The following is a 55678-nucleotide window of genomic DNA, read 5'->3' as shown; positions in this document are numbered from 1 at the left end:
GGACCTGGCGCAGGAGCTGGACCGCTGGGTGTTCGTGGGCGATTCGGGCAACGACCAGGCGATGTTCGAACACTTCACCCACAGCGTGGGCGTGGCCAACATCGCGCGCTTTGTGCCGCAGCTGCGGCACCTGCCACGCTATGTGACAAAGGGCGAACGCGGCGCGGGGTTTGCCGAGGTGGCGCGGGCCATCCTGTCGGGCCACGGGCGCGGCCAGGCGCCGAGCGCCCAGCGAGCCACCCCTGGGCTTGAATGAAAACGCCGCCTGGCGCTTGATAGGCAAGCGCCAATAGCTATATATTTTATAGCAAATTAACCACCCGACCCCACGCGGGTGCGCGGGCAGGCGGCGCGCCAGGACATGTACCGAAGGCCGCGCCGCAAGGCGCCCGGGCGCCGTGCCGCGTCGGCATGCGCTGCTGCACGGCCCGGCGGCTCCGTGGCAACTTTGGCAGGCTTGGCAAGCGTCGCAGGCCTATTCGGCGGGCTGGGGCGGCTTGCCCGCCCCGCGCGGTTTGCGCGCGCGGGTTGCCGCTGCCCTGGCGGGCGCGGCCGCAGGGGCCGCCGCCTTGGACGATGGCGCGGCCGGGGCCCCGGCCTCGGCCTGCGCTGCGGCGCCCGCTGCGCCGGCCTTGCGCCCGCCGCTGCTCTTGCGCGGAGTGGATGCGGGGCGGCGGCTGCGGGGCGCGGGTGCCGGCGCAGGGGCATCGGGTAGCGCATCGCTCGCGGTCCCTTCCGCCGCCGGCGCCGCCACGGGCGCCTGCACGGGCACGTGCACGGGCTCCTCGTCCGCGAGGTCCTCGCCCTGCGCCGTCTCATGGCCGGATTGCGCCTGGGCCGTCACGGGCGCCGGCAGCTGCGGGCGAAAGTAGCTGCCCGCCGGGCGCTCCGGCAGCGCATCGTCGCGCGCGCCGGAAGCCGGCGGCTCGGCACGGGTTTCTGCCGGCATGTCCTGGCGCGCATCCGGCGGCACCGCCCCGGCGCGCGCAGCGGCATCGCCCCGGCGCCCGCGCGAACGACCGCCACGCCCACCGCCCTCGCTGCCGCCAGCGGATGCCTCCGGCACCGACGCGACCGCATGGAAATCATGGCGGAAGTACCCCGCCCCGCCCTGCCGCTCGGCGGGCGCGTCGGCTCGGCCCGCGGGCTCGGCCCCCGTGGCCGCGGGACCGTGGCCCCGGAACACATACGCGCCCGATTTCTCGTCGCGCCCGAACTCCAGCAGCCCCCGCGCCTGCGCTTCTTCGAGCAGGTTGCCAAAGGTGCGAAAGCCGTAGTAGCCCTCGCTGAAATCGGGCTTGCGGCGCTTGATGGCTTCCTTGAGCACCGAGGCCCAGATCTTGCCGCTGTCGCCACGCTCGGAGGTCAGGGCCTCGAAGGTCTCCACCGCCAGCTCGACGCCCTGGGCGCGGCGCACCTCCTGGCTTTCTTTGCGATGGCGCTCTTCCTCGGGGGACCGGCGCGGTGCGGGTGCCGCGCCGGGGGGCTGGCGCCGGGCCAGCGCGCGCTGCTTCTCGCGCACGAGGTCGTCGTAGAAGATGAATTCGTCGCAGTTGGCGATCAGCAGGTCGGACGTGGACTGCTTCACGCCCACGCCGATGACCTGCTTGTTGTTCTCGCGCAGCTTGGACACCAGCGGCGAAAAGTCCGAGTCGCCGCTGATGATGACGAAGGTGTTGACGTGCGACTTGGTGTAGCACAGGTCCAGCGCGTCCACCACCAGGCGGATGTCGGCCGAGTTCTTGCCCGACTGGCGCACATGGGGGATCTCGATCAGCTCGAAATTCGCCTCGTGCATGGTCGCCTTGAAGCCCTTGTAGCGCTCCCAGTCGCAATAGGCCTTCTTGACCACGATGGAGCCCTTGAGGAGCAGGCGCTCCAGCACGGGCTTGATGTCGAACTTTTCGTACTGCGCATCGCGCACGCCCAGGGCGACGTTTTCAAAGTCGCAAAACAGGGCCATGCTGATGCTGTCGGAGGGGGATGCCATAAATGCTCGCGGTGTTCCGTTCAATGTTGGGACGGATCATCACACGGAACGCCCCGGGCCCTTCATGAGAACCCGCCGCGCCATGGTGCATGAGCGTGGTCAACGGGCATTGTCCGCTGCGAACGGCTCGCCAGCGAACGTCGCAACTGGCGCGCCCCAGGCTCGTGCCCCCGCGCAAGGGCCGCCAAGCCGCTTGCGGCGCTTCACTTCCGTGCGCTGGAGGCGTCCCCCTCCCGCCAGCGCAGCGCAGCGAGAGAGGGGGAAGCGGCGCAGCCGCTCAGGGGGAGCTCACTTCAACTCGGCTTTGCCAGGCCCAGCTTTTCGACCAGCGCCTTCTCGCGCGTGAAGGTGTCCTGCGCGAATTTCTTGTACGCCGCCGTGCTCATGTACATGGGCACCATGTCGTAGCGGGCCAGGGCCGTGCGGTAGCTTTCCTGCTCCATGGCCTGCTTGAACGCGTCGTGCAGGCGCTTGACCACCGCATCGGGCGTGCCCTTGGGCGCGCCGATGCCAAAGGGCGAGTTCTGCACCAGGTTCAGCCCCAGCTCCTTGAGCGTGGGCGCATCGGGGAACTTGGCCAGGCGCTCGGCGCCCCAGGTGTTGAGCACGCGCAGCTTGCCGGCCTCGACCTGCGGCGCAAAGCCGGTGGAGTCGGCCGCCGCCATGATCTGCCCGCCCAGGATGGACTGCATGAGGTCGGCGCTGCCCTTGTAGGGCACGTGCAGCAGCTCGATGCCCAGCTGCTGCGCGATGAGCTCCATGGTCAGGTGCGGGCTGGTCATGGTGCCGGTGGATCCGTAGCTGAGCTTGCCGGGGTTGGCCTTGGCCCAGGCGACGAAGTGCGTCCAGGTCTTGAGCGGCGAGTCGGCGGGCACCACCAGGCCGAACGCATAGCCCGTGACGTTCAGCACGTAGCTGATGTCCTTGACCGGGTCCCAGTTGATCTTGGTGGTGTAGGGCAGGCGGAACACCCCGAGCGGGATCTGCGCCACCGTGTAGCCATCGGCAGCGGCCGATTGCAGCGCCTGCGCGGGCAGCGTGCCGCCGGCGCCCGGCTTGTTCTCCACGATCACGGGCTGGCCCAGGATCTTGCTGGCGTTGTCGGCCAGGGAGCGCATGGTGATGTCGGTGGGGCCGCCCGCCGGGAAGGCGATCACGAGCTTGATGGGCTTGTTGGGAAAGCTCTGGGCCTGAGCCAGGAATGCGGGGGCGGCGAGGCTGGCGGCTCCCCATTGGATGATCTGGCGGCGTTGCATGGAGGGCTCCTGAAAAGGCAAAACGAAGACCCCTTCATTGGACTGCAGCCACGGCGGCCAGGGCATGCGGAAACCCCCTAGCCGCTGTCGCCAACGCGGCACCGCTCGCCCGCGCCGCGCCGGTGGGGCGAGCATGGGCCGGAAGGGGCTGTCCGCCAACCCCGGGGTTCAAGCCTTGTAGGTGGACAGCAGGATGCTGGTCTCGGTGTTGGCGATGCCGGGCGTGAGGCGGATGCGGCCCAGCGCCGCGTCGAACGCCTCCAGGCTCTCGGCGCGCACCTCGGCCACGATGTCCCAGCGGCCGTTGGTGGTGTGCAGCGTGCCCACCATGGGCTCGCCGCGCAGCGCGCGGATCACCTCGGGCGCGGCGTTGCCCTCCACCGCGATGCTCATCCACGCGCGGATGCGCTGCGGTTCGGAATCCGGCCGCAGGCGCACGGTGTAGCCCACGATCACGCCGCCCTCCTCCATCTTGTGCAGCCGGTTCTGCACCGTGCCGCGCGATACGCGCAGCTTCTGCGCGAGGGTGGCCACGGGGGTGCGCGCGTCGGCGCGCAGGATGCTGAGGATTTCCCGGTCGGTGTCGTCCAGCCTGTTCATAATGGGCCTCATTGCTATCAGAGTGGCAGATTTTGCAGCATTTTGACCAGTTCTAAGGCTATTGGTTGGCGTGGGCTGCCAGCAAAATTCTCCCACCCCCTCCCTTGCACCCATCCACCGCCATGCCCACACCTGCTTCCGTCCAGGCCCCCCGCGCCGTCGTGATGGTGCGCCCGCACCACTTTCACCCCAACCCGGAAACCGCGCACGACAACGCCTTCCAAACCCGGCCGTGGAACGCCACCGCGGCAGAGACGGCGCTCCAAGCCCATGCCGAAGTCACGCAGGCCGCCGCGCGGCTCGAAGCCGCGGGCGTGCGCGTGCACCTGTTCGAAGACCGGGGCGAGCGCCACGCGCCGGACGCCGTGTTTCCCAACAACTGGTTCTCCACCCACGCGGGCGGGCACGTGGCCATGTACCCGATGTACGCCGCGAGCCGCCGGCGCGAGCGCCGCAGCGACGTGCTGGACCTGCTCAAGGCCGAGTACCGCGTGCAGGACGTGATCGACTACTCGGGCCTCGAGGCCGACGGCATGTTCCTCGAAGGCACGGGCGCCATGGTGCTCGACCACATCTCCCGGGTCGCCTACACCGCGCAGTCGAACCGCGCCGACCCCGTGGCCCTGGAGCGCTTTTGCACCCACTTCAACTACGAGCCCATGGTGTTCGCCACCGCCGACGCGCGGGGCCAGCCCTGCTACCACACCAACGTGATGCTCTGCGTGGGCACCGATTTCGCGCTGGGCGGGTTCCACATGATCACCGACCCGGCGCGGCGCGAGGCCGTGCGCGAGCGCCTGCGCGAAACCGGGCGCGAGGTGATCGAACTGAGCGCGGCGCAGATCGCCGACTTCGCAGGCAACGCGCTGGAACTCACGGGCGCCCAGGGCCGCGTGCTGGCCCTGTCGTCGCGCGCGGCGGCCAGCCTGGCGCCCGCGCAAAAGGCCGTGATCGAGCGCAGCGCCCGCCTGCTGCCGCTGGCCGTGCCCACCATCGAACTGGCCGGGGGCTCGGTGCGCTGCATGCTGGCGGGCATCCATCTGGCGCGGCGCCATGCCCCCGCACCCACGGGAATTCACATCGAAATGGCCACCAGCGCCGGATGAACAAGCGCGGCGCGCTACATATTCAATAGCAAACTCAATCCCGGGAAGGCGGCGGCAACGCCTGCGTGTGCAGCCGCGCATCGCACCCCACGCCCGAGGCGATCCAGCGCCGCGCCAGCGCCGACAGCGCGCGCACGGCCCAGGGGTGGGCCAGGCCGGTCACGCCGCCGGGGTCGGCCACCATGCCGCACCAGTAGCGCTGGTCGGCATCGCTCCAGCGCAGGGCCGTGCACGGCCCCGTGCGGCGCCGCGACACCAGCATGCCCAGCGGGCAGGGCTCCGCCAGGCAGCACAGCCCGCAGCCATTGCAGGGCGCGCCTTCCGGGGGCTTGGGCGGTGCCTGGGTGTTCAGCCACACCACGGCGTGCGGACCAGGGGATTGTGCGGGCATGGAGAAAGCGGATCGAATGGACCGCGCGCAGCGGCCTCGGGCCGCAGCGCTCAGGCTTGCATTGTGGCGCCATGCACGCATGGGCGCGTGGCGCGCCCGCAGGCCGGCCGCAGGGGCATGCACGCAAAAAAGCCCCGCGCGGCCGGGGCCACTGGGGCTGAACCGGTCGAGAGGACCGGGAGAGGGAGACAAGCAAGGGGGAGCGAGCTGCCCCGGAATCAGCAAGGCCGCATCAGCATCCCAGCGGGCGGTTCGGGCGCATGGGGACGATGCCCGAGACACGCAGCGTGGCGCTGGAGCCGTCGGTGGCGGTGAGCGTCTTGCCGGTGAAGCGCACCTGGTTGCTCTCGCGCACCACGGCCGTGTCGGTGGGCTCGCCGCTCGCGTATTCCTTGCCGTCGAAGGTCAGGAACACCTGGTGCAGGCCGGTGGCGTCGGGGCGGTAGCGGATGTCGCCAAAGGCCGTGGCCGACGACCCCACCTTGTTGGCACCGTCGAAGCGGAAGGCGCACAGCTCGGGCACGGAACCGACAGGGTTTTCCTTGTCCACGTCCGTGAGGTTCAGCGTGCCGTTGCCATACACGCCGTTGAGGCCGTCCAGGGTGGCGCTGCTCACGGTGAGCACGCCGGGCTCATTGCTGGGCGTCGGATCGTCGTCATTGCCGCCGCCGCAGGCGACCAGCAGAACGGAGGTGGCTGCAAGGGCAGCGCAGGTCTTGAGCAGTGATTTCATGGTGATGGGTCCGTAGGAGTTGGTGGAGATGTGCGGGGCCGCTGCGCCTGGCGCCAACCCCTGCACTGAATCCTAGAAACCTCACCCCGCGCCGCGCGTGCGCCATGTTCCGCGCCGTGCGTAGGACATGGGCCGACAGTGGCGTGCGCCACCGCCGGGCCCTCCGGTCACCGCGCCAGCACCGCCGCCAGCGCCTTGCCGGTGTGCGTGCCCAGCCGCACCACCTCTTCCGGCACGGTGGCCGCCACGATGCGGCCGCCCTCCCTGCCCCCTTCCGGGCCGAGGTCGATGATCCAGTCGGCCTCGGCGATCACGTCGAGGTCGTGCTCGATCACCACCACGCTGTGGCCGCCGTCGACCAGGCGGTGCAGCACGCGGATGAGCTTGTCCACGTCGGCCATGTGCAGGCCCACCGTGGGCTCGTCCAGCACGTAGAGCGTGTGCGGCACCTTCTGGCCCCGGCGGCCCACCTCGTCGCGCACCTTCGTCAGCTCGGTCACGAGCTTGATGCGCTGCGCCTCGCCGCCCGAGAGCGTGGGCGAGGGCTGGCCCAGCGTGAGGTAGCCCAGGCCCACGTCTTTCAGGAGCTGCAGCGGGTGCGCGATGGAGGGCATGCTGGCGAAGAACTCGACCGCCTCGTCCACCTCCATCTGCAGCACGTCGCCGATGCTCTTGCCGCGCCAGGTCACGGCCAGCGTCTCGGGGTTGAAGCGCGCGCCGTGGCAGGTCTCGCAGGGCACCTTCACGTCGGGCAGGAAGCTCATCTCGATGGTGCGCACGCCCGCGCCCTCGCAGCTCGCGCAGCGGCCCTCGCCGGTGTTGAAGGAAAAGCGCCCGGCCGCGTAGCCGCGCGCCTTGGCCTCCAGCGTTTCGGCGAACAGCTTGCGGATGGTGTCCCAGAAGCCGATGTAGGTGGCCGGGCAGCTGCGCGGCGTCTTGCCGATGGGGGTCTGGTCCACTTCGAGCACGCGGTCGATGCTCTCGAAGCCCGACAGGCCCGTGCAGCCCACCAGCGGCGGAGCCTTGCCCGCGTCCATCGCGTCGCGCCCGGCCTTGGTGGCGCGCTGCTGCACCCAGGCCTGTACGTTGGCCAGCAGCACGTCGCGCGCCAGCGTGGACTTGCCCGAGCCGCTCACGCCCGTGACGGCCACCAGGCGGTGCAGCGGCACGGTGGCCGTCACGTCCTGCAGGTTGTGCAGGTGCGCACCGTGCACGGTAAGCCAGCGGATCGCGGCGCGCGCCTTGGCATCGGCCAGCGCATCGGCCGTGAGCGCCGCCGCCGCCGCGGCCCGCTTCTTGACCGCGGCGCTCTGCCGGCCCTTGGGCGCGTCGGCGGGTTCGCCCAGCGCGAGGGCCTCGGCGCTCAGTTCGCTCGGCAGCATGCTGCGGCGCAGCTGCAGCGGGTGTTTCATGGCGTGCAGCAGGTAGCGGCCGGTCTGGGATTCGGGCGCGCCGGTGATGTCGTCCACGCTGCCCTGCGCCACCAGCCGCCCGCCGCGCTTGCCCGCGCTCGGGCCGATGTCGATGATGTGGTCCGCGCGGCGGATGGTGTCCTCGTCGTGCTCCACCACCACCAGCGTGTTGCCCTTGTCGCCCAGCTTGTGCAGGGCGTTGAGCAGGATCTGGTTGTCGCGCGCATGCAGGCCGATGGTGGGCTCGTCGAGCACGTAGCACACGCCCTGCAGGTTGCTGCCCAGCTGCGCGGCCAGGCGGATGCGCTGCGCCTCGCCGCCGCTGAGCGTGGGCGCGCCCCGGTCGAGCGTGAGGTAGGACAGGCCCACTTCCTCCAGGAATTCGAGCCGGCTCTGGATCTCGGGCACGAGGTCGCGGGCGATGTCGGCCTCGCGCCGGCTCATGCCGCCTTCGATCTGCAGGGTCTCGATCCAGCGGCGCACGTCCGTCACCGACAGCGCGGCGATGTCGGTGATGCCGATGCCCGCGAACCGCACCGCGCGCGCCGTGGCGTTCAGGCGCGTGCCCTGGCAGCTGGGGCAGGCGGTGTCGGCCAGGTCTTCCACCTCGGGCTCGGCGAAGGTCTGCTCGCGGCCCTTTTCCTTGTCGTCCTGCACCGAGTCGTCGAACACCTTGCGCTGGTCGCGGGTGAGCTTGACGCCCGTGCCCACGCAATCGGGGCACCAGCCGTGCTTGCTGTTGTAGCTGAACAGGCGCGGGTCCAGCTCGGCATAGCTGGTGGCGCACACGGGGCAGGCGCGCTTGGTGGAAAAGGCCTGCAGCTGGCCGATGCCCGCCGTGGGCTGGCCGCTTTCCATGGCGGCGCGCAGGTCGCCGATGCTGCTGAGCACGTGCACCACGCCCTTGCCGTGCGTGAGGGCCTCGGCCAGCGAGGCGCGCAGCAGCGCCTCGTTCCCTGCGGACACCTCGACGCTGGCCACGGGCAGTTCGATGGTGTGCTCCTTGAAGCGGTCGATGCGCGGGAAATGGGTGGTGGGCAGGAAATTGCCGTCCACCCGCAAATGCGTGTAGCCGCGCGGCCGCGCCCAGTCCGCCAGTTCGGTGTACACACCCTTGCGGTTCATCACCAGCGGCGCGAGCAACCCGATGTGCTGCCCCCGGAACTGCGTGAGCAGCTGGGCGGCGATGCTCTCGGGCGTCTGCGGCTGCACGGCCGCGCCGTCCTTCACGCAGTGCTGGGTGCCGAGCTTGACGTACAACAGGCGCAGGAAGTGCCACACCTCGGTGGTGGTGCCCACGGTGGACTTGCGCCCGCCGCGCGACAGGCGCTGCTCGATGGCCACGGTGGGCGGTATGCCGTACACCGCATCCACCTCGGGCCGGCCGGCCGGCTGCACGATGGACCGCGCATAGGCGTTGAGCGATTCGAGGTAGCGCCGCTGCCCCTCGTTGAACAGGATGTCGAACGCGAGCGTGGACTTGCCCGAGCCGCTCACGCCCGTGACCACATTGAATTGGCCGCGCGGGATGTTCACGCTCAGGTTCTTGAGGTTGTGCTCCTTGGCGTTGACGATTTCAATGGCGTTTTTGGCCGCTGGCGCTTTATCCATGAGCGCAGAGCGCTCCTGTTTTCGTAGCGCCGCGGCTTTTTCGTGCACCGAGTGGCCGCCGATGCCCAGCGTGAGTTCGTAGTCGCGCAGCGCCAGGCCCGTGTGCGAGGTGGCGTGCTGGCGCACGTCCTCGGGCGTGCCCTCGGCCACGACGAGGCCGCCCGCGTCGCCGCCCTCGGGGCCCAGGTCGATGAGCCAGTCGCTCGCGCGGATCACGTCCAGGTTGTGCTCGATGACGATGAGCGAGTGCCCCGCGTCGATGAGCTTGCGCAGCGCGCGCATGAGCTTGGCGATGTCGTCGAAATGCAGGCCCGTGGTGGGCTCGTCGAACAGGAACAAGGTACCCTTGCGCGCTATCGTCTGGCGCGACTTGCTTTGCACGCGGGCCGCTTCCGCCAGAAAGCCCGCCAGCTTCAGGCGCTGCGCCTCGCCGCCGCTGAGCGTGGGCACGGGCTGGCCCAGCGCCACGTATTCGAGCCCCACGTCCACGATGGGCTGCAGCGCGCGGATCACGTCGCGGTCGGCGGCGAACAGCGCGGCGGCCTCGGCCACCGTGAGGGCCAGCACGTCGGCCACGTTCAGGGCCCTGCCGCCCCGCTCGATGGTGATCTCCAGGATCTCGGGCCGGTAGCGCTTGCCGTCGCAATCGGGGCAGCGCAGGTACACGTCCGACAAAAACTGCATCTCCACATGCTCGAAGCCCGAGCCGCCGCAGGTCGGGCAGCGCCCGTCGCCGCTGTTGAAGCTGAACTTGCTGGCGGTGTAGCTGCGCTGCCTGGACAGCGGCGCCACGGCGTACAGCTCGCGGATGCTGTCCCAGGCGCCCACGTAGCTCACGGGGTTGGAGCGGGCCGTCTTGCCGATGGGCGACTGGTCCACGAACACCACGTCCGAGAGGTGGTCCGCGCCCAGCATGCGGTCGTGCGCGCCCGGCGAGTCGGTGGCCTTGCCAAAGTGGCGCAGCAGCGCCGGGGCCAGCACGTCCTGGATCAGGCTCGACTTGCCCGAACCGCTCACGCCGGTGACGGTGACCAGGCGCTGCAGCGGGAACTCGACCGACACGTTCTGCAGGTTGTGCTCGCGCGCGCCTTCGAGGATGAGGCGCGGCGTGGACTCGGTCACCATGCGCTTGAAGCCGAAGCCCACGTGCTTGCGCCCGCCCAGGTAGGCGCCGGTGAGCGTGTCGGCATGGCGCAGGTCGGCCGTTGTGCCGTCGAACACGATCTGCCCGCCCAGGCGGCCGGGGCCGGGGCCCATGTCGATCATGCGGTCGGCCGCGAGCATCACGGCCGGGTCGTGCTCGACCACCACCAGGGTGTTGCCCGCGTCGCGCAGGCGCAGCATGGCCTCGGTGATGCGGTGCATGTCGCGCGGGTGCAGGCCGATGCTGGGCTCGTCCAGCACGAACAGCGTGTTGACCAGCGAGGTGCCCAGCGCCGTGGTCAGGTTGATGCGCTGCACCTCGCCGCCGCTGAGCGTGCGGCTTTGGCGGTCCAGCGTCAGGTAGCCGATGCCCACGTCGCACAGGTACTTCAGGCGCGTGGTGATTTCTTCATGCAGGAGTTTCAGCGCCTGCGCATCGCCACCGGCCGCGGCGTCGCCCACGGGCAGCTCCATGCGGTCGAAGAAGCGGCGCAGCCGGTCGATGGGCAGCAGCATCAGGTCGTGCAGGCACAGGCCGGGCAGGGCTTCGAGCTGCTCGCGCGACCACAACACGCCCTCGGGCATGAAGCGGCGGGCAGGATCGACCGCGGCGTCCGCGTCGTCCTTGCTGCCCACGCGCCAGAGCAGGCTCTCGGTCTTGAGGCGCGCGCCCGCGCAGGTGGGGCACGGCGTGTAGCTGCGGTACTTGGACAGCAGCACGCGGATGTGCATCTTGTAGGCCTTGCTCTCCAGGTACTCGAAGAAGCGCTTGATGCCGTACCACTGCTTGCTCCACTGCCCGTCCTTGTAGCCCGGCGTGCCGCCGATGACCCATTTCTTCTGGTCGTCGGTGAGCTTGTACCAGGGGGTGTCGCGCGGGATGCCGGCCGCCTCGGCATGGCGCATGAGGTCGTCCTGCGCTTCCTTCCAGGCGGGGGTCTGGATGGTCTTGATCGCCCCCGCGCGCAGCGTGAGCCTGTCGTTGGGGATCACGAGGCCGTAGTCCACGCCGATCACGCGGCCGAAGCCCCGGCAGCTCTCGCAGGCGCCCACGGCGGAGTTGAACGAGAACATCGAGGGAATGGGGTCGCTGTAGCGCAGGTCGCTGTCGGGGCAGTGCAGGCCGGTCGAGAAGCGCCACAGCTCGGGCTCGCCCTCGTCCACGAGGCGGTACACGTTCAGGCGCCCCGTGCCGCGCTTGAGCGCGACCTCGATGGCCTCGACCACGCGCGCCTTCTCGGCATGGCCCAGGCGGAACCGGTCGGCCACCACATCGAGCACCTTGCGCGGGCCCGTGGGCGTGGCCACCTCGCGCTCGGCCTGCACCTTGGTGAAGCCGCTGGCGGACAGCCACTGCTCGACCTGCTCGGCCGACGTGCCGCCCGGCAGCTCCACGGGGAATGTCAGCACGATGCGGGGGTCGCCGGCCTCGGCGCCGCGGCGCTGCAGCTCGGCGTAGATGGTCTCGGGCGAGTCGTGGCGCACCGGCTGGGCGGTCTGCTTGTCGAACAGCTGTCCGGCGCGCGCGAACAGGAGCTTCAGGTGGTCGTTGAGCTCCGTCATCGTGCCCACGGTGGAGCGGCTGGAGCGCACGGGGTTGGTCTGGTCGATGGCGATGGCGGGCGGCACGCCCTCGACCTTGTCCACCGCCGGCTTGTCCATGCGGTCAAGGAACTGGCGCGCGTAGGCGCTGAAGGTCTCCACGTAGCGGCGCTGGCCCTCGGCGTACAGCGTGTCGAACACCAGGCTGGACTTGCCCGAGCCGCTGGGGCCGGTGACCACGGTGAGCTCCCCCGTGCGGATGTCCAGATCCAGGTTCTTGAGGTTGTGCTGGCGTGCGCCGCGGATACGGATCAGTCCCTGGGTCATGGAGGCAGTCTTTTTCGAGGGTGAGGCGGGACATTCTAGGCACCGCCACGGACCCCGTCCGGCCATGCCGCAATAGCCCCTGATCGCACATCTGCTGACAAGTCCTGTCACACCTTCGGGTTATGCCGATTCGCAAACCGAGGACATTTGTCTAGAGTGGCCGGACAATTCAAAGGAGACGAACATGCACACATGGACACAATGGGGAGCCGCGACCGCCCTGGCCGCCGCGCTGTGCGGCACCGGCCATGCCCAGATCCTGATCGGCCAGACCGCGGGCTTCTCCGGGCAGGTGGCGGCGGGCGTGAAGGAGACCACCGATGGCGCCCTGCTGCACATCGAGGCCGTCAATGCCAAGGGCGGTGTCCACGGCCAGAAGATCGAGCTCACCTCGCTGGACGACAAGTTCGACCCCAAGCTGGCCGCCGCGAACGCGCGCAAGCTGATCGAGGAGAACAACGTGTCCGCGCTGTTCCTCACGCGCGGCACGCCCCACACCGAAGCCATCATCCCCCTGCTGGAGAAGCATGGCGTGGCGCTGGTGGGTCCGTCCACGGGCGCGATGGTGCTGCACCAGCCGGTGCGCAAGTACATCTTCAACGTGCGCGCCACCTACCAGCGCGAGGCGGAAAAGGCCATGACCCACCTGGCCTCCATGGGCATTTCGCGCATCGCCGTGGTGTACGCGGACGACAGCTTTGGCGCCGACGGCGTGGCCGGCGCCCAGAAGGGCCTGGCGGCCGCCAAGCTCACGCCCGTGGTGCTGGAAAAGTTCGACCGCGCCAAGCCCGATTTCGCGCCCATCGCGGCCAAGGTGGCCAAGGCCGATACCCAGGCCGTGCTGATGATCGCCTCGGGTTCAGCCGTGGTGGACGCGGGCAACGCGCTGCGCGGCGCGGGCTCGGCCGCGCAGATCGTGACGCTGTCCAACAACGCCTCGGGCGGCTTCATCAAGAGCCTGGGGAACAACGCGCGCGGCGTGATCGTGACGCAGGTGTATCCCAATGAGCGCGCGGTGACCTATGCCATGGTGAAGGAGGCCCAGGAACTCGCGCGGGCCAAGGGCCTCACCGAGATCACGCCCGCCATGCTGGAGGGTTTTGCCGCGGCCAAGGTGCTGGTGGAAGGGCTCAGGCGCGCCGGCCCCAAGCCCAGCCGCGAAAAGATCCATGCGGCGCTCGAGAGCATCCGGAAACTGGACCTGGGCGGCCTGGAGGTCTCCTATGGCCCGGACGACCACACGGGCCTGGACTTCGCGGACTTGTCCATCATCGGCACCGACGGCAAGTTCCGCCGCTGAGGTGTTGCGAAATACCCGCAAACCCGGGAAGAAATTGTTGACAAATCAGTGAAAACACCCCCTGGCCGCTACGCACTTCTACGGATGCCCTGCGGTGCCCAGTCCCTAAACTCGGGCACCTCAATGAAGAGAGGAGCACCATGACAGTCCCTGGCACCCTTGCGAAATGCACCGCCGCGCTGCTCACCCTGGCGTTCGGCGCGGCCCAGGTCCACGCGCAGATCCTCATCGGCCAGACGGTGGGCATCACCGGCTCCGCCGCCGCCACGGTGGCCGAATCCATGCGGGGTGCCGCCCTCTACCTCGACCACGTCAACAGCAAGGGCGGCGTGGGCGGCCAGAAGGTGGAGGTCGTGTCGATGGACGACAAGTTCGACCCCAAGCTGACGCTGGAGAACACCCGCGCCCTCATCGAGGAAAAAGGCGTGATCGGGCTGTTCATGACGCGCGGCACGCCCCACACCCAGGGGATCATTCCGCTGCTGGAACAGCATGCCGTGCCGCTGGTGGGGCCCTCCACGGGCGCCATCGCGCTGCACCAGCCGGTGAACAAGTACATCTTCAACGTGCGCGCCCCCTACCAGCGCGAAGTGGAAAAGGCCATCACCCACCTCAACACCCTGGGCATCAAGCGCATCGGCGTGGTGCATGTGGACGACACCTTTGGCGCCGACGGCCTGGCGGGCGCGCAGTCCGGGTTCAAGGCCAACCAGCTGGAAGCCCTCTTCGTCGAGAAGTTCGACCGCGCCAAGCCCGACTACAGCGCCATCGCCCCGCGCGTGGCACAGAAGGAGCCCCAGGCCATCATCTTCATCGGCACGGGCGCGGCCGTGGTGGACGGCATCAAGGCGCTGCGCGCCGCCGGCGCGACCGGGCAGATCGTGACGCTGTCCAACAATGCCTCGGGCGGCTTCGTCAAGGCGCTGGGCGAGCAGGCCCGGGGCGTGGTGGTCACGCAGGTGTTCCCGTCGGAGCGGTCCTTGAACTACGCGGTGATCAAGGAGGCCATGGACCTGGTGCGCGCCAGGAACCTGGGCGAGCTGACCCCCGCCATGGTGGAAGGCTTCGTGAGCGCCAAGGTGCTCGTGGAAGGCCTGAAGCGCGCGGGCGCCAAGCCGGACCGTGCCAGGCTGCAGGCCGGGCTGGAGAGCATCCGGAAATGGGACCTGGGCGGGCTGGAACTGAGCTACAGCGCCACGGACCACAGCGGGCTGGATTTCTCCGACCTGTCCATCATCGGAAGCGACGGCCGCTTCAAGCGCTGAGCAAGGCCCCCGCAAAAGAAAAAGCCCGAAGCCAGTGGCTTCGGGCTTTTTCATGGAGGCCCGCAGGCGCCCCGGGGCACGCACCCCGCGCTCCGGGGCCGCCATGGACTCAGCGCATCACTGCGCGCTGGCGGCCGAAGCCGGCGCCGACGCGGGCGCAGCCGCCGCCGGCGCGCTGGCCGCAGGCTCGGGCGCATGCACGGCATCGGCGCCGTGCTTCTCGCCGCCCATGTCGGCCTTGTCGCCCGCCTTGATGATCACGTACATCGACAACGCGGCGAACAGGACGAAACCAACAACAATCTTCCACATATCAATATCTCCTTGGATGGGTTTGTTCAATCAAGGGGCCTGGAGCGCGGCGTTGTAGGTTGTACTGGTGCAGCACAAGCCCCTTGATGGAACACAGGGCCCGACCCTTGCGGGGCGGGCCCTGCACACCGATCAGAAATGGTCAGTCGTTGGCGTAGATGTCAACGTCCTTGGTTTCCTTGACGAACAGGCCGCCGATCACCACGGTGGCGCCCGCGATGATGATGGGGTACCACAGGCCGTTGTACATGTTGCCGGTCTGGGCCACGATGGCGAATGCCGTGGTGGGCAGCAGGCCGCCGAACCAGCCGTTGCCGATGTGGTACGGCAGGGACATGGACGTGTAGCGGATGCGGGTGGGGAACATTTCCACCAGCATGGCGGCGATGGGGCCGTACACCATGGTCACCAGCAGCACCAGGTAGGTCAGGATGACCGTGACCATGACCTTGTCGATGCGGGCGGGATCGGCCTTGGTGGGGTAGCCGGCGGCCTTCAGCGCATCGGCCACGGCCTTCTTGAACTCGCCGTCCTTCTTCTTGGCTTCGTCAGCGGGCAGGCCCTTGCTGGAGTACGAGGTGATGACCGTCTCGCCGATCTTGATCGAGGCGGGCGTGCCGGCGGCGGACGTGGCGTTCTCATAGCTCACCGAAGCGCCAGCCAGAACCTGCTTGGCGATGTCGCACGAGCTGGTGAACTTGGAGGTGCCGGTGGGGTTGAACTGGAACGAGCATTCCTTGGGGTCTGCCGTCACGATCACCTGGTTCTTGGCCTGTGCTTCGGCCAGGGCGGGGTTGGCCGCCTTGGTCAGCGCGCCGAACACGGGGAAGTACGTCAGCGCGGCCAGCAGGCAGCCCGCCAGGATGATGGGCTTGCGGCCGATCTTGTCCGACAGCGCGCCGAACACGATGAAGAACGGCGTGCCGATCAAGAGCGACACGGCCACGAAGATGTTGGCGGTGGCGCCATCGACCTTCAGCGCCTGCGTCAGGAAGAACAGCGCATAGAACTGGCCCGAGTACCACACCACGGCCTGGCCGGCGGTCAGGCCCACCAGCGCCAGGATCACGATCTTCAGGTTCTTCCACTGGCCGAAAGACTCGGTCAGCGGCGCCTTGGAGGTCTTGCCTTCGGCCTTCATCTTCTGGAAGGCGGGGGATTCGTTCATCGACAGGCGGATCCAGACCGAGATGGCCAGGAGCAGGATCGACACGATGAACGGGATGCGCCAGCCCCAGTCGGCGAAGGCTTCCTCGCCCATGGCCGTGCGGGTGCCCAGGATCACCATCAGCGACAGGAACAGGCCCAGCGTGGCCGTGGTCTGGATCCAGGCCGTGTAGGCGCCGCGCTTGCCGTGCGGGGCATGCTCGGCCACGTAGGTGGCCGCGCCGCCGTACTCACCGCCCAGCGCCAGGCCTTGCAGCAGGCGCAGTGCGATCAGGATGACGGGAGCCGCCACGCCGATCGATGCATACGTGGGCAGGATACCCACGATGAAGGTCGACAGGCCCATGATCAGGATGGTGACCAGGAACGTGTACTTGCGCCCGATCATGTCGCCCAGGCGGCCGAAGAAGATGGCGCCGAAGGGGCGGACGATGAAGCCCGCGGCAAACGCCAGCAGCGCGAAGATGAACGCCGAGCCGGCATCCAGGCCGCTGAAGAACTGCTTGGCGATGATGGCCGCGAGCGAGCCGTACAGATAAAAGTCGTACCACTCGAAAACGGTGCCGAGGGACGACGCGAAGATGACCTTCCTCTCTTCGGGCGACATCGGCCGCGGTGCGGGATGAACGGTTGCCATGGTGTGTGTCTCCTGTTGGTTGTTCAGACCGCGCTGCGGCGGGCTGCACGCATTCTTGGAGATGGCACTGACCACGCTCTGACGCGAAACCAACACGAGCTTTCACCAAACTGACCGCTCTCTGACAACTTAGGGTGAAACCCGCAGCGCCCCTTTCAGCATCCGGAAATCGCTCACACCTTGCCGGGTAAACCCGATGGGAGCTGGCTGACAGCCTCCCAGCCCGGACCGTCGAACCACGCGTCGCCGTCGAGGTACGCGCGCAGCATCGGCAGGCCGTCGAGGCCCCAGAACAGCTTGCCGTCCACCTCGAACGCCGGCACGCCAAAAACGCCCGCCGCCTGCGCGGCTTCGGTGTTGGCGCGCAGCAGGGCCTTGGGGCCATCGCTGGCCGCATCCTCGCCGGGACGCAGCTGGTCCGCGAGTTGCGTGGCCAGATCGGCCAGGCGCGCCGGGTCGAGCGCATCGTGCCCGCCCTGCCACACATGGCGCAGCACCGTGCCGGCCACGAAGCGGTTGATGTGGCCGTCGTCGCTGCAGGCCAGCGCCGTGCGCAGCAGGGGCAGGGGGTTGAACGGATGGCGCGCGGGCATCTGCAGCGGCGTGCCCTGCGCGTGGCCCAGCCAGGTCACATGGCGGTAGGTCCAGTCGCGCTTGGGGGCGATGCCCGCCGGCCCGGGGTTGGCATGCTGCCGCAGCAGCGCACCCAGCAGCACGGGCTGGTAGGCCACGCTGTAGCTCAGCCCCTGCAGCGCCTCGGGCAGGCGCTCGAACGCCAGCCAGGCGTAGGGGGACACGAAGTCCAGGTAAAAGGTGATGCGCTTCACGGCGATGTCTCCTGTGCCTTCTGCGGGGCGGCCGGGATGCCAGCGCGGCCCAGCAGCTGCGCCCAGATGCCCCGGCGCAAACTGGCGTCGGCACGCGACCAGATGCGGATCTCGTCGAGCGTGCGAAAGCAGCCTTCGCAATGGCTGCGGTCGGGCGACATGCGGCACACCGAGATGCACGGCGAGGGCACGGGCTCCATGCTCTGGGCATCAAAATGGCCGCCAGCGCCCAACTGGCGGGCGCGATCAGCTAGCAAATCAATAGCATTCATGCGGCGGGCTGCACGCTGGTGTCCACGGGCGCCTGCACCACGTCGACCACGGGCGCCCCGGTCAGGCGCTGCAGGTCGCCCGGATGCAGCGCAAACACGCTGTGCGGGTGCCCGGCCGCGGCCCACACCACGTCAAAGCGCAGCAGGTCCTGGTCGATCAGCGTGACGGGCGGCGTGGCATGCGCCACGGGCGACACGCCGCCGATGGAAAAACCGGTGCGCGACTTCACGAACTCGGCGTCGGCCCGGCCGATCTTGCCGCCCACATGGGCCTCGACCTTTTTCTCGTCCACGCGCCGGTCGCCCGACGTGACCACGAGCACGGCCACGTCGTCGCTCTTGCGCCGGAAGATGATGCTCTTGGCCACCTGCCCCACGAGGATGCCCAGCGCATCGGCCGCCTGCTGCGCGGTGCGCGCGGCGTCGTCGAGCATCTGCGGCATGTGGGGATGGCCCTGCGATTGCAGCGCCGCGGCCACGCGCTGCACGCCGTCCGGCAAATTCTTCAGTTCAGCTCCGCACACGGTAGTTTTCTCCTGCGCCGATGGCGCTATCCCGCGCGTTTGGTCAGCAATGCATTCGCTGCGCGGGAATTGGGTTTACGGTTCAGGAAGCCACTGATGTAGGCCCCCGCATCGATGAGCTTATCAAGATCGATGCCGGTCTCGATGCCCATGCCGTGCAGCATGTAGACCACGTCTTCCGTCGCCACGTTGCCCGTGGCGCCCTTGGCGTACGGGCAGCCGCCCAGGCCCGCCACGGAGGACTGGTAGTTCCACACCCCCAGCTCCAGCGCGGCCAGCGTGTTGGACAGCGCCTGACCGTAGGTGTCGTGGAAGTGGCCAGACACATCGTCGATGCCGAAATGCTTCAGCGTCGCTTCCAGCGCGCGCTGCACCTTGCGCGGCGTGCCCACGCCGATGGTGTCGGCCACGTCCACGCGCTGCACGCCGATGCCCTGGAGCAGGCCGGCAAGGTACTCCACGCGCCCGGGGGCGATCTCGCCCTCGTACGGGCAGCCCACGGTGCAGCTCATCGCGCCGCGCACGCCGATGCCGGCCGCCAGCGCCGCCTCGACCACGGGCGCGAAGCGCTCGATGCTCTCGGCGATGGAGCAGTTGATGTTCTTCTGGCTGAACGCCTCGCTGGCCGAGCCGAAGACCACGATCTCGTCGGGCCGGTCCGCCACCGCGGCTTCATAGCCCTTGAGGTTGGGCGTGAGCACCGAGTAGCGCACGCCGGCCACGCGGTTCACGCCCTGCATCACCTCGTGGTTGTCGGCCATCTGCGGCACCCACTTGGGGCTCACGTAGCTCGTGACTTCGATCTCTTTGAGGCCCGCGTCCTGCAGGCGGTGCACCAGGGCGATCTTGACGTCGGCGGGCACGGGCGATTTTTCGTTCTGCAGCCCGTCGCGCGGACCGACATCGATGAGTTTGACGCGGGAAGGAATGCTCATGGGCGGCTACCTGAAAGAAAGGGAAACGGGAAACAGGCCGGGCCCTGGCGGCGGCAGCGCCCGGGCGGCGCCGCTGCAGCCCGGGCACCACGGCCGGGAACAGGCCTTCTATTGTCCGGGCTTCGCGGGGACGGCACCACCCCATATCCTGCCAGACCCTTCCCCGCTCCTGCCATTGCGGCGCCGGCGTCCGGGGCCTCAGCGTGCAGCCCCCTCCTCCATCTCCTGGCGCAGCAGCGCCACCATCTGCACCGCCGCCAGCGACAGGCGCCGCCCGCGCAGCGTGACCAGGCCGATGGGCCGGCGCAGCGACGGCTGCTTGAGCGGCCGGGTCACCACCTCGGGCCGGCGCACCACCTGCGCGGCCAGCTCGGGCAGCGCGCTCACGCCCAGCTGCGCGGCCACCATGGCAGCGATGGTGGCCAGGTGCTCCACCTCGTAGCGCGGCGCAAAGCGGATGCGGTGCGTGAGCAGCGCCTCGTCGGCGTACTGGCGCACGCTGGTGCCGGCGGGCATGGAGATGTGCGGCAGGTCCGCCACGTCGGCCCAGCCCAGGGCACCGCGGCCGCGCGCCAGCGGGTGGGCGCGGGCGAGCAGCAGCACGAAGCGGTCGGACGACAGCGGGGTGTAGTCGAGGTCGGCATACGCCGGGTTGGCGGCGGTGAGCGCGAAGTCCACGCGCCCTGCGCGCACCATGTCGAACGCCGGGCCCGCCAGGCTGTCGAACAGCTCCAGGTGCACGCCCGGGTGCCCCGCCGCAAAGCGCGCGAACGCACGGGGCACCACGCCCGCCGCCAGCGACGGCAGCGCCGCCAGCGCCAGCCGCCCCACCTGCACCTGGGCCACGGCCTGCACGCGGCGCACGGTCTCATCCATCTGGTGGCGCAAAAAGCGGGCCTGCTCGGCAAACACCTCGCCCGCCTGCGTGAGCTGCACCGTGCGCGTGGTGCGGTCGAACAGGCGCGCGCCCAGCATCTCTTCGAGCCGCGCGAGCGTGCCCGACACCGCCGACTGCGACAGGTGCATCTGCAGCGCGGTGCGCCGAAAGCTCAGCGTGTCGGCCAGCGCCAGGAACATATCGACCTCGCGGGCCGACCAATTGATCTTCATGGCCGATCAGTCTATCGAAAAATACGTCTGGACCGCGCAATGCCGCCTGCCTAGACTGCACCGCAAGACGACACAAGGAGACAGCAGCATGGACATCAGTTCGCCGCGCAATGCACGCACGGTGGTCGTGGGCGGGGGCACCATGGGCGCCGACGTGGCCGTGGTCCTGGCCCGCGGCGGCGCCCGGGTCACGGTGGTGGACCCGCACACCGCGCGGCGCGATCTGCTCTTGCCGCACATTGCCGCAGAACTCGACGCCGCCGGCCTGGCCACGAGCGCGGGCCCGGTGGAGGTGTGCGCCAGCCTGCAGGACGTGGCCTGGGACGGCGTGGTGCTGGTGGTCGAATGCATCACCGAGCAGCTGGCCGCCAAGCAGCAGCTGTTTGCCGAGCTGGAAGCCATCGCCCCGGCCAGCGCGGTACTGGCCAGCAACAGCTCGGGTTTTCCGATCAGCGCCATCGCACAGGGCCTGCCCACCGCGCGGCGCATGCTGGGCCTGCACTTCTTCATGCCGGCGCACCTGGTGCCGCTGGTGGAGGTGGTGCTGGGCGAGCGCAGCGACCCCACGCTGGGCCAGTGGCTGCACGGCTTCATGCGCCGCTGCGGCAGCGTGCCGGTGCTGGTGAAGAAGGACAAGCCGGGTTTTCTGGCCAACCGCATGCAGCATGCGCTGTCGCGCGAGGCGTTTGCGCTCATCGACGAAGGCATCGCGTCTCCGGAAGACGTGGACGCCGCCGTGCGCTTTGGCTTTGGCTTTCGCTTCCTGGCGGCGGGGCCGGTGCTGCAGCGCGACCACGCGGGCATCGAGGTGCACTGCGCGGCCGCGGCCACCATGTATCCCACGCTTTCCAACACCGACGTGCCCGCCCAGGCGCTGCGCGACCGCGTGGCCAAGGGCGAGCTGGGCATGAAGACCGGCAAGGGCTTCTTCGACTGGCCCGAGGACCGCAAACGCGCCGAGCGCACCCGCTACGACACGCTGCTGCGCCAGGGCCTGGCCCTGCTGGCCAGCGAGCTGCCTGCCATCGAGCCCGCCAGCACACACACCACGCCGGGAGCCACGCCATGAGCGCCACCAGCCAATGGCCCGACCCGCTGATCGTCACCGTGGCGCCCAACGGCGCGTACAAGCTGCCCAGCGACCACCCCGCCGTGCCGACCACGCCGGCCACGCTGGCCGCCACCGCCAAGGCCTGCCTGGAGGCGGGTGCGGCCATGATCCACATGCACATCCGCGACGCCCAGGGCCGCCACAGCCTGGACGTGGAAGGCTACCGCGAAGCCCGGCGCGTGGTGCAGCACGCGGTGGGCGATGCGATGGTGGTGCAGGTCACGAGCGAAGCCGCAGGCGTGTACCGTGCCCCGGCGCAGATCGCGATGGTCGAGGCGCTGCAGCCCGAGGCCGTGTCCATCGGCCTGCGCGAGATCGACCAGCCCGAGATCGGCGAGGCCGGCCTGCAGCGCTTCTTCACCGGCTTGGCAGAGCGGCGCTGCATGGTGCAGGTCATTCTGTACGACGTGGCCGACCTGCGCCGCTGGCAGGCGCTGCGCGCCAGCGGCGTGGTGCCCGATGCGCCGTGGTTCCTGCTGTTCGTGCTGGGCCGCTACAGCGCGGGCCAGACCTCGAGCCCGCGCGACCTGCTGCCCTTCCTGGCCGCCCACGACGGGCCCGAACCCTGGGCCGTGTGCGCGTTCGGCGCGGCCGAGAACACCTGCATCACCGCCGCCGCGGTCTTCGGCGGGCATGCCCGCGTGGGGTTCGAGAACAACCTGCTGCGCAAGGACGGCAGCACCGCGCCCGACAACGCGGCGCTGGTGCGCCAGGCGGTCGAGGCCGCGGCCGCGCTGGGGCGGCCGCTGGCCACGGCGCAGGACATCCGCCAGCGGTTCGGCGCGGGCTGAGCCTCGGCCCGCCTCTGCCCATTCTCATCACGCCATCAAACCCATCAGCCCGCGCCAGACGGGCCTTCATCCATCCGCAGGAGACACCATGCAACAACACCCCACCGCCCACGCCCCCGTACCGCAGGCCCGCCAGGCCACGCGACGCACGGCCATCCGCCTGGCGCTTGCCCTGCCCGCCACCTGGGCCCTGGCCCTGGGCATGGCAGGCCACGCCGTGGCCCAGACGGCCCCGGCCGCCTTCCCCACCAAGACCATTCGCTTCGTGGTGCCCTACCCGCCCGGAGGCCCCACCGACCTGATGGCGCGCATGCTGCAGCCCGAGCTGCAAAGCCGCCTGGGCGTGACCGTGGTGGTGGACAACAAGGGCGGCGCGGGCGGCAACTCCGGCAGCGCCGAGGTGGCCAAGCAGGCGCCCGCCGACGGCCACACCCTGCTGCTGGCCGCCAGCGGCCCGATGGCGGTCAACCCGTCGCTGTACGCCAGCATGCCGTTCAACCCGCTGACCGATCTGGTGCCCGTGGTGCAGCTGTCGGCCTTTCCGCTGGTGCTGGAGGTGCACCCCTCGCTGGGCGTGAAGACCTTGCCGGAGCTCATCGCCATGGCCAAGGCGGGCAAGCCGGTGCTGAGCTTTGCATCGGCCGGCAACGGCACGCCGCAGCACCTGGCGGGTGAGCTGTTCAACACCACCGCCCACGTGAAGATGGGCCACATTCCGTACCGCGGCGCGGGCCCCGCGCTCAACGACCTGCTGGGCGGGCAGGTGAACGTGATGTTCGACATCGTGGGCAGCTCGCTGCCGCACCTCCAGTCGGGCAAGCTCATCCCGCTGGCGGTCACGTCGGCCGAGCGCGCCAAGGTGCTGCCCAACGTGCCCACCATGACCGAAGCGGGCCTGCCGGGCTACCAGATCACCGGCTGGCACGGCATCGCCGTGCGCGCGGGCACGCCGCAGGCCACCGTGGACAAGCTCAACGCCACGGTGAATGCGATCTTCAAGGACCCCACCTTCCGCGCCAAGTGGGAGGCCATCGGCACGCCGGTGGTGGCAGGCACGGCCGCAGACTTCGGCGCGCTGATCAAGTCCGACGCGCAGCGCCTGGGCAAGCTGGTGCGCGATGCGGGCGTGACGATGGATTGACGGGCTGCCAGCCAGGGGCTCAGGGCGGTGGGGCCGCGGCCCTCGGGCGCAGGCGCAGCAACAGCCAGCCCGCCGCCATGCCCACGGCACCGAACAGCAGCATCACGACGCCGATGAAGCTCCTGATCGTGGTGGAGCTGCTGATTTCGGCCTGCGCGGGGTCCTTGGCGGGATAGCGCACCGTGACCGCCTCGCCGACCTTGTGCACGGCCTGAAGCTGGCGCGCCACCGAGTCCGTGAAACGCAGGGTTCGCCCGTCGCCCGCCACGAATTCCACGATGCTCTTCCGGGCGAGCGCCTTGCGGTGGGAGGGGCCGACAAAGGTCTCCTCATGCGCCACCACGCGGCCCTGGGCGGTGAGCGTGCCGCCCAGCAGGCTCATGCCCGAGGCCAGCAGCCACGCCGCGCCCAGCACGGTCAGGGCACCGGGCACCAGCAGGAACCAGCCCAGGAAGCCAAGCAAGCCGCGAAAGGTTGACGTGTTCATGCCCCCATTTTCAACGCTGGAGACACCGCCGGCCAGCGGCCTCAGTACCCACGCCCGGGGTTCACCACGCCCGCGACCGCCTCGCCCCGCTGCAGCGCGGCCATCTTGCGCGCGATCTGGGCAATGCTCTCCTCGCGCAGCGTGCGCGCCGAGGTGTGGGGGGTGACGGTGATGCGCGGGTGGCTCCAGAACGCGTGGCCCGCGGGCAGCGGCTCGGTGCGGAACACATCGAGCGTGGCGCCGGCCACGTGGCCGCTGCCGATGGCCGCCAGCAGGTCTTCGTCCACGAGGTGCGCGCCGCGCGCCACGTTGATGACGTAGGCGCCCGGCAGCAGGCGGCCCAGCGTTTCCTTGTTGATGACATTGGCCGTGTCGGGCGTGAGCGGCAGCAGGTTGACCAGCACGCGGCTGGCCGCCAGGAAGTCGTGGAACTGCTCCACGCCACTGAAGGCGCGCACCCCTTCGATGGCCTTGGGGCTGCGGCTCCAGCCGTTGACCGGGAACTCGAACTGCGCCAGCGCCTTGGCCACGCGCTCGCCCAGCACGCCCAGGCCCATCACGCCAATGGGGTAGTCGCCACGCAGGCGCGGCTTGCGGTAGCCCCAGCGCCCGGCCGCCATGTCGGCCTCGTAGCCGTCGAACTCGCGAAAGTGGCGGATGACCACATGGCACACGTACTCGGCCATCTGCACGGCCATGCCCGCATCGTCGAGCCGCACCACCAGCGCACCGGGCGGCAGGCGCAGCTTGAGCAGCGCATCCACGCCCGCCCCGATATTGAACAGCGCCTTGAGGCCTGGCTGCTCGTCCATGAACTGCTGGGGCGGCGCCCAGACCACGGCGTAGTCGGCCAGCGGCGCACCGGGCTGCCACACGGAAATATCAGCGCCGGGCAATGCGGCGGAAAGCCCCTGGAGCCAGGGGTCGGCCTTGGTGTCGGTACAGCAGAAGGTGATTTTCACTATTTCACAGCCTGCAGCAAAATTTCGGAATTTCGAGACCACTCTGTACAGAGCTTTCGAAACGACCGGCTTCGATCAAAGGCCTGCTGCAAATCCATCCGCGCAGAGAAACCGGGCTGATCAGTTGTTTCGCGATATGACCCATTCGCCATCCGCTCACGCAACCAACCTTTTGCATTGCGCGGCACTTCGGGCTCTACTGCTCCGTCACCCTGCCGATACACAAACGATCGTACTCCGTCTAAGGACTGCGCTGCTGCAATGAACCACGCTTCGTACTCGCGATTAGCCAACACCACTCCAACAGCCCTGTAAGGAACCACTAGGGAAGCACGTTGCGCAATGTCACGGCCTTTCGACATTGGGCAGTCATCATCAGCGTCCAGCAGAATCAGTATCCAGCCCATTTCACCTGCTTTAGCAGCAGCAAGTTTTAAATGTCGATTGAACTCATCTTCCCTGTTGAGAAAACGATCTTTGTAAACACGAATGGGAGCTAGGACATCGACATAAACACCAGGGGTACGCCACTCGGCTATCCGTCGTAGAAGCACGGGCAATGCGGCAACCTCGCCGTCCCCCTCAACAATTGCGGACAGAGAGATCATGAGGATATGCTTCCGAACAGATCTGTTTGCCGCTGGGCCTCAAGAAATGCACGGTCAGGAGCCAATTGGTTCAGACGCAGTAACTCTCCAGCAGAAAAGAGATGGTTCCGCATAACTGACTTAGACGCCTCATCCAATGGCGCTATCCTCGTTTCACCTCCTTCTGAGACCACAGCAAGCAATTGCTCCGGCGAAATGTGTGGTGAATCAAGAAGATCAGGGCTATGACTGGTAACGATAATTTGCGTTTGCTCGGCTGCTTTCGATAGTGCCTCGCGAAGGGCTGCACTAGCAGCCGGGTGTAGTGCAGTTTCAGGTTCCTCGATACCAATGAGCACTGGCGCATAGTCCCTATTGCCTTGAAAAAGTGCTGTAAGTACGCCTAACGCGCGTAGGGTGCCATCAGACATATTCTGAGCAGGAAAGCTCCAAGGGTGTTTTGACCCTGCCATATCCTGACGAAACTCCAACGTTTCCAGTGGCCCAATTTGCTTCCTTTTTACACCATGCACCATAGGCACGACTGTCTGCAGATAGCTCTGAATTTCCTCCATCCTGTCCGGAGCAACACGCTCCAAGTGGCCTAAGACACTAACAATGTTCTCACCCACCGGCTTGAGCAACCTGCCATCTTGGGGTTTCTGCGGTTCACGCATTAGCTTAGGATTTAAGTTGTAGAACCCCATAGAAGTCAGGGCATCAAAAACCGGCCGAAACACAGACATACCCGAGACACTGACCAATGCCAGTCTGTCGGAAGTTATCGCAGGGAAGGTAGTTTCGCTGCTCGAGTGCAATACGCCCCGTTCAACACGAAAATATGGCCCCTTGCCTTTCGCGTTGACGACGCACTCTTCTGCCTGCACTTCGTACCCGCGTCCTGGAAGCGCGCCCACGTTAAAAACATAGTAGCCTGGCACTCCCCCGGCAAGGGTAAATTCAAGTCGAATTCCGAAATTGGTTGGATGCCCACTCGACCGCCTACGGACTTCCGTCAATCCTCCGCGTTCATTCAGTGCGTTGTCCAACGATCCTGACAGTGCATCACGTACCAAGTGCAGCGCATCTAGAAAATTACTTTTCCCAGAGCCATTCGCACCGACTAGATAGGTCAGCGCGCCTAAACGAACATCACAGCTACCAATGCTCTTGTAGTTTCGTAAAACTATCCGATTAAGAAAAACAGGAAGATTCATTCGAACCTCACGTAGGAGCCCCTACCACAATGCAGTTTTTTTTGAGGGGGCGCGAGGCGCTTGTTGGGGACTGGAGAGCGATTCAGCATGCCTCTATTCTGAATCAACCCTCCGTGTGGGTACTACACAACGAGTTTTAGCAGCTCCGCGCCTTCGGTCACCTGGTCGCCCGGGGCGTACAGCAGCTCCTGCACCACGCCGTCGGCGGGCGCGGCAATGGTGTGCTCCATCTTCATGGCTTCCATCACCGCCAGCGGCTGGCCCTTGGTGACGGCATCGCCCGCCTTGACGGCAAAAGACACCACCTTGCCGGGCATGGGGGCCGTGAGGCGCCCGCCTTCGGCCGCTGCCTCGCCCGCATGGGCCAGCAGGTCGATGGCGGTGATCTGCGTCGCGCCGCGCGGGGTGAACACATGGTCCACCTCGCCCTGGGCGTACACCGCAGCGCGGGTGCGCTGGCCTGCGAACTGCAGTTCGATGGCGCCGCCTTGTTCCGCGAATTCCAGCGGCCCTGCCACGGCCGCATCGCCCTCGCCAACCGCCAGGTGCAGCGCGCCGTCACGTTCATAGGTAAGCCAGGCCTTGGCGTGCTCGCCGCCAAACTCGAACTCGAAGCGGCGGCGCGTGAGCGCGTGCGAATGAAAACCGTCGCGGCGGCTGAAGGGGTCCACGCCTTCGCTGGCGCGTTCATGCAGCACCGTCTGCGCCACGGCGGCTGCGGCGGCCAGGGGCAGGCCCACCGGCTCCTGGTGGAACAGCACCGCCTGCTCGCGCGGGATCAGCGCGGTGTCGAGCTTTGCGCTGGCAAACGCACCGGTGCGCGCCACGCGGCGCAGGAACTGCACGTTGGTCGCCAGGCCCACGATGTGCGTTTGCGCCAGGGCCTCGTCCAGCCGCGCCAGCGCCTGCTCGCGCGTGTCGCCGTGCACGATGAGCTTGGCCACCATGGAGTCGTAGAACGGGCTGATCGCATCGCCCTGGCGCACGCCGGAGTCCACGCGCACCGCGCCCCGCTCGAATGTCACGCAGTCGGGCAGCGCATACACGTTGAGCGCGCCGGTGGCGGGCAGGAAGTTGTTGTCGGGGTTCTCGGCGCAGATGCGCGCTTCGATCGCATGGCCGGTGATGCGCAGCGCGTCCTGTGTCAAAGGCAGCGGCTCGCCAGACGCCACGCGCAGTTGCCACTCCACCAGATCGAGCCCCGTGATGGCCTCGGTCACCGGGTGCTCCACCTGCAGGCGGGTGTTCATTTCCATGAAGTAGAACTTCATCTGGTCGGGCCGCTCGTAGCCACCGGGCTGCTCCACGATGAACTCCACCGTGCCCGCGCCCACGTAGTTCACCGCCTTGGCGGCGGCCACGGCGGCTTCGCCCATCTGCGCGCGCAGTTCCGGCGTCATGCCGGGGGCGGGGGCTTCTTCCAGCACCTTCTGGTGGCGGCGCTGCACGGAGCAGTCGCGCTCGAACAGGTAGACGCAGTTGCCGTGCGTGTCGCCAAACACCTGGATCTCGATGTGGCGCGGGCGCTGCACGTATTTTTCGACCAGCACTGCGTCGTCGCCAAAGCTGTTGATGGCCTCGCGCTTGCACGATTCGAGCGCGGCGGCGAAGTCCCCGCTGTGGTCCACCGCGCGCATGCCCTTGCCGCCGCCGCCGGCGCTGGCCTTGATGAGCACGGGGTAGCCAATGCGGTCGGCCTCGCGTTGCAGCAGGGCCGGGTCCTGGTCGCTGCCGTGGTAGCCGGGCACCAGGGGCACGCCGGCCTTTTCCATGAGTTGCTTGGACTCGGCCTTGAGGCCCATGTCCTTGATGGCCGAGGGTGGCGGGCCGATGAAGACCAGGCCTGCGGCCGCGCAGGCGTGGGCGAAGTCCTCGTTCTCGGACAGGAAACCGTAGCCGGGGTGGATGGCCTGTGCGCCCGTGGCCTGGGCGGCCTCGATGATGCGCTCCCAGCGCAGGTAGCTTTCCTTGGGCGCGCTGCCGCCGATGTGCACGGCCTCGTCGCACACGGCCACGTGTTTGGCCTTGGCGTCGGCATCGGAGTACACCGCAACGGTCTTCACGCCCAGGCGCTTAGCCGTAGCGGCGACCCGGCAAGCGATCTCACCACGATTGGCAATCAGAATCTTTTTGAACATTTTTAAGCCACCTTGGCAGAACCAGAAAAGAAAGAAGACAAGCGCCGCACCACGGCGCGCAGAAACTTGAACAGCACCACCAGGAGCAACACCGACACGGCCACCATCAGCACCAGTGCGATGCCGAAGGCCACCGGGTGCTGCGTGGCCAGCCACACCACGGCCACCACCAGGCCGTCTTCGAAAAACGACAGCAGCCAGTTGGAAAACGGTTCGGGCGAGGTGTTGGCCGCTGCGCGCGTGGTCATCTTGGTGGCCATCGACGTGGCGGCCAGCGACCCGCCCAGCAAACCGGCCACCACGCCCATGGTGGCGTTGTCGGCACCGAACACGCCCGCGGCCAGCAGGGCGCCGCCGGGCACGCGGATGACGGTGTGCACGGCGTCCCAGGCGCTGTCGATCCACGGGACCTTGTCCGCAAAGAACTCGACCAGCATCAGGCCGCCCGCCACCAGCAGCACCAGCGGGTTCTGCAGCACGTGCAGACCGGGGGGCAAGGGCATCCAGCCCATGGAACCCATGCCGCCGACGAGGAACACGACCGCGTACAGCCGAAAGCCGCTGGCCCAGCCCAGCGCGGCGGCCAGCGCCAGCAGGCTGGGCATGTCCAGCTGCGCCGTGGCACGCGCCGCGCCCGCGGCCACTTCGCGCGCGGTGCCGGCGTCAACATGCAGCCCCAGGGTGTGGAGCCACTGCACGATGTTGAGCCAAAGGGTGTCCATATCAGTCCTCCACTGCGCTCTGCACTGCCTCGTGCCTCAGAGACCGCCACGGCGCCGTGCCAGAGATGCCGAGCAAGGGCCGCCCCGCAGCGATGGCATCGTCCCCCTGCCGCGAAGCGAGAGAGGGGGAAGGCGCGAAGCGACTCAGGGGGTGTTTCATAGCCAGTTCGGCTTGCGCTTGTTCAGGAAGGACTGCACGCCCTCCTTGCCCTCGTCGCTGGCGCGGATGTCGGCAATGCCCTGCACGGTGGCGGCGATCAGGCCCGCGTTGATTTCCCGCTCGGCCACATCCATCACCAGCTTCTTGCATACGCGCACGGCGTTGGGACTGGCGCTGGTCAGGGCTTTCAGCAGTTCGTCCACCTTGGCGTCGAGTTGGTCGGCCGCCACCACCTCGTGCACGAAGCCGATGCGCAGCGCCTCGGCCGCGCCGAAGCGCTCGGCCGTCAGGAAATAGCGGTGCGCGGCGCGCGCCCCCATGGCACGGATCACATAGGGGCTGATGGTGGCGGGGATGAGGCCCAGCTTCACCTCGCTGAGACAAAAGCCCGCCGTGTCCACCGCCACCGCCATGTCGCACGCGGCCACCAGGCCCATGCCGCCCGCGTACACATCGCCCTGCACGCGGGCGATGGTGGGCTTCTCGCATGCGTAGATCACGCGCAGCATCTCGGCCAGCTTGCCGGCGTCGGTGATGTTTTCGTCGCGCGTGTAGTCGGCCATGCGGCGCATCCAGTTCAGGTTGGCGCCCGCGCAGAACGCGGGCCCTTCTGCGGCCAGCACCACGGCGCGCACATCGGCACGCCCGCCCACCTCCATGAAGGCGGCGGTGATCTCGGCGATGACTTCGTCGCTGAAGGCATTGCGGATCTCGGGCTGCGTGAGCGTGATGCGCGCCACGGCGCCGGTGTGGGTGATGGACAGGTTCTGGCTCATGGCTTGGGCGGGTTTTGCAGGAAGTAGACAAGGTCCAGCTCGGGGCTGGACTGGCCCAGGGCGGTCAATGCGGCGGTGATCTGGCCCCGGTGGTGCGTGCCGTGGTTGAACACATGCGCCAGCGTGGCCGCGAACGGCAGCGATGCCGCCGTGCCGCGCATGGTGGTGTAGTCCAGCGTACCGTCCCAGCGGCCTGGGGCGAACGAAGCGATCAGCGGTGCCCAGCGGGCCGCGCCCTCGCGCAGGCGGGCATCCAGCCGCGCGCGGTCGCTTTCCAGTTCGGCGTCCAGCGCCATCTTGGGCGAGGTGCCTTCGGCAAACCGCACGAACCACAGATGGTGTTCGCCCACCAGCAGGTGGTTGAGCGTGCCGTGGATGCTCTTGAAGAACAGGCCCACATCGCGCCGGTAGGCCTCTTCAGGCAGCGCCCGCACGGCATCGAGCAGGCGCGCCGTGGCCCACACGTTGTAGCGTGCGAGCTGGGTGAAGTGGGCGACGGCGTCCATGGCGGCTCCCGGCACGGTCACATGCGGAACAGGCCGAACCTGGTGTCTTCGATGGGCGCATTGCGCGTGGCCGCCAGGCCCAGCGCCAGCACGCGGCGGGTGTCGGCCGGGTCGATCACGCCGTCGTCCCACAGGCGGGCAGTGGCGTAGTAGGGGTGGCCCTGGTCTTCGTACTGGCGGCGGATGGGTGCCTTGAAGGCTTCTTCTTCCTCCATGCTCCACTGGCCGCCCTTGCCCTCGATGCCATCGCGCTTGACGGTGGCGAGCACGCCGGCCGCCTGCTCGCCGCCCATCACGCTGATGCGCGCGTTGGGCCACATCCACAGGAAGCGGGGCGAGTACGCGCGGCCGCACATGCCGTAGTTGCCGGCGCCAAAGCTGCCGCCGATGATGATGGTGAACTTGGGCACGCTGGCCGTGGCCACGGCCGTGACCATCTTGGCGCCGTTGCGCGCGATGCCTTCGTTCTCGTACTTGCGCCCGACCATGAAGCCGGTGATGTTCTGCAGGAACACGAGCGGGATCTTGCGCTGGCAGCACAGCTCGATGAAATGCGCGCCCTTCAGGGCCGACTCGGAAAACAGGATGCCGTTGTTGGCGATGATGCCGACCATCATGCCTTCGATGCGCGCGAAGCCCGTGACCAGCGTGGTGCCATAGCGCGCCTTGAACTCGTCGAACTCGCTGCCATCGACGATGCGGGCAATGATCTCGCGCACGTCGAAGGGCTTGCGTGTGTCGACGGGGATCACGCCGTAGAGCTCTTCAGCTACAAATTTAGGAGCTACTGGCGCTTGATCGGCGGGCGTTGGAGCCTTGTTTTTGTTCAGATTTCGCACCGCATTGCGCGCCAGTTGCAGCGCATGCAGGTCGTTTTGCGCCAGGTGGTCGGCCACGCCCGACAGGCGCGTGTGCACGTCGCCACCGCCCAGGTCCTCGGCCGTGACGACCTCGCCCGTGGCGGCCTTGACCAGCGGCGGGCCGCCCAGGAAGATGGTGCCCTGGTTCTTGACGATGATGGATTCGTCGCTCATGGCCGGCACGTAGGCGCCCCCGGCCGTGCAGCTGCCCATGACCACGGCGATCTGCGAGATGCCCATCGCGCTCATGTTGGCCTGGTTGAAGAAGATGCGGCCGAAGTGGTCGCGGTCCGGAAAGACCTCGTCCTGGTTGGGCAGGTTGGCACCGCCCGAGTCCACCAGGTAGATGCAGGTGAGGTGGTTCTGCTGCGCCACTTCCTGCGCGCGCAGGTGCTTCTTGACGGTGAGCGGGTAGTAGGTGCCACCCTTCACCGTGGCGTCGTTGCACACGATCATGCAGTCCACGCCGCTCACGCGGCCGATGCCGGCAATCAGCCCCGAACTGGGCGCATCGTTGTTGTACATGTTGAGCGCGGCCAGCGGGGCCAGTTCCAGAAACGGCGTGCCCGGGTCCAGCAGCATCTGCACGCGCTCGCGCGGCAGCAGCTTGCCGCGCGCGGTGTGCTTGGCGCGGGCGGCCTCGCCGCCGCCCTGGGCGACCTTGTCGAGCTGGGCGCGCAGGTCGTCCACCAGCGTGCGCATGGCGGCGGCATTGGCCAGGAAGTCCGCCGAGCGGGCGTTGAGTTGGGTGTCGAGAATGGTCATGCTGTGTTGCTTCTTGTGTGTTTCACGCGGTCTTGGCTTCGACCAAACCGAGCTGATCCTTCATCTCATCGCGGATCTTGAACTTCTGGATCTTGCCCGTCACCGTCATCGGGAAGCTGGTGACGAAGCGGATGTAGCGCGGCACCTTGTAGTGCGCGATCTGGCCCTTGCAGAAGGCGCGGATGTCGTCTTCGGTGGGCTTCGTGCCCGGCTTGGCGATGATCCAGGCGCAGAGCTCCTCGCCATACTTGGCATCGGGCACACCCACCACCTGCACGTCCTGCACCTGCGGGTGGCGGTACAGGAACTCTTCGATCTCGCGCGGGTAGATGTTCTCGCCGCCGCGGATCACCATGTCCTTGATGCGGCCGACGATGTTCACATAGCCCTCGGCGTCCATGGTGGCGAGGTCGCCGGTGTGCATCCAGCCGCCTTCGTCGATGGCTTCGCGGGTCTTGGCATCATCGCCCCAGTAGCCGTGCATCACCGAATAGCCCCGGGTGCAGAACTCGCCGCGCTGGCCGATGGGCACCACGGCGCCGGTGTCGGGGTCCACGATCTTGACCTCCAGGTGCGGTTGCACCTGGCCCACGGTGGAGACGCGCTTGCCGAGCGGCGTGTCGGTGCTGCTCTGGCAGCTGACCGGGCTGGTCTCGGTCATGCCGTAGGCGATGGTGATTTCGCGCAGGTTCATCTGCTCCACCACGCGCTTCATCACCTCGGTGGGGCAGGGGGAGCCCGCCATGATGCCGGTGCGCAGGGTGGACAGGTCGAACTCGGCGAACCGCGGGTGGTCCAGCTCGGCGATGAACATCGTGGGGACGCCGTGCAGGCCGGTGCAGCGCTCGTCCTGCACCGTCTGCAGCACGGTGAGCGGGTCGAACCCGTCGTTGGGGTACACGATGGTGGCGCCGTGTGTCAGGCACGCCAGGTTGCCCAGCACCATGCCGAAGCAGTGGTACAGCGGCACGGGGATGCACAGGCGGTCCTCGGGCGTGAGCTTCATGCATTCGCCGATGAAGAAGCCGTTGTTCAGGATGTTGCGGTGCGTGAGCGTGGCGCCCTTCGGGAAGCCCGTGGTGCCGCTGGTGAACTGGATGTTGATGGGGTCGGTGGCCTTGAGCGTGGCGGCCACCTGGGCCAGGCGCGGGTCGGCCGCATCGCCGCGCGCGATCAGGTCCGAAAAGCGCAGCAGCCCGGGCCCGTCGGCGCCCTGGCCCGCCTCGTCGATCCACACCACCGTGTGCAGGTGGGGCAGCTTCACCGCGCCCAGCTGGCCCGGCTGCTGGTGCTGCCACTGGGGCGCCAGCTCGCGCAGCATGCCCAGGTAGTCGCTGGTCTTGAAGCGCGCCATGGTCACCAGCAGCTTGCAGCCCACCTTGTTCAGGGCGTATTCGACTTCGGACGTGCGGTAGGCCGGGTTGATGTTGACCAGCACCAGGCCCGCCTGCGCGGTGGCCAGTTGCATCAGCACCCATTCGGCGTTGTTGTGCGACCAGATGCCCACGCGGTCGCCGGGCACCAGGCCCTGGCCGAGCAGCGCGCTGGCCAGGCGCTGCGCCTGGACCTGCAGTTCGGCGTAGGTGTAGCGGCGCCCCTGGTGCACGCTGACCAGCGCCTCGCGCCCCGGCTGGCGGGCCACCATGCCGGCAAAGAAGTCGCCGATGGTCTGCTCGATCAGCGGGACGCCGCTGGCGCCACGGGCGTGGCTGCCGGTGAGAGGGGCTGCGGCGGCAAAGGCGGCAGGGGTCGTCGTCATGTTGTGTCTCCTTGCATGGCTCTTCCTCCCGCGTGCGGCGGCGGGGGCGGCGATCCGTAAGCATAGAAGCCCTGGTCCGGCCCTGGTTGCCACAAAGGTTGCAAATCGTGCCACGCATCGGGCACACTGCCTTGTGTGAAACCCGTTGCCCCCACCCCCGAGCCAGCCTGGCAGGCCCTGGCCCCCGCCAGCGCACCCGCCGTGACGCCCATGGCCTTCGTGCGGGCGATCGCGCTGGCCTACGAACGCCGGGGCATGGGCCCCGAACGCGCCCTGGCGCAGGCACAGATCGCGCCGGAGCTGCTGCACGATACCCATGCCCGCATCACCGCCTGGCAGATGGAGCAGATCTCCGATGCCGCCATGCAGGAGCTGGACGACGAGGCCCTGGGCTGGTTCAGCCGGCGCCTGCCCTGGGGCAGCTACGGCATGCTGGCGCGCGCGTCCATCAGCTCGCCCAACCTGCAGGTGGCGCTGGCACGCTGGTGCCGCCACCACGGGCTGCTCGCGGACGATATCGCGCTGCACCTCACGGTCCAGGGCGGCACCGCCACCCTGGGCATCGCCGAAGCACGCGACCTGGGCGCGTTGCGCGAGTTCTGCCTGGTCTCGGTGCTGCGCAATGCACACGGGCTGGCCTGCTGGCTGGTGGATTCGCGCATACCGCTGATCGCCGCCGAGTTCGCGTTCGCCGCGCCGCCGCATGCGGACGCGTACGCGGTGCTCTTCCGCGGCCCGGTGGCCTTTGGCGCCCCGCGGACGGCCATCCACTTCGATGCGCGCTACCTCAGCCTGCCCCTGCGGCGCGACGAGCAGGCCCTGCGCCAGATGCTGCAGCACGCCCTGCCCCTGACGGTGCTGCAGTACCGGCGCGACCGGCTGCTGGTGCAGCGCGTGCGCCAGCTGCTGGGCGCCCCCGTGGCCGGGCAACTGGCGCATGCGCTGCCCCAGCACAGCGCCGAATCGCTCGCGGGCCTGCTGCATGTGTCGCCGCGCACGTTGCACCGCCAGCTCAAGGAAGAAGGCGCCACGCTGCAGGGCCTGAAGGACGAGGTGCGCCAAAGCCGCGCCGTGGACCTGCTGCACCGCACGGACCGCCCCATCAAGCAGGTGGCCGAGGCGGCGGGCTTCGTCAACGAGAAGAGCTTCATCCGCGCGTTCCGCGGCTGGACGGGGGACTCGCCGGCGGAGTTCCGGCGCAAGGCGCGCAACGCCGCATGAAGCGTTGCGGCGCTGCGTGACGAGCGTCGCCAGGACGGCACCGGCCAGCGCACTTTCGCCACCCGCCACTACACTGGCGGGCCCGGTCACCACACCGCCATGCCCCCACCGCACCCATGATCCATCTGTACCACTGCGTCAGCGCCCGCTCCTTCCGCCCGTTGTGGATGCTGGAAGAGCTGCGGCTGCCGTACGTGCTGCACATGCTGCCGTTTCCGCCGCGCGCGCACGCCCGCTGGTTCCTGGAAGAGAACCCGCTGGGCACCGTGCCACTGCTGGTGCAGGGCAAGGCGCCACACCAGGTGCGCATGACCGAATCGGCCGCCATCTGCCAGTACCTGGCCGCCGCGCACCCGGACGCCGGGCTGGACGTGCGCCCCCCCGACCCGGCCTTTGGCGCCTACCTGAACTGGCTGCACCTGGGCGAGGCCACGCTCACCTTTCCGCAGACACTGGTGCTGCGCTACGGGCGATTCGAGCCCGCGGACCGCAAGCAGCCCCAGGTGGTGGAGGATTACAGCCGCTGGTTCCTGGCGCGCCTGCGCGCGGTGGAGGCCGCCGTGGCACGCAGCGACTACCTGTGCGCGGGCCGCTTCACGGCGGCCGATGTGTCGGTGGGCTATGCGCTGCTGCTGGCCCAGCACCTGGACCTGGAGCCGCAGTTCGGCGAGGCCACGCGCGCCTACTGGCAGCGGCTGCAGCAGCGCCCCGGCTACCAGAGGGCCCTGGCCGCGCAGATCGAAGCGGCCGAGGACCAGGACGTGCCCACCACCCCCGCGCCCGACACGCGGCCCTGAGCCAGGGACGAAAGGCCTGCCCGCGCGGGCTGGCGGCCTACCGGCCCCGCGCCTCTGTCACTGCGACGGCTGCGGCGGCCTGGGTGCGCCGTGCAGCAATGACTGCACCAGCGCGCGGAACTCGGGCGAATGCCGCAGCACGCTGCCGCCGGCCTCGATGAGGTCGGTGACCTCTTCGTGGGAGATGGAGAACGCCGTGGGCACCTGCAACAGGCGCCGCCGCGCCACGTCGTCCGGCGCGTCGCGCAGGTTCACGGGAATCACATGGATCTCGGCATCGGGCGCGAAGGCATCGCCGCTGCCCGTGGAGCCCGCGGCCAGGGCCTGGCGCCACTGCTGGGTGATGTCGCGCAGGAACTCCTGCGTCTCGCGCGTGGCGCGTGCGCCGGTGCCGAACAGCAGCGCATCCACCACCTGGGCCATGTTGGGCACCTGGTCGCTCATGTCGATGTTGACCGACGGATCGCGCTCCGCGTTCACGGTGATCAGCACCAGCTTGCGGATGGTGGCGGGCGGGATGCCCACCTCGCTGAACGTCTGGCGCAGGCCGCCGCCCGCCAGGGCCCGGTCCAGCAGGCGCTGCACGCCCAGGTTGTCCGCCAGGCCGCCGTCCACCAGGTGGATGTAGGGCTTGCGCTGCGCGTCGGTGTAGCTCAGTTCGTGCGCGCGGTACAGCCGGGCGCGGTAGTCGCCGGCGGCCGCGGCGCGCGCGCTGGCCGTGGAGCCGGTGCGGCGTTCAGGGCACTGGTCGGCGTAGTTCTTGAGCGTCATCGGGCTGAGCAGCAGCGGCACGGCCGACGAGGAAGCGACCGCAAACGACAGCGGCACCTTGCGCAGGTCCGAGCAGATCAGAGTGAACTGCTCCCAGGTGAACTCGAAGCCCGTGCCCAGCGACATGTCGGTGGCTGTGATGAACAGTTGCGGGTGGCGCGGGCGCCGCTCCACATCGCCGAAGGTCAGCCCGCCGTACAGATCGTCGAGCCGCCGCGCGAGCAGGTGGGTGCGGCCCAGCCAGGGCGAGGTCAGGTCCACCAGGTTGCCGGGCCGCAGGGCCTGGGTGATGAGGCTGTTCTGGAAGTTCTGCCGCAGGAAGTCGTGCTCGAACCGGGGCAGCCCCTCGATGCCATGCGCCGCGAAGTAGGCGGCAACAATGCTGCCGCCCGACACGCCGCTCACCACGTCCGTGGCGTCCAGCAGGGTGGTGTCCCGCCCGTTCCAGCGAAAGCGGGTCTGCTGCATCTCGGTCAGCACGCCGAAGCCAAAGGCGGCCGCGCGCGCGCCGCCGCCCGAAAGCGTCACGGCCACCAGGATGGTGGGATCGCGCTCGGACTTGCGCACGGGGATGTCCCGGTCTTCGGGCGGCAGCGGCTCGTTGATCCAGGGGCGCACCGACGAGCAGCCCATGAGAACGCCGAGGGCCGCGAGCGCGGCGCAGTTGCGTAGCCACCGTGGCAGCTGGCTGCTGTGCTTGGGCATGGCGTGTCCTGGTGCGAACAGCAGCGGTCAGCAGCCCAGCAAGGCCGGCAGCTCGGCCATGCTGCGAAACACCTCAGACGCCCCCGCCGCGCGCAGGGCCTCGCCATCGTCCAGCGGCGCATACGCAAACACCGTGGCGCCCGCCGCCACCCCCGCAGTGACGCCCGTCACCGTGTCTTCGACCACCGCGCAGCGCAGGGGCTGCGCCTGCAGCGCGGCGGCCGCCGCCAGGTACACGTCCGGCGCGGGCTTGGTGCGCGGCATTTCGTGGCCGCTGAAGATGCGGCCCTCGAAGAAGGGCGTGAGGCCCACCTTGGCCAGCTGCATCTCCACCTTGTGCCGGTCGGCCCCCGAGGCGCAAGCGATGCGCCCGCCATGGTGCGCGTGCACGCGCTCGATGGTGCCGTGGATGTGCTCGATGGCCGTGAGGCGCTGGTCCAGCTCGGCATTGCGCCGCGCATAGAAATCGGCCATCCATGCATCGGTGAGCGGCCGGCCGGTGTGGGTCTCGATGCGGGCGGCCTCGCTGCGCACGGTCTTGCCGATGAAGATGCGCATGCACTCCTCGGCGCTCAGGGCCCAGCCGGCCTCCGCGAGCATGTCGCGCAGCACGCCGTTGGTGATGGGTTCGCTGTCCACCAGGACCCCGTCGCAGTCGAACAGTATTGCTTCAAATTTCATAGCTTATGGCGCCTATGGATAAAGGGCTTGAGGTTATTTTCATGCAAATTTCAACCGTGGACATCGCCATCCACATAGAACCAGCGCCCGCCTTCGCGCACGAAGCGGCTGGTCTCGTGCAGGCGCACGGCACGGCCGCCCACGCGGTAGCGCGCCACGAACTCGACTTCCGCACGGCCTTCGCCCGTGGCGCGGTGGCCGCGCACCGCAAGCCCGAGCCACCGCGCGCCCGCATCGAAATCCATCGACGCGGGGCGCGTGGTGGGGTGCCAGGTGGCCTGCAGGTACTCGGCCCGCTCGCCCACGAACGCGGTGTACCGGGACCGCATGAGGCTTTCGGCGTCGGGCGCGGGCGCCGCTTCCAGATGGTCCACATAGCGGCCGCAGCAGTCGGCATAACGCAGCACGGCGGCCGTGCCGCCGGCGCGCCGGCCCGCGGGCGCCACGGTGCGTCCGCACGGGCAGGGTGCGCTGTCGGCCAGGGCCATGGGCGGGGTGCGCATCGCGGTGAACGGCGATCAGCGCAGCGCGCCGAACACCTTGCGGGCGATGGCACTGCCCGCGCCGGCCGGGTCCTGGCGGATGCGGCGCTCTTCCTCGCCGATCATGGTGTACAGGCCATCGAGCGTCTTGCCGGTGACGTACCGCGCCAGGTTGGCCTCTTCGGGCTTGAGCAGTCCGAAGCCCGCGGCCTTGCCAGCGAAGGCGTTGTACTTCTGGGTGAGGCCCACCTTCTCCGTCGCCTGGTCCACCACCGGCAGGAAGCGCTCCCCCAGCGGCACGCGCGTCTTCTCGGCGAAGAAGGCCGTCACCGAGGTGCTTCCTCCCGCCAGGATGTTCTTGGCGTCCGTCACCGTCATGTTCTGCACCGCGCCCACGAGCAGGTCCTTGCCCATGGGCACGGCGGCCTCGGCGGCGCGGTTGATGGAGGTGACCAGCTCATCGACGCGCTTGCCCTGGCCCAGCGATTTCATGACCTTGGCCGCGTCGTCCAGGTAGCCGGGAAGCCCGATGCGCACCTTGGGATTACCCAGGAAACCGTCGGGCCGCCCCAGCAGCGACACCGCGGCCTGGGCGCCCTGGCCCAGCGCGGCCTTGAGGCCGCCCGTGGCATCGGCATTGGAGAGATCGCCCAGCGACAGGGCCCAGGCCTGCTGCCAGCTGGCGCACAGCAGCGCCCCCAGGGCACTGGCTTGGTGGAATTGGCGGCGTTGCATGGAGGTGTTTTCTTTCTGTGAAGGGACCGGGACCGCACGGGGCGTGGGCCGGCCTGGCAGGTGGCATGTCCGGGATTTTCGCTCAGCGCCGTAGACTGGCACGCGACACAACCCTCCAACAAGGAGCCTGCAATGTGGGAAATGAATGTGCCGTGGTGGGAGTTCGTGCTGCGCGGCGTGGTGGTCTATGTCTTTTTGCTGGTGTTCCTGCGCCTGACAGGCAAGCGGCAGACAGGGCAGTACGCGCCGTTCGACCTCGTGCTGCTGCTGATCCTGTCCAACGCGGTGCAGAACTCGATGAACGCGGGCGACAACTCGCTGGTGGGCGGGCTCGTCTCGGCCACCACGCTCATCGGCTGCCACGTGGTGCTGGCGCAGCTGACGTTCCGCTTCGCGTGGATGGAGCGGCTGATCGACGGCACGCCGCGGGTGCTGGTGGAGCAGGGACAGGTGAACGCCGACCTCCTGCGCAAGGAGCTGCTTTCACCGGACGACCTCGAGGCCGCGCTGCGCGCCAGCGGATGCCTGCACCTGCACGAGGTGGAGCGCGCGACCATCGAGACCAATGGGCAGATCACGGTGGTGCTGCGGCGCCGGGGCAGTGGCGGCTGAAATTCCGCCCCGGCCCCCGTCCAGCCGCCCGGCCGTGCCCGCGGGCCGCCACGGCCCGCAGGGAGCACGGGGGTTCAGTTCTGGGTGTAGCAGGCCTTGTTCTGGATGGAGATGTCGGCCGAGGCCTCCACGGCGGCGGCCGAGCCGAACAGGCTCGGGTTCTGGTCGCCCAGCGGGCACAGATAGGGGCCCTTGCGCGCCCACACGGTGCGCGAGGTCAACCCCGTGACCTGGGCCCAGCTGCCCCAGAAGGCGGCGAGCGTGGGCGTCGCGCCCGTGCGGTCAAACGTGAAATTGCCCCCATCGCCCCCTTGCCCGCCAATGACCGCGCCCGCGGCGGTGCAGTTCGCGTCGGAGTAGGTCGCCACGCCCAGGCTGACCGTGGCCCGGGTCTCGCCTTGCCGCACGATGCGCCACAGCGACCGGCCCCATTGGCCCGGGCCGATGGGCGTGCAACGCTCCTGCTTCCAGTCCCCCTGCGGCAGTGCCACGGCCGTGGCGCAGGCCACCTCCACCGAGCCGACATGGGCCGAACCCACCGTGCCGCTGCCGTTGCGCACCGCGCAGTTCTGGCCTGCGGGCGGGGTCTTCACCGTGACGACATAGGGGCTGCCCGTGGCCACCGCCGTGGAAAACGCGAAGCCGCCGTTGCTGGCCAGGGACAGGTCATCGCCGCCGTTGTTCTGCAGCACCACTGCGCCGCCCGCCAGGCCCGATACCGAGCCCCCCACCGTGAAGGTGGCCGCCGCCAGGTTCTCGCAGCGCACCTGCACATCGCCCACGTTCGCGGTGGCGGTGCCCGTGCCTTGCGCCACGGCGCAGCGCTGGCCGCCGGGCTGCGTCCTGACGGTGACGGCATAGGCCACGCCGCGGTCCAGCCGGGCCGCGAACACAAAACCGCCGTTGGCGCTCACGGCCAGGTCATCGCCGCCATTGTTCTGCAGGGTCAGCGCCTTGCCGGCGCCCAGGCCGACCACGGAGCCCCCCACGGTGAAGGCCCCGGCCGTGGGCGGGGGCGTGGTGCCGCCGTCGCCATCGCCGCCCCCGCAGCCCGCCAGCAACACCGCGGCCAGCCCAAGAGGGGCCCAGCGGACTGCGGGCCGTGCGTGGTGCCGGGTGAACTTTGCGCTTGTGGGGGTCATGAACGGAAACCTCCTGGGTGGTGAAGGAATGAATGGATGAAAGAGGGGCGGATTCTGTGCGGCACGCCGCCCGCCGCAAAACCCTACCGAGGTAGGGTTTGCGCGCCGCCCCTTCCGGTCCACACTTGGCAGAATTTGCTTTGCTGCGGCATCCTGGCGCCCGGCGCCGCAGCGCCCCCCCGGCCCCCATGTCACCCTATGCACTCATCCTGGACGACCACCCGCTGGTAGCACGCGGCGTGGCCGAATTCCTGCGCTTGCGCCTGCCCTACCTGGAGGTGGCCGTGGCCGGGTGCGCCGATGACTTTCTGCCGCTGGTGGCCACGCGGGGTGCCCCCGCCATCGCGCTCGTCGACTTCTGGCTGGCCGAAGGTGCCGCGCTGGGCCTGATCGCGCTGGTGCGCGAGCACTGCCCCGGCACCGCGCTGGCGGTCGTCAGCGGCGACGACGACCCGGCCATGATGGAGCGCGTGCGCCAGGCGGGTGCGCACGGCTTCATCCACAAGCAGGCTCCGCCAGAGATCTTCGCCCAGGCGGTGGAGGCCCTGCTGGGCGGCCTGGCCTGGTTTGTGCCCGCCCCCCCCGGCAACCAGCCCCCGCGCAGCCGCGACCTGCCGGTCACGCCCGCCGAACTGGGCCTGTCGGTACGCCAGGGCGAAATCCTGGCGCTGGTGCTGCAGGGGCTGCCCAACAAGCGCATCGCGCTGCAGTACGACCTGTCGGAGAGCACGGTCAAGGAGCACATGAGCGCCATCCTCCTGCGCCTGGGCGCACGCACCCGCGTGGAGGCCATCACGGGGCTGCGCGGGCGCCGGCTGGTCCTGCCCGATCCACCCGCCTGAACACCGGCCCGCCCGCGCCCCATGCCACTCCAGTTCTTGCCGCGCCGCTGGTTTCCCCACCCCCATCCCCGCGCCGGCACCGGACCGGGCGAGCGCGGCCAGGTGCGCATCCCGGCCTGGACCGCGGTCCACGCCCGCGCGGCCCTGGGCATGTGGCGGCAGGCGCGCCGGCTGCGGCGCCGCCGGGAGGCGGCGGCCACCTTCGCAGGCACATGACGCCCAACACCAAGGCCCCGGGCCACGCGCACGGCGCGCCCAGCGCACAAGGCTGGCTGCTGCTGCTCGAAGCCTCTTTTGCGCGCCTGCGGCTGGGCATGTCGGTCATGCCCGCCATGGGGCTGCTGTTTGGCCTGCTGCTGGGCTGGCAGGGTGGGCAGGCCATGCCGCTGCTGGCGTGGGGAGGCGCATACCTGCCCGTGTTGCTGTTCGTGGGGTGGGGCCACCGGCAGTACCGGCACGAACGCGCCTTGCGGCCGCCCGAAGCCCTGCTGCCCCCCTGGACCCGCCGCGTGTGCTACCTGGCCTTGGCGCACGGGGTAGGCGTTTCACTCTCGATAGCGTTGTCGCTGGGCCACGCCAGCTACGAATACATGCTGTTGCTGCATATCACGCTGGCGGGCATTCTGGCCGCCAACGCAGCGCAGATGACCGCCACGCTCGCTGTCTACCGCATGTATTTCGTGGGTGCGGTGGGCGGGCTGGCGATGATCCCCTGGGCGTTTCCGGCGCAGTGGCCGTTTGTACTGCCCATGACGCTGGTGATGGCCGCCGTGATCTACCGCAGCGCCATGAACTCGCACCGGTTCTTCGTGCGCCAGGTGGTGCTGGAAGAGCGCAGCCGCGACCTGGCCGAGCGCTACCGCGAGGCCAGCGACGCGGCCGAAGCCGCGCTGGCCGAGAAGAACCGGTTTCTGAGCACCGCCGCCCACGACCTGCGCCAGCCCGTGCACGCCATGGCGTTGCTGGCCGAAGCCATTGCGCTGCAGGGCCAGGACCACCCGCACATCGGCCCCTTGCTGGGCCAGTGGCGGCTGAGCATGCACTCGCTCAGCCAGATGTTCGACGCCCTGCTCGACCTGTCGCGCATCGAATCAGGCACGGTGGAGCTGCGGCCCGCGCCCGTGCCGCTGGCCCACCTGTTCGACGACCTGCGCCACCAGTTCGTCACCGAAGCCACCGCGCGCGGGCTGGCCCTGCGCATGCGCCCGCCCCCGGCGCACGCCACGGTGCTGGCCGACCCCGCGCTGGTGCGGCAGTCGCTGGCCAACCTGGTGCACAACGCCTTGCGCTACACACTGCGGGGCGGGGTGCTGGTGGGCGCACGGCAGCGCGGTGGCCACTGGCGGCTGGAGGTGTGGGACACCGGCGAAGGCGTGGCACCACAGGAGCAGGCCGCCATCTACCAGGCCTTCTACCGCCCGCAGAGCGCGGGGCACCTCCACCGCGAAGGCCACGGCCTGGGGCTGGCCGTGGTGGCGCGCTGCGTGGCGCTGATGGGTGCACGCCAGGGCATGGCCTCGTGTCCGGGGCGGGGGTCGTGTTTCTGGATCGAGCTGCCGGCCACGGCCGCGCCTGCGCTGGCGCCCGACGCACGTGGCACCGCCGCGCCACGCACCTGGCCCCGCCTGCAGGGCCGGTGCCTGGTGCTGGACGACGATCCCCACGTGCTGCGGGCCTGGTCGGCCCTGCTGGGCGGCTGGGGCATCGCGTTGCGCACCGCCCGCACCCCCGGCGAGGCCCACGCCCACCTGGACAACGGCTTTGCACCGCAGGCCATCCTGTGCGACCAGCACCTGTCGTCGGGCGATAGCGGCTTTGACGTGCTGCGCGTCCTGCTGGAGCGCTGCCCCGCCGCGCGCGGAGCCATGGTGAGCGGCGAGTTTGACTCACCCGCCCTGCACGAGGCCGATGCCGAGGGCTACCTGGTGCTGCGCAAGCCCGTGGATGTGGACGCGCTCCATGCGGTGCTGGCCCAGTGGCTGCCGCAGCAAGAAATTTGAACAAAACAGGCCCTGGCGCTTTCCCATCCTGCGCCAACAGCTATTCGATTCATAGCAATCAGCATCAAGCCAGCGCGCGCTGAATGATGATCTTCTGCACGTCGCTCGTGCCTTCGTAGATCTGGCACACGCGCACGTCGCGGTAGATGCGCTCCACCGGGAAGTCGTTCACCACGCCGTAGCCGCCCAGGGTCTGGATGGCGGCGCTGCACACGCGTTCGGCCATCTCGCTGGCGAACAGCTTGGCCATGGCGGCTTCCTTCAGGCAGGGCCGGCCCGCATCGCGCAGCGCGGCGGCGTGCCAGATGAGCTGGCGCGCGGCTTCGATCTGCGTGGCGCAGTCGGCCAGGCGAAAGCCCACGGCCTGGTGGTTGAAGATGGCGGTGCCGAAGCTCTCGCGCTCTTTCGAATACGCCAGCGCCACGTCGAAGGCACTGCGTGCCATGCCCACGCTTTGCGCGGCGATGCCGATGCGGCCGCCCTCGAGCGCGCCGAGGGCGATCTTGTAGCCCTCGCCTTCCGCGCCGATCAGGTTTTCGGCCGGAATGCGGCAGTGGTCGAAGTTGATCTGCGCGGTGTCGCTGCTGTGCTGGCCCAGCTTGTCTTCGAGCCGCGCGACCACGTAGCCCGGGTTGCTGGTGGGCACGAGGAAGGCGCTCATGCCCTTCTTGCCCGCGCCCTTGTCGGTCACGGCGATGACGATGGCCACGTGGCCGTTCTTGCCGCTGGTGATGAACTGCTTGACGCCGTTGATGATGTACTCGTCGCCTTGCTTCACTGCCGTGGTGCGCAGTGCCGAGGCATCGGAGCCCACATGCGGCTCGGTCAGGCAGAACGCGCCCAGCATCTCGCCACGGGCCAGCGGCGTGAGCCAGTCGCGCTTTTGCTGGGCGTTGCCATAGCGCATGAGGATGGCGTTGACCGGGCAGTTGGTCACGCTGATGGCGGTGCTGGTGCCGCCGTCGCCGGCCGCGATCTCTTCAAGCACCAGCGCGAGGGTGACGTAGTCGAGGTGTGCGCCGCCAAATTCTTCGGGCACGCAGATGCCATACGCGCCCAGTGCAGCCAGGCCCTGGTGCGCCTCCTTGGGGAAGTGGTGTTCCTTGTCCCAGCGCGCGGCGTGGGGCCACAGCTGTTCCTGCGCGAAGTCGCGCACCGCGTCGCGGATCATTTCCTGGTCTTGGGTCAGCAGCATCGGGGTTGTCTCCAGAAGTCGTTGTGGGTTCGGTCGAAAGGGTTACCAGTGGGTGGCGCGGCGGCCGTCGTGGTGCAGCAGGCGGCCCTTGTCGGCGGCGGTGACGCCCGCCACGGTGGCGCGCAGGCCGCGCACGCTGTCCTGCACCGTCAGCGCGGCGCCTTCGCCGCCCATGTCGGTCTGCACCCAGCCGGGGTCGATGGTGATGAGCGTGGCGCCTGGGTAGTCATGCTGGGCCGCGGCCACCGCCATGTTCAGCGCCGCCTTGCTGGTGCGGTACAGCCAGGAGCCGCTGCCCGGCGCCCTGCCAATCTGCGACATGGACGAGGACAGGAACGCGAACACGCCCTGCGCGTCGGCCACCAGGGGCGCGACCTGCGGCAGCGCCTGCATGGCGCCCAGCACGTTGGTGTGCATGACGGCATCGAAGTCCTGCTGCGTGGGCGGCGTGAGCGCGTTGGGACGGCGGATGACGCCCGCCACGTACCAGGCGGTCTCGATCTTTTCGCCGTCCAGTTGCCAGGCCAGCGCGCTCACACTGGCGGGGTTGGCCACGTCCACGGTGAGCACCTCGGCGCCCAGGGCCTGCACCCGTTCGCGGCCCGCTTCGTCGCGCACGGTGGCGATCACGCGGCGGCCCGCCTCGGCGTACTGGCGCACCAGCTCCAGACCGATGCCGCGCGATGCGCCGATGACAAGTATGGATTTCATGGTTGAAATTTGGATTGAATTGGGCCCTGGCGCCTATGTATCAAGCGCCAATAGCTATCAAAATAGTAGCAATCACTCTCAACACCCTCAGGCGTCGCCGAGCTGCTGCTCCTGCGCCAGTTGGGCGCGGTAGCGCTGCAGCATCGCCACTTGCGACTCAGGCTCGGTGGCGAGGCCCATCTGGTCGTGGATCATCTGGTCCATGGTGGGCAGCGCGGCGCGGTCCACCTGCGCATCGGCGGACCACAGCCGCGAGCGCATGAAGGCCTTGGAGCAGTGCAGATACGCCTCGGCCACGCGCACTTCGATCACCATCTTTGGGCGCTGGCGCCCGGCCGTGAAGAAGTCGGTGTACAGCGCCTCGTCGCGCAGGCGCGCGGTGCCGTTCACCCGCAGGGTTTCGTCCACGCCCGGAATCATGAACAGCAGGCCGATGCGCGGGTCATCGAGCAGGTTGGTCAGGGTGTCGAGCCGGTGGTTGCCCCCCGCGTCGGGCAGCAGCAGGGTGTGCGCATCGGGCGACTTCACGAAACCGGGCGCACCGCCGCGCGGCGAGGCATCGAGCAATGCGCCATGGAGACCACCACTGGCCACCACGCAGAACGGCGACAGGGCAATGAAGCGCTGGCAGTGCGCATCCAGCTGCGGTTGCTGCTTGTGCAGGGCCCGCTCGCTTGGGGCGGCATACAGGGCGCGCAGCTGCTCGGTGGTTTCGATCATGGTCGCGTCCAGGTCAATGCACGGCAAATTCGAAGTAGCCCGACCACGCCGGGTCATAGGTGGTGGACAGCACCAGCGACTCGGCCTCTTCCCGCAGCAGCAGAGGTGCCAGCGCCTGCCTGGCCAGTTGCTCGTCGCCCACGTAGTAGACGGCCTTGCGGCGCCCGGCACGGGTCAGGGTGTAGGCCAGGATGCCCAGCTGGGGCAGCTCCAGCAGCGTGGCGGCCTGGTCCTGCAGCGCCTGCACGGCGGCCAGCTCATCGCGGTCCCCCACGGCCAGGTCCAGCACCAGCGCGTGCGACAGGTCGGCGCGCATGGCCACGGGGCTGGCGCTGCGGTTGACCATGACAATGGCGGTGTCCTCGCGCCCCCCGGGGCCTTCGTCGTCGTCGCCATCTCCGGGCTCGCCGCCGAACGCCATCGTCATGCCCGACCAGTCGTGTTCACCCGCCGGGAAGTCTCCCGTGCGGCCCAGCGTCTCGACCCAGTAGCGATCAAACACCGGAGGCAACTGGCTGAGTGGGACCCACTGCGCCTGCGGGTCGCCAGCCTGCCCGACAAAATCCACCGCCCCCACCTTGACGGCGAAGTCGTACTCGCCGAGCACATGGTCGAGCATGATGAACGCCATGTTGCGCGCATGGTCCTGGTAGTCGCTCGGGATCTCGCGGCCAAAGCGGATCTCCAGCGCGGCCTGCCCGCCATCCTGGTCCAGGGCGATGAGCACCTCGGACGTGGCCAGCTGGAAACCGTCCATGCCGATGGGAAAGTCCGGCTGCGTGGTGCGCTCGCGGAACGCGCGCACGCGGTAGTTCTGCAGCGCGGGCGCGGCCGCCACCGCCTGCATCAGCAGTGGAAATTTTTCGGTGCTGCCGTGGGCGGTGACGATGAGGTCCACCACCGCATCGCCGTCGCCGCCGGACATCTCCAGCGCCAGGCCGCCCAGGTGGCACTCGATGAGCGCGTTGGCGGACTCGACCCGCTCGCGCAGCGGCTGGGCCTGGAGCGATGCCTGGGCATCGGAAAACGCGCGCCAGAAGGCGGTGATCTCGGGAGAGGGTGCGGTCATCACTGTCCTTGTGAAAAGAGCCAAATCATCCCATCTCCCTCCCGCATCAAACGAGTTCCAGCGCCACCGCCGTGGCTTCGCCGCCGCCGATGCACAGCGTGGCCAGGCCCTTGGTCAGGCCGCGCGCCTGGAGGGCATACATCAGCGTGACCATGATGCGGGCACCGCTGGCACCGATGGGGTGGCCCAGGGCGCAGGCGCCGCCGTTCACGTTGACCTTGTCGTGCGGCAGGTCCAGCTCTTTCATCAGCGCCATGGGCACCACGGCGAAGGCCTCGTTGATCTCCCACAGCTGCACGTCGCCCACTTCCCAGCCGGCCTTGGCCAGCGCCTTCTGCGTGGCGCCCAGGGGGGCGGTGGCGAACCACTCGGGCTCTTGCGCGTGGGTGGCGTGGCTCACGATGCGCGCCAGCGGCTTGGCCCCGAGCTTCTTCGCGGTGGATTCGCGCATCATCACCAGCGCGGCGGCGCCGTCGTTGATGCTGGAGCTGGATGCGGCGGTGATGGTGCCGTCCTTCTTGAAGGCGGGCTTCAAGGTGGCGATCTTCTCCAGCTTGACCTTGCCCGGGCCTTCGTCCACCGACACCACGGTCTCGCCCGCGCGGGTCTTGACGGTGACGGGCACGATCTCGGCCGCGAACGCGCCGGACTCGGTGGCGGCCTTGGCGCGCTGCACGCTGGCCGTGGCGAACGCGTCCTGCTGCTCGCGCGTGAACTGGTACTTGGCCGCGCAGTCTTCGCCAAAGGTGCCCATGCTGCGGCCTGCTTCATAGGCGTCTTCCAGGCCGTCGAGCATCATGTGGTCGAAGATGCGGTCATGGCCCAGGCGGTAGCCGCCGCGGCCCTTCTGCAGCAGGTAGGGGGCGTTGGTCATGCTCTCCATGCCGCCGGCCACCATCACGTCGTGCGTGCCGGCCAGCAGCATGTCGTGCGCCATCATCGCGGCCTTCATGCCCGAGCCGCACATCTTGCTGAGCGTGACCGCGCCAGCGCCCTTGGGCAGGCCGCCCTTGAAGGCCGCCTGGCGTGCGGGCGCCTGGCCCTGGCCGGCCATCAGGCAGTTGCCGAACAGCACCTCGCCCACGGCGTCGGGTGACACACCGGCGCGCTCGATGGCGGCCTGGATCGCGGCGCCGCCCAGGTCGTGCGCGGCCAGGCTGGAAAAGTCGCCCTGCAGCGAGCCCATGGGGGTGCGCGCGGCGCCGACGATGACGATGGGGTCTTGGGTGGATGCGGACATGGTGCAAATCTCCTGGGAAGGGTTCAGACGAAAGTCGGGGGTTGAATGAAATGGACTACCGGGCCGGCGCGCCCTGCGCGAAGCGCCGGTCCGTGTCGTAGGGAAAAACGTCGAACATGTGGCCCGCCTGGATGCGCTCCTTGTGCGACTGCCAGAACGCGGCGTCGAGCAGGTCGGCGTGGTGCGACATGAACACCTCGCGCACGGCATCGTTGCCGAGCAGGAAAGGGCCGAAGGTTTCGGGGAACACATCGCGCGGGCCCACGCTGTACCAGACCTCGCCGCTCATCTCTTCCTCCTCGTTGCGCGGCGTGGGCACGCGGCGGAAGTTGCAGTCGGTGAGGTATTCGATCTCGTCGTAGTCGTAGAACACGACCTTGCCATTGCGCGTGACGCCGAAGTTCTTCCAGAGCATGTCGCCGGGGAAGATGTTGGCGGCCACGAGGTCCTTGATGGCGTTGCCGTATTCGATGACGCTGTGCTCCATCTGCTGGCGCGCACGCGGGTCGGAGAGCCCGGTGTCAAAGGCTTCCTGCAGGTAGATGTTGAGCGGGATCATGCGCCGCTCGATGTACAGGTGCTTGATGATGACTTCGGTCTGGCCGTCGCCATCGCGGTCGCTGATCTCCAGCTGGCTGGGGGCGAACTTCTCGATCTCGGCAATCAGTGCATCGTCAAACCGGTCGCGGGGAAAGGCCACCTCGCTGTACTCCAGCGTGTCGGCCATGCGGCCCACGCGGTCGTGCTGCTTGACCAGCAGGTACTTGGCCTTGATCTGCTCGCGCGTGGTTTCCTTCTGGTGCGGGAAATAGTCCTTGATGAGCTTGAACACGAACGGAAAGCTCGGCAGGTCGAACACCAGCATCACCATGCCCTTGATGCCGGGGGCGATGCGAAACTGATCGCTGGAATGCTTCAGGTGGTACAGGAAGTCGCGGTAGAACAGGGTCTTGCCCTGCTTGGCCAGGCCCAGCGCGTTGTAGATCTCGGCGCGCGGCTTGCGGGGCATGAGGCTGCGCAGGAACTGCACGTAGGCGCTGGGCACCTCCATGTCCACCATGAAGTAGGCGCGGGCGAAGCTGAACAGCATCTGCATATCGTCTTCGCCGAACAGCGCGGCGTCGATGAACAGCCTGCCAGCATCGTCGTGCAGGATGGGCAGCGCAAACGGCACTTCGTTGAAGCCGTTGATGATCTTGCCCACCACATAGGCGCCCTTGTTGCGGAAGAACAGGCTGGTGAGCACCTGGATCTGGAAGTTGGCGCGCAGCCGCACCTTGTCGAGGCGGCCGCGCACGGCGGCCACCACGCAGGCACTGTCTCGCGCCAAGTCCGCAAACTCACGCTGCAACTGGAAGTTCTCGATGATGGTCTGGAACGTCTCGTGCAGGTTGTCGCGGGAGGGGTAGTACGCGCGGTAGGTGGGGCGCGCTGCGGGCTCTTCGTTCTCGATGTATTCGGTGCTGACCGCGGGCCGCACGAAGATGAAGTCGTTGTGGAAATGCGTGCGGTGCAGGATCTTGGTCGTGACCGAGTTGAAGAAGGTCTCGGCCAGTTCGGGCTGGTGGTGGTTGACCAAGAGGCCGATGTAATGCAGCTTGATCTGGTGCCACACGTCCATGGGCTGCGCGCCCGCGCTGAATTCCTTCTCCAGCCGGCGCACGCATTCTTTCACGCGCAGGTCATAGAACTCGATGCGTTCGCGCTGCGCCCGCTGCTGGCCGTGCCAGTCGCCGGTTTCGAAGCGGTGCTTGGCCCGCGCCGACTCGGTGCGGAACAGCCGGTAGTGCCGGTTGAAACCGTCCATCATGGCCTTGGCAATACCGTAGGCCTGGGGAGCATCAAGCCGTTGCGGGAACATGGCAGTCTTTCAGCGCAGGCATCGCAATGCGGTCAGGCCAGAGGCGGGCTATTGCCTTTTGACGGCAGCCACACCAGCGATCGCCGCCTTGTACAGCGAGTCCAGGCCTTCGGTGCTGCCCACGGACATGTGCAGGTTGTTGATGAGACCGTCCTTGAGCCCATAGCACCAGCCGTGCAGCGTGACCTTCTGGCCCCGTCCCCACGCATCGAGCATCACCGTGGTCTGGGCGATGTTGACCACCTGCTCGATGGCGTTGAGTTCGCACAGCACGTCGTGGCGCCACTCCGGGGCGGTGGCGGCAATCAGGTCGCGGTGGCGGTCGCGCACGTCCTGCACATGGCGGATCCAGTTGTCGGCCAGGCCCACGCGCGTGCCTTCCAGGGCCGCCAGCACGCCACCACAACCATAGTGCCCCACCACCATGAGGTGCTCGACGTGCAACTGGTCCACCGCGTACTGGATGGTGGAAAGACAGTTCAGGTCGGTGGGCACCACCACATTGGCCACGTTGCGGTGCACGAACACTTCGCCCGGCTCCAGGCCCGTGATCTGGTTGGCGGGCACGCGGCTGTCGGAGCAGCCGATCCACATGTACTTGGGCTTTTGCTGGGCCAGCAGGCTGGTGAAGAACCCGGGCCGCTCGCGCTCCATCTGGGCCGCCCAGGCGCGGTTGTGAACAAACAGGTCGTCGATCGAGGAGGGCATGTTGTCCTTGGAGAGTCAGGGAAAGAAGTGAAGCTCAGCAGGTTTCGGCGAACAGCTCGCGGCCGATCAGCATGCGGCGGATCTCGCTGGTGCCGGCACCGATCTCATACAGCTTGGCATCGCGCCACAGGCGGCCGAGCGGGTATTCGTTGATGTAGCCATTGCCACCGTAGATCTGCACGCCTTCGCCGGCCATCCAGGTCGCCTTTTCCGCGCACCACAGGATCACGCTGGCGCAGTCCTTGCGCACCTGGCGCACGTGGTCGGTGCCGAGCATGTCGAGATTCTTGGCCACAGTGTAGGCAAACGAGCGCCCCGCCTGCAGCACGGTGTACATGTCGGCCACCTTGCCCTGAATGAGCTGGAACTCGCCAATGCTCTGGCCGAACTGCTTGCGGTCGTGAATGTACGGGATCACGTTGTCCATCACGGACTGCATGATGCCCAGCGGGCCGCCGGTCAGCACCGCACGTTCGTAGTCCAGGCCGCTCATCAGCACCTTGGCGCCCTGGTTCAGGCCACCGAGCACATTCGCGGCGGGCACTTCGACATTGTTGAAAACCAGCTCGCCCGTGTGGCTGCCACGCATGCCCAGCTTGTCGAGCTTTTGCGCAATGCTGAATCCCGGCATGCCTTTTTCGATCAGGAAGGCCGTGACGCCCCGCGCGCCCATTTCGGGTTCGGTCTTGGCGTACACCACGAGGGTGTCGGCATCCGGACCATTGGTGATCCACATCTTGTTGCCGTTGAGCAGGTAGTAGCCGCCCTTGTCCTCGGCCTTGAGCTTCATGCTGATCACATCGGAGCCCGCGCCCGGCTCGCTCATGGCCAGCGCACCCACATGCTCGCCACTGATGAGCTTGGGCAGGTACTTGGCCTTCTGTGCCTCGCTGCCGTTGCGGTTGATCTGGTTCACGCACAGGTTGCTGTGCGCGCCGTAAGACAGGCCCACGGAGGCGCTGGCGCGGGAGATTTCCTCCATGGCCACCATGTGGGCGAGGTAGCCCATGGCGGCGCCGCCATATTGCTCGGGCACCGTGATGCCGAGCACGCCCAGGTCGCCCATCTTGCGCCACAGGTCCATGGGGAACTGGTCGCTGCGGTCGATCTCGGCCGCGCGCGGCGCGATCTCGGCCTGCGCAAAGTCGCGCACGGCATCGCGCAGGGCATCGATATCCTCGCCCAGTTGGAAGTTGAGGCCAGGCAGGTTGGCGGGAATGCTCATGGTGAATGTCTCCTCAAAACAGATTGTGGAAGGTGGCTTGTTCAGCCTTGGATGTTGTCGCGCCCGGTGACGGCCATGAGGGTGCACCCCATGGTGGCCACCAGCTTTTCCTGGGAGTTTTCTATGGCGAAGGCACGGCCCTCGCACACGGTGATGGTGCGGCCGGGCTTCAGCACCCGTCCCTCCATGCGAAAACGCTGGCCCTTGGCGGGGGCCAGCAGGTTGATCTTGAATTCGATGGTGAGCACGGCGGCGTCGGGGCCCATCAGGGTGAACCCGGCATAGCCACAGGCCGAATCCAGGGCGGTGGCCACCATGCCGGCATGCAGGAAGCCATGCTGCTGGGTAAGTGCCGGAGCCCATTCGAGCTCGATGTCGACCGCCCCCGCCGCCACGCGGGCCAGGCGCGCGCCCAACGTCTGCATGGCGCCCTGAAGGGCGAAGCTGGCGCGCACGCGCTCCGCGTAGTCAGCGCACCGGGGCTCAAGGGGGGGCGTGCTCAAGGCAATCTCCTGATCAGCATTTACGTTTACGTAAACGTCAATTATGAATCATTTTTGCTTTTCGACCTTCAGCAGGAGTGCCCGCGCCTCGTTTTCATGCTCCTGGACCTCCTCCAGATTGGCCTGCAGGTCAGCCATCTGTTCCTCGAGCTGCTTGCGATGGACGACAAGCACATCCAGAAACTTGCGCAGCTGCACGCCCGTGTCGCGGGGACTGTCGTACAGGTCGATGATCTCCTTGGCCTCCGTCAGCGACAGCCCCAGTCGCTTGGCGCGGAGCGTGAGGCGCAATCGGGTCCTGTCACGGGCACTGTAGACGCGGTTTCGGCCCGCTGGTCCCGTGCGTTCCGGTTGCAGCAGGCCCATGTCTTCATAAAAGCGGATCGCCCGCGTGGTGAGATCAAACTCTTTGGCGAGATCGCTGATGGTGTAGGTGTTGGCCATGGTGGGTACTGCGTGCAGCAAGGTCGGTTTCGCACAGGAGACAGCCCCGCGGCCGCAGCTCCCTACAATGCATCGGATGCATGACGTTTACGTTAACGTCAATGCTAACCCATACCACGACCGCCATGAACCCACTCGAACACCAGATCCACTACCCGCTTGGCGATGCACTCCCTCCGCAGGGGGGCACCATGGAAGTCGCACCTGGCGTCAAGTGGATCCGCATGGGCTTGCCATTCGCGCTGGACCACATCAACCTGTGGTTGCTGCGCGACCGGCAACCCGACGCCGACGGCACCATGGTCAGCGGCTGGACGGTGGTGGACTGCTGCATCGACAGTGCGACCACGCGTGCACAGTGGGAGCAGGTTTTTGCGAGCAGCCTGGAAGGGTTGCCGATTTTGCGCGTGATCGTGACCCACATGCATCCGGACCACATCGGGCTAGCGCATTGGCTGTGCGACCGATGGAAAGTACGCCTTTGGATCAGCGCCACCGACTACAACGTGGCGAGAACCGCGGTATACGACCGCAATGGATTCGGTGGCGAGGCCAGCGCCGACTTCTATGCCCTGCATGGCATGCAGGATGTGGAATTTCTCCAGCATGTCCGGGGACGCGTGTCGTACTTCCCAACCCTGGTGCCCGCCCTGCCTCCGACCTTCCGCAGGCTTATGGAAGGTGATGTCATCGAAATCGGTGGCCGCGATTGGCAGTGCATCAGCGGGTACGGGCATGCGCCTGAGCACATTGCCCTGTATTGCGCAGAATTGTCCTCCCTGATAAGTGGCGACATGGTGTTGCCGCGCATTTCCACCAACGTCAGCGTCCACGCGGCAGAACCCGAATCGGACCCTCTGCGGCTTTTTTTGGCCTCCCTGCTCCGGTACCTCGCATTGCCGGCTGACACGCTTGTCCTGCCGTCTCATGGCAAACCCTTCCAGGGATTGCATGAACGCATCCAGCAACTGCAGAACCATCACCGGGATCGGCTGGCAGAAATCCTGGAGGCTGCGAAATCGGGCCCTTTGTCAGCGGCGGATGTGCTGTCCATCATGTTCAAGCGAAAGCTGGATGCCCACCAGATGACCTTTGCGATGGGCGAGGCGCTGGCCCATCTGCACCTGCTGTGGTTTGACAGCCAACTGCATCGGGTTCTCGACGCCGCTGGCGTTCACAGGTTTGCCCCCCCACGCAAGCATTGAACTTGCGCGAACCGCCGGTGAATTGGAGCTCAGGCGCCTTCGCCATGCGTGTGGGTGGCGCAGTGGTGGAAAGGCGCTACCCGCGTATAGGCAGGTGCCGCAGAGTGATGAAGAAGACGCGTGGCGGGATTTTTCGCGAAGCGGGAGCACAAGACGAGGGTGAGTCCATCCCATCCAGACGCTCATAGAGCTCACCAAGGTCCAGACCTGCAGAGAACCCAGCTGAATGGATGCTTGCTTTTCGCCGCCCCCAAAGCAAAAAACCCCAGTCATTGCTGACTGGGGTTTTCTGGGCTGTAAGAGCCTGACGATGACCTACTTTCACACGGGAACCCGCACTATCATCGGCGCAAAGTCGTTTCACTGT

The 55678-nt window shown here is 68.0% G+C and carries 52 protein-coding genes (1 of these 52 cut by a window edge); 14 read left to right on the top strand and 38 right to left on the bottom strand.

The genetic code is table 11. The annotated features are described in order from the left end of the window. Positions 1-256, top strand: the 3' end of a protein-coding gene (locus AC07OC_RS16525; protein ID WP_494601747.1) for an HAD family hydrolase. The gene continues 602 nt to the left of window position 1, outside the view; only the last 256 of its 858 coding nucleotides appear in the window; its start codon lies beyond the left edge, outside the window; its stop codon occupies positions 254-256. Between the two features lie 219 nt (positions 257-475). Here the strand turns inward: AC07OC_RS16525 and AC07OC_RS16520 are convergent, their stop codons facing one another. The 3 genes from AC07OC_RS16520 to AC07OC_RS16510 form a co-directional block, all read right to left on the bottom strand. Continuing rightward, positions 476-1990: an NYN domain-containing protein gene (locus tag AC07OC_RS16520; RefSeq protein ID WP_494601745.1), complete on the bottom strand. Its 1515-nt coding sequence runs from the start codon at positions 1988-1990 to the stop codon at positions 476-478. A 293-nt stretch (positions 1991-2283) separates the two neighbouring features. Further along, positions 2284-3246, bottom strand: coding sequence for a Bug family tripartite tricarboxylate transporter substrate binding protein (locus AC07OC_RS16515; protein ID WP_218296253.1), 963 nt, complete (start codon positions 3244-3246; stop codon positions 2284-2286). A 168-nt stretch (positions 3247-3414) separates the two neighbouring features. Next, on the bottom strand, positions 3415-3846 hold the full coding sequence (locus tag AC07OC_RS16510; RefSeq protein ID WP_218296254.1) for an Lrp/AsnC family transcriptional regulator: 432 nt from the start codon (positions 3844-3846) through the stop codon (positions 3415-3417). A 122-nt stretch (positions 3847-3968) separates the two neighbouring features. Here AC07OC_RS16510 and ctlX point away from each other — a divergent pair, with 122 nt between their 5' ends. Then, positions 3969-4952 (top strand): citrulline utilization hydrolase CtlX, encoded by a 984-nt coding sequence (gene ctlX / locus AC07OC_RS16505; protein ID WP_494601743.1) that lies wholly within the window; start codon positions 3969-3971, stop codon positions 4950-4952. Positions 4953-4986: 34 nt separating this feature from the next. Here the strand turns inward: ctlX and AC07OC_RS16500 are convergent, their stop codons facing one another. From AC07OC_RS16500 to uvrA, 3 genes are all read right to left on the bottom strand, one after another. Further along, the gene (locus AC07OC_RS16500) at positions 4987-5343 is read right to left on the bottom strand and encodes a hypothetical protein (RefSeq protein ID WP_494601741.1); all 357 of its coding nucleotides are present in this window, start codon (positions 5341-5343) and stop codon (positions 4987-4989) included. 232 nt (positions 5344-5575) lie between these two features. Further along, positions 5576-6076 carry a hypothetical protein gene (locus AC07OC_RS16495; RefSeq protein ID WP_369643462.1) on the bottom strand — a complete coding sequence of 167 codons (501 nt, stop codon included), beginning with the start codon at positions 6074-6076 and terminating at the stop codon, positions 5576-5578. A 167-nt stretch (positions 6077-6243) separates the two neighbouring features. After that, complete coding sequence (gene uvrA / locus AC07OC_RS16490) at positions 6244-12111, bottom strand: excinuclease ABC subunit UvrA (protein ID WP_218339874.1); 5868 nt, start codon at positions 12109-12111, stop codon at positions 6244-6246. 184 nt (positions 12112-12295) lie between these two features. Here uvrA and AC07OC_RS16485 point away from each other — a divergent pair, with 184 nt between their 5' ends. Then, positions 12296-13411 (top strand): ABC transporter substrate-binding protein, encoded by a 1116-nt coding sequence (locus tag AC07OC_RS16485; protein WP_218296259.1) that lies wholly within the window; start codon positions 12296-12298, stop codon positions 13409-13411. Positions 13412-13551: 140 nt separating this feature from the next. Next, a complete protein-coding gene (locus tag AC07OC_RS16480) occupies positions 13552-14676 on the top strand; it encodes an ABC transporter substrate-binding protein (RefSeq protein WP_218339877.1) in 1125 nt (374 codons plus the stop codon). A gap of 117 nt (positions 14677-14793) precedes the next feature. On the opposite strand, the gene AC07OC_RS16475 is transcribed toward AC07OC_RS16480, so the two are convergent. From AC07OC_RS16475 to AC07OC_RS16445, 7 genes are all read right to left on the bottom strand, one after another. After that, on the bottom strand, positions 14794-14988 hold the full coding sequence (locus AC07OC_RS16475) for a hypothetical protein (RefSeq protein ID WP_218296261.1): 195 nt from the start codon (positions 14986-14988) through the stop codon (positions 14794-14796). Positions 14989-15130: 142 nt separating this feature from the next. Beyond that, positions 15131-16792, bottom strand: coding sequence for an MFS transporter (locus AC07OC_RS16470; RefSeq protein WP_218296262.1), 1662 nt, complete (start codon positions 16790-16792; stop codon positions 15131-15133). A gap of 173 nt (positions 16793-16965) precedes the next feature. Then, positions 16966-17619: a 2-hydroxychromene-2-carboxylate isomerase gene (locus AC07OC_RS16465; RefSeq protein ID WP_218339879.1), complete on the bottom strand. Its 654-nt coding sequence runs from the start codon at positions 17617-17619 to the stop codon at positions 16966-16968. Further along, the gene (locus tag AC07OC_RS16460) at positions 17616-17891 is read right to left on the bottom strand and encodes a DUF1289 domain-containing protein (protein WP_218339880.1); all 276 of its coding nucleotides are present in this window, start codon (positions 17889-17891) and stop codon (positions 17616-17618) included. Before AC07OC_RS16460 ends, AC07OC_RS16465 begins: the two co-directional genes overlap by 4 nt. Beyond that, complete coding sequence (locus tag AC07OC_RS16455; protein ID WP_218296265.1) at positions 17888-18415, bottom strand: YbaK/EbsC family protein; 528 nt, start codon at positions 18413-18415, stop codon at positions 17888-17890. The genes AC07OC_RS16460 and AC07OC_RS16455 overlap by 4 nt, the downstream gene beginning before the upstream one ends. A gap of 26 nt (positions 18416-18441) precedes the next feature. After that, a complete protein-coding gene (locus tag AC07OC_RS16450; RefSeq protein WP_218296266.1) occupies positions 18442-19350 on the bottom strand; it encodes a hydroxymethylglutaryl-CoA lyase in 909 nt (302 codons plus the stop codon). Positions 19351-19548: 198 nt separating this feature from the next. After that, a complete protein-coding gene (locus tag AC07OC_RS16445; RefSeq protein WP_218339881.1) occupies positions 19549-20460 on the bottom strand; it encodes a LysR family transcriptional regulator in 912 nt (303 codons plus the stop codon). Between the two features lie 88 nt (positions 20461-20548). Between AC07OC_RS16445 and AC07OC_RS16440 the strand changes: the two genes are divergently transcribed. The 3 genes from AC07OC_RS16440 to AC07OC_RS16430 all read left to right on the top strand — a co-directional run bounded on the left by AC07OC_RS16440 (position 20549) and on the right by AC07OC_RS16430 (position 23503). Continuing rightward, positions 20549-21529 carry a 3-hydroxyacyl-CoA dehydrogenase family protein gene (locus AC07OC_RS16440; RefSeq protein ID WP_218339882.1) on the top strand — a complete coding sequence of 327 codons (981 nt, stop codon included), beginning with the start codon at positions 20549-20551 and terminating at the stop codon, positions 21527-21529. Next, complete coding sequence (locus tag AC07OC_RS16435; protein ID WP_218339883.1) at positions 21526-22362, top strand: beta-keto acid cleavage family enzyme; 837 nt, start codon at positions 21526-21528, stop codon at positions 22360-22362. Before AC07OC_RS16440 ends, AC07OC_RS16435 begins: the two co-directional genes overlap by 4 nt. An 88-nt stretch (positions 22363-22450) precedes the next feature. Next, positions 22451-23503 (top strand): Bug family tripartite tricarboxylate transporter substrate binding protein, encoded by a 1053-nt coding sequence (locus AC07OC_RS16430; RefSeq protein ID WP_218339884.1) that lies wholly within the window; start codon positions 22451-22453, stop codon positions 23501-23503. A 19-nt stretch (positions 23504-23522) separates the two neighbouring features. Here AC07OC_RS16430 and AC07OC_RS16425 read toward each other — a convergent pair whose 3' ends face one another. The 10 genes from AC07OC_RS16425 to AC07OC_RS16380 all read right to left on the bottom strand — a co-directional run bounded on the left by AC07OC_RS16425 (position 23523) and on the right by AC07OC_RS16380 (position 34442). Further along, the gene (locus tag AC07OC_RS16425) at positions 23523-23990 is read right to left on the bottom strand and encodes a DUF3592 domain-containing protein (RefSeq protein WP_494601739.1); all 468 of its coding nucleotides are present in this window, start codon (positions 23988-23990) and stop codon (positions 23523-23525) included. 41 nt (positions 23991-24031) lie between these two features. Beyond that, positions 24032-24952 carry a 2-hydroxyacid dehydrogenase gene (locus AC07OC_RS16420; protein WP_218339885.1) on the bottom strand — a complete coding sequence of 307 codons (921 nt, stop codon included), beginning with the start codon at positions 24950-24952 and terminating at the stop codon, positions 24032-24034. Then, entirely contained in the window at positions 24952-25560 is a 609-nt protein-coding gene (locus tag AC07OC_RS16415) for a DUF4276 family protein (protein ID WP_494601738.1), read from the bottom strand. The genes AC07OC_RS16420 and AC07OC_RS16415 overlap by 1 nt, the downstream gene beginning before the upstream one ends. Then, on the bottom strand, positions 25557-26756 hold the full coding sequence (locus tag AC07OC_RS16410; protein ID WP_218339887.1) for an AAA family ATPase: 1200 nt from the start codon (positions 26754-26756) through the stop codon (positions 25557-25559). Before AC07OC_RS16410 ends, AC07OC_RS16415 begins: the two co-directional genes overlap by 4 nt. A 122-nt stretch (positions 26757-26878) precedes the next feature. After that, positions 26879-28894, bottom strand: a complete 2016-nt coding sequence (locus AC07OC_RS16405; protein WP_218339888.1) for an acetyl/propionyl/methylcrotonyl-CoA carboxylase subunit alpha — start codon at positions 28892-28894, stop codon at positions 26879-26881. Positions 28895-28896: 2 nt separating this feature from the next. Continuing rightward, the gene (locus AC07OC_RS16400) at positions 28897-29616 is read right to left on the bottom strand and encodes a DUF4126 domain-containing protein (protein WP_218339891.1); all 720 of its coding nucleotides are present in this window, start codon (positions 29614-29616) and stop codon (positions 28897-28899) included. 156 nt (positions 29617-29772) lie between these two features. Beyond that, positions 29773-30552, bottom strand: coding sequence for an enoyl-CoA hydratase/isomerase family protein (locus tag AC07OC_RS16395; protein WP_218339892.1), 780 nt, complete (start codon positions 30550-30552; stop codon positions 29773-29775). After that, complete coding sequence (locus AC07OC_RS16390; RefSeq protein WP_218339893.1) at positions 30549-31058, bottom strand: DinB family protein; 510 nt, start codon at positions 31056-31058, stop codon at positions 30549-30551. The genes AC07OC_RS16395 and AC07OC_RS16390 overlap by 4 nt, the downstream gene beginning before the upstream one ends. 17 nt (positions 31059-31075) lie before the next feature. After that, positions 31076-32683 (bottom strand): carboxyl transferase domain-containing protein, encoded by a 1608-nt coding sequence (locus tag AC07OC_RS16385; RefSeq protein ID WP_494601737.1) that lies wholly within the window; start codon positions 32681-32683, stop codon positions 31076-31078. A 22-nt stretch (positions 32684-32705) separates the two neighbouring features. Further along, positions 32706-34442 (bottom strand): AMP-binding protein, encoded by a 1737-nt coding sequence (locus AC07OC_RS16380; protein ID WP_218339896.1) that lies wholly within the window; start codon positions 34440-34442, stop codon positions 32706-32708. 210 nt (positions 34443-34652) lie between these two features. Here AC07OC_RS16380 and AC07OC_RS16375 point away from each other — a divergent pair, with 210 nt between their 5' ends. Further along, the gene (locus AC07OC_RS16375) at positions 34653-35663 is read left to right on the top strand and encodes an AraC family transcriptional regulator (RefSeq protein WP_255591080.1); all 1011 of its coding nucleotides are present in this window, start codon (positions 34653-34655) and stop codon (positions 35661-35663) included. Positions 35664-35779: 116 nt separating this feature from the next. After that, the gene (locus AC07OC_RS16370; protein ID WP_218339899.1) at positions 35780-36460 is read left to right on the top strand and encodes a glutathione S-transferase family protein; all 681 of its coding nucleotides are present in this window, start codon (positions 35780-35782) and stop codon (positions 36458-36460) included. A gap of 57 nt (positions 36461-36517) precedes the next feature. On the opposite strand, the gene AC07OC_RS16365 is transcribed toward AC07OC_RS16370, so the two are convergent. The 4 genes from AC07OC_RS16365 to AC07OC_RS16350 are packed head-to-tail and all read right to left on the bottom strand — an operon-like array spanning position 36518 to position 39834. Continuing rightward, the gene (locus tag AC07OC_RS16365) at positions 36518-37936 is read right to left on the bottom strand and encodes a patatin-like phospholipase family protein (protein WP_369643478.1); all 1419 of its coding nucleotides are present in this window, start codon (positions 37934-37936) and stop codon (positions 36518-36520) included. A 27-nt stretch (positions 37937-37963) separates the two neighbouring features. Continuing rightward, positions 37964-38617 carry an HAD family hydrolase gene (locus tag AC07OC_RS16360; protein ID WP_218296282.1) on the bottom strand — a complete coding sequence of 218 codons (654 nt, stop codon included), beginning with the start codon at positions 38615-38617 and terminating at the stop codon, positions 37964-37966. 50 nt (positions 38618-38667) lie between these two features. After that, positions 38668-39120 (bottom strand): YchJ family protein, encoded by a 453-nt coding sequence (locus AC07OC_RS16355; RefSeq protein ID WP_255591056.1) that lies wholly within the window; start codon positions 39118-39120, stop codon positions 38668-38670. 15 nt (positions 39121-39135) lie between these two features. Then, the gene (locus AC07OC_RS16350) at positions 39136-39834 is read right to left on the bottom strand and encodes a DUF4197 domain-containing protein (RefSeq protein WP_218296283.1); all 699 of its coding nucleotides are present in this window, start codon (positions 39832-39834) and stop codon (positions 39136-39138) included. A 132-nt stretch (positions 39835-39966) separates the two neighbouring features. Between AC07OC_RS16350 and AC07OC_RS16345 the strand changes: the two genes are divergently transcribed. After that, complete coding sequence (locus tag AC07OC_RS16345) at positions 39967-40446, top strand: DUF421 domain-containing protein (protein WP_218296284.1); 480 nt, start codon at positions 39967-39969, stop codon at positions 40444-40446. 74 nt (positions 40447-40520) lie between these two features. On the opposite strand, the gene AC07OC_RS16340 is transcribed toward AC07OC_RS16345, so the two are convergent. Further along, on the bottom strand, positions 40521-41588 hold the full coding sequence (locus AC07OC_RS16340; protein WP_494601736.1) for a hypothetical protein: 1068 nt from the start codon (positions 41586-41588) through the stop codon (positions 40521-40523). Between the two features lie 188 nt (positions 41589-41776). Between AC07OC_RS16340 and AC07OC_RS16335 the strand changes: the two genes are divergently transcribed. Genes AC07OC_RS16335 through AC07OC_RS16325 form a run of 3 tightly spaced genes read left to right on the top strand, consistent with a single transcriptional unit; the run spans position 41777 to position 44430 of the window. After that, complete coding sequence (locus tag AC07OC_RS16335; RefSeq protein WP_218339904.1) at positions 41777-42430, top strand: LuxR C-terminal-related transcriptional regulator; 654 nt, start codon at positions 41777-41779, stop codon at positions 42428-42430. Between the two features lie 21 nt (positions 42431-42451). Then, positions 42452-42646: a hypothetical protein gene (locus AC07OC_RS16330; RefSeq protein ID WP_218339905.1), complete on the top strand. Its 195-nt coding sequence runs from the start codon at positions 42452-42454 to the stop codon at positions 42644-42646. Continuing rightward, entirely contained in the window at positions 42643-44430 is a 1788-nt protein-coding gene (locus AC07OC_RS16325; RefSeq protein ID WP_218339906.1) for a hybrid sensor histidine kinase/response regulator, read from the top strand. Before AC07OC_RS16330 ends, AC07OC_RS16325 begins: the two co-directional genes overlap by 4 nt. A 64-nt stretch (positions 44431-44494) precedes the next feature. On the opposite strand, the gene AC07OC_RS16320 is transcribed toward AC07OC_RS16325, so the two are convergent. The 10 genes from AC07OC_RS16320 to AC07OC_RS16275 form a co-directional block, all read right to left on the bottom strand. After that, complete coding sequence (locus AC07OC_RS16320; RefSeq protein WP_218339908.1) at positions 44495-45625, bottom strand: acyl-CoA dehydrogenase family protein; 1131 nt, start codon at positions 45623-45625, stop codon at positions 44495-44497. A 42-nt stretch (positions 45626-45667) separates the two neighbouring features. Beyond that, positions 45668-46336 carry an SDR family oxidoreductase gene (locus AC07OC_RS16315; RefSeq protein WP_494601735.1) on the bottom strand — a complete coding sequence of 223 codons (669 nt, stop codon included), beginning with the start codon at positions 46334-46336 and terminating at the stop codon, positions 45668-45670. A gap of 87 nt (positions 46337-46423) precedes the next feature. Then, positions 46424-47056 carry a pyridoxamine 5'-phosphate oxidase family protein gene (locus AC07OC_RS16310; RefSeq protein WP_218339910.1) on the bottom strand — a complete coding sequence of 211 codons (633 nt, stop codon included), beginning with the start codon at positions 47054-47056 and terminating at the stop codon, positions 46424-46426. Between the two features lie 13 nt (positions 47057-47069). Further along, positions 47070-48125, bottom strand: a complete 1056-nt coding sequence (locus AC07OC_RS16305; RefSeq protein ID WP_218339912.1) for a DUF695 domain-containing protein — start codon at positions 48123-48125, stop codon at positions 47070-47072. 46 nt (positions 48126-48171) lie between these two features. Next, on the bottom strand, positions 48172-49365 hold the full coding sequence (locus AC07OC_RS16300) for an acetyl-CoA C-acyltransferase (protein WP_218339913.1): 1194 nt from the start codon (positions 49363-49365) through the stop codon (positions 48172-48174). Between the two features lie 55 nt (positions 49366-49420). Further along, positions 49421-51226, bottom strand: coding sequence for a bifunctional isocitrate dehydrogenase kinase/phosphatase (gene aceK / locus AC07OC_RS16295; protein ID WP_218296294.1), 1806 nt, complete (start codon positions 51224-51226; stop codon positions 49421-49423). 48 nt (positions 51227-51274) lie between these two features. Further along, the gene (gene can / locus AC07OC_RS16290; RefSeq protein WP_057225864.1) at positions 51275-51934 is read right to left on the bottom strand and encodes a carbonate dehydratase; all 660 of its coding nucleotides are present in this window, start codon (positions 51932-51934) and stop codon (positions 51275-51277) included. A gap of 34 nt (positions 51935-51968) precedes the next feature. Beyond that, positions 51969-53159, bottom strand: a complete 1191-nt coding sequence (locus tag AC07OC_RS16285) for an isovaleryl-CoA dehydrogenase (RefSeq protein ID WP_218339915.1) — start codon at positions 53157-53159, stop codon at positions 51969-51971. A gap of 41 nt (positions 53160-53200) precedes the next feature. After that, positions 53201-53662 (bottom strand): PaaI family thioesterase, encoded by a 462-nt coding sequence (locus AC07OC_RS16280; protein WP_218296296.1) that lies wholly within the window; start codon positions 53660-53662, stop codon positions 53201-53203. A gap of 48 nt (positions 53663-53710) precedes the next feature. Further along, positions 53711-54106, bottom strand: a complete 396-nt coding sequence (locus tag AC07OC_RS16275; RefSeq protein WP_218296297.1) for a MerR family transcriptional regulator — start codon at positions 54104-54106, stop codon at positions 53711-53713. A 125-nt stretch (positions 54107-54231) separates the two neighbouring features. Between AC07OC_RS16275 and AC07OC_RS16270 the strand changes: the two genes are divergently transcribed. After that, on the top strand, positions 54232-55311 hold the full coding sequence (locus AC07OC_RS16270) for an MBL fold metallo-hydrolase (protein WP_218339916.1): 1080 nt from the start codon (positions 54232-54234) through the stop codon (positions 55309-55311). Positions 55312-55678: the final 367 nt, after the last annotated feature.

It is taken from the genome of Acidovorax sp. GW821-FHT10E04, from assembly GCF_059415185.1.
Note: the sequence above shows the minus strand (reverse complement) of the source record. Positions and strands in the feature narration are given on the sequence as shown.

Excerpts from the sequence above, each read along its gene's own strand:
- AC07OC_RS16515 (WP_218296253.1), bottom strand. The coding sequence starts at position 3,246 with ATGCAACGCCGCCAGATCATCCAATGGGGAGCCGCCAGCCTCGCCGCC.
- AC07OC_RS16415 (WP_494601738.1), bottom strand. The coding sequence starts at position 25,560 with ATGATCTCTCTGTCCGCAATTGTTGAGGGGGACGGCGAGGTTGCCGCA.
- AC07OC_RS16520 (WP_494601745.1), bottom strand. The coding sequence starts at position 1,990 with ATGGCATCCCCCTCCGACAGCATCAGCATGGCCCTGTTTTGCGACTTT.
- AC07OC_RS16320 (WP_218339908.1), bottom strand. The coding sequence starts at position 45,625 with ATGCTGCTGACCCAAGACCAGGAAATGATCCGCGACGCGGTGCGCGAC.
- AC07OC_RS16430 (WP_218339884.1), top strand. The coding sequence starts at position 22,451 with ATGCAACAACACCCCACCGCCCACGCCCCCGTACCGCAGGCCCGCCAG.
- AC07OC_RS16405 (WP_218339888.1), bottom strand. The coding sequence starts at position 28,894 with ATGTTCAAAAAGATTCTGATTGCCAATCGTGGTGAGATCGCTTGCCGG.
- AC07OC_RS16460 (WP_218339880.1), bottom strand. The coding sequence starts at position 17,891 with ATGAATGCTATTGATTTGCTAGCTGATCGCGCCCGCCAGTTGGGCGCT.
- AC07OC_RS16470 (WP_218296262.1), bottom strand. The coding sequence starts at position 16,792 with ATGGCAACCGTTCATCCCGCACCGCGGCCGATGTCGCCCGAAGAGAGG.
- AC07OC_RS16475 (WP_218296261.1), bottom strand. The coding sequence starts at position 14,988 with ATGTGGAAGATTGTTGTTGGTTTCGTCCTGTTCGCCGCGTTGTCGATG.
- AC07OC_RS16440 (WP_218339882.1), top strand. The coding sequence starts at position 20,549 with ATGGACATCAGTTCGCCGCGCAATGCACGCACGGTGGTCGTGGGCGGG.
- AC07OC_RS16370 (WP_218339899.1), top strand. The coding sequence starts at position 35,780 with ATGATCCATCTGTACCACTGCGTCAGCGCCCGCTCCTTCCGCCCGTTG.
- AC07OC_RS16480 (WP_218339877.1), top strand. The coding sequence starts at position 13,552 with ATGACAGTCCCTGGCACCCTTGCGAAATGCACCGCCGCGCTGCTCACC.
- AC07OC_RS16360 (WP_218296282.1), bottom strand. The coding sequence starts at position 38,617 with ATGAAATTTGAAGCAATACTGTTCGACTGCGACGGGGTCCTGGTGGAC.
- uvrA (WP_218339874.1), bottom strand. The coding sequence starts at position 12,111 with ATGACCCAGGGACTGATCCGTATCCGCGGCGCACGCCAGCACAACCTC.
- AC07OC_RS16400 (WP_218339891.1), bottom strand. The coding sequence starts at position 29,616 with ATGGACACCCTTTGGCTCAACATCGTGCAGTGGCTCCACACCCTGGGG.
- AC07OC_RS16450 (WP_218296266.1), bottom strand. The coding sequence starts at position 19,350 with ATGAGCATTCCTTCCCGCGTCAAACTCATCGATGTCGGTCCGCGCGAC.
- AC07OC_RS16485 (WP_218296259.1), top strand. The coding sequence starts at position 12,296 with ATGCACACATGGACACAATGGGGAGCCGCGACCGCCCTGGCCGCCGCG.
- AC07OC_RS16425 (WP_494601739.1), bottom strand. The coding sequence starts at position 23,990 with ATGAACACGTCAACCTTTCGCGGCTTGCTTGGCTTCCTGGGCTGGTTC.
- AC07OC_RS16345 (WP_218296284.1), top strand. The coding sequence starts at position 39,967 with ATGTGGGAAATGAATGTGCCGTGGTGGGAGTTCGTGCTGCGCGGCGTG.
- AC07OC_RS16395 (WP_218339892.1), bottom strand. The coding sequence starts at position 30,552 with ATGAGCCAGAACCTGTCCATCACCCACACCGGCGCCGTGGCGCGCATC.
- AC07OC_RS16445 (WP_218339881.1), bottom strand. The coding sequence starts at position 20,460 with ATGAAGATCAATTGGTCGGCCCGCGAGGTCGATATGTTCCTGGCGCTG.
- AC07OC_RS16270 (WP_218339916.1), top strand. The coding sequence starts at position 54,232 with ATGAACCCACTCGAACACCAGATCCACTACCCGCTTGGCGATGCACTC.
- AC07OC_RS16495 (WP_369643462.1), bottom strand. The coding sequence starts at position 6,076 with ATGAAATCACTGCTCAAGACCTGCGCTGCCCTTGCAGCCACCTCCGTT.
- AC07OC_RS16375 (WP_255591080.1), top strand. The coding sequence starts at position 34,653 with ATGGCCTTCGTGCGGGCGATCGCGCTGGCCTACGAACGCCGGGGCATG.
- AC07OC_RS16350 (WP_218296283.1), bottom strand. The coding sequence starts at position 39,834 with ATGCAACGCCGCCAATTCCACCAAGCCAGTGCCCTGGGGGCGCTGCTG.
- AC07OC_RS16315 (WP_494601735.1), bottom strand. The coding sequence starts at position 46,336 with ATGAAATCCATACTTGTCATCGGCGCATCGCGCGGCATCGGTCTGGAG.
- AC07OC_RS16435 (WP_218339883.1), top strand. The coding sequence starts at position 21,526 with ATGAGCGCCACCAGCCAATGGCCCGACCCGCTGATCGTCACCGTGGCG.
- AC07OC_RS16335 (WP_218339904.1), top strand. The coding sequence starts at position 41,777 with ATGTCACCCTATGCACTCATCCTGGACGACCACCCGCTGGTAGCACGC.
- AC07OC_RS16340 (WP_494601736.1), bottom strand. The coding sequence starts at position 41,588 with ATGACCCCCACAAGCGCAAAGTTCACCCGGCACCACGCACGGCCCGCA.
- AC07OC_RS16410 (WP_218339887.1), bottom strand. The coding sequence starts at position 26,756 with ATGAATCTTCCTGTTTTTCTTAATCGGATAGTTTTACGAAACTACAAG.
- AC07OC_RS16310 (WP_218339910.1), bottom strand. The coding sequence starts at position 47,056 with ATGATCGAAACCACCGAGCAGCTGCGCGCCCTGTATGCCGCCCCAAGC.
- AC07OC_RS16390 (WP_218339893.1), bottom strand. The coding sequence starts at position 31,058 with ATGGACGCCGTCGCCCACTTCACCCAGCTCGCACGCTACAACGTGTGG.
- AC07OC_RS16305 (WP_218339912.1), bottom strand. The coding sequence starts at position 48,125 with ATGACCGCACCCTCTCCCGAGATCACCGCCTTCTGGCGCGCGTTTTCC.
- AC07OC_RS16300 (WP_218339913.1), bottom strand. The coding sequence starts at position 49,365 with ATGTCCGCATCCACCCAAGACCCCATCGTCATCGTCGGCGCCGCGCGC.
- ctlX (WP_494601743.1), top strand. The coding sequence starts at position 3,969 with ATGCCCACACCTGCTTCCGTCCAGGCCCCCCGCGCCGTCGTGATGGTG.
- AC07OC_RS16500 (WP_494601741.1), bottom strand. The coding sequence starts at position 5,343 with ATGCCCGCACAATCCCCTGGTCCGCACGCCGTGGTGTGGCTGAACACC.
- AC07OC_RS16385 (WP_494601737.1), bottom strand. The coding sequence starts at position 32,683 with ATGACCATTCTCGACACCCAACTCAACGCCCGCTCGGCGGACTTCCTG.
- AC07OC_RS16325 (WP_218339906.1), top strand. The coding sequence starts at position 42,643 with ATGACGCCCAACACCAAGGCCCCGGGCCACGCGCACGGCGCGCCCAGC.
- AC07OC_RS16365 (WP_369643478.1), bottom strand. The coding sequence starts at position 37,936 with ATGCCCAAGCACAGCAGCCAGCTGCCACGGTGGCTACGCAACTGCGCC.
- AC07OC_RS16275 (WP_218296297.1), bottom strand. The coding sequence starts at position 54,106 with ATGGCCAACACCTACACCATCAGCGATCTCGCCAAAGAGTTTGATCTC.
- AC07OC_RS16355 (WP_255591056.1), bottom strand. The coding sequence starts at position 39,120 with ATGCGCACCCCGCCCATGGCCCTGGCCGACAGCGCACCCTGCCCGTGC.
- AC07OC_RS16380 (WP_218339896.1), bottom strand. The coding sequence starts at position 34,442 with ATGACGACGACCCCTGCCGCCTTTGCCGCCGCAGCCCCTCTCACCGGC.
- AC07OC_RS16330 (WP_218339905.1), top strand. The coding sequence starts at position 42,452 with ATGCCACTCCAGTTCTTGCCGCGCCGCTGGTTTCCCCACCCCCATCCC.
- AC07OC_RS16510 (WP_218296254.1), bottom strand. The coding sequence starts at position 3,846 with ATGAACAGGCTGGACGACACCGACCGGGAAATCCTCAGCATCCTGCGC.
- can (WP_057225864.1), bottom strand. The coding sequence starts at position 51,934 with ATGCCCTCCTCGATCGACGACCTGTTTGTTCACAACCGCGCCTGGGCG.
- aceK (WP_218296294.1), bottom strand. The coding sequence starts at position 51,226 with ATGTTCCCGCAACGGCTTGATGCTCCCCAGGCCTACGGTATTGCCAAG.
- AC07OC_RS16285 (WP_218339915.1), bottom strand. The coding sequence starts at position 53,159 with ATGAGCATTCCCGCCAACCTGCCTGGCCTCAACTTCCAACTGGGCGAG.